The organism is Metabacillus sp. 22489 (assembly GCF_052044855.1).
GTDB lineage: Bacteria > Bacillota > Bacilli > Bacillales > Bacillaceae > Metabacillus > Metabacillus niabensis.
Window position 1 is genome coordinate 1 of the sequence record NZ_JBQENT010000025.1, and the last position, 57671, is coordinate 57671.

At 37.0% G+C, this 57671-nt stretch carries 59 protein-coding genes and 2 pseudogenes (1 of these 61 running past the window's edge); 18 read left to right on the forward strand and 43 right to left on the reverse strand.

Annotated features, from left to right (window positions below; translation table 11 throughout):
- Positions 1 to 151: 151 nt before the first annotated feature.
- From ACTJJ9_RS14905 to ACTJJ9_RS14915, 3 genes are all read right to left on the reverse strand, one after another.
- A complete protein-coding gene (locus ACTJJ9_RS14905; protein ID WP_145581177.1) occupies positions 152 to 469 on the reverse strand; it encodes a hypothetical protein in 318 nt (105 codons plus the stop codon).
- 160 nt (positions 470 to 629) lie between these two features.
- The gene (locus ACTJJ9_RS14910) at positions 630 to 833 is read right to left on the reverse strand and encodes a methionine aminopeptidase (RefSeq protein WP_145581178.1); all 204 of its coding nucleotides are present in this window, start codon (positions 831 to 833) and stop codon (positions 630 to 632) included.
- A 224-nt stretch (positions 834 to 1057) separates the two neighbouring features.
- Positions 1058 to 1870: a helix-turn-helix domain-containing protein gene (locus ACTJJ9_RS14915; protein WP_145581179.1), complete on the reverse strand. Its 813-nt coding sequence runs from the start codon at positions 1868 to 1870 to the stop codon at positions 1058 to 1060.
- A 317-nt stretch (positions 1871 to 2187) separates the two neighbouring features.
- Between ACTJJ9_RS14915 and ACTJJ9_RS14920 the strand changes: the two genes are divergently transcribed.
- Together ACTJJ9_RS14920 and ACTJJ9_RS14925 are read left to right on the forward strand one after the other, a co-directional pair.
- Positions 2188 to 2562 carry a DUF2089 domain-containing protein gene (locus tag ACTJJ9_RS14920; protein WP_145581180.1) on the forward strand — a complete coding sequence of 125 codons (375 nt, stop codon included), beginning with the start codon at positions 2188 to 2190 and terminating at the stop codon, positions 2560 to 2562.
- Position 2563: 1 nt separating this feature from the next.
- On the forward strand, positions 2564 to 2953 hold the full coding sequence (locus ACTJJ9_RS14925) for an SHOCT-like domain-containing protein (protein ID WP_145581181.1): 390 nt from the start codon (positions 2564 to 2566) through the stop codon (positions 2951 to 2953).
- Between the two features lie 650 nt (positions 2954 to 3603).
- On the opposite strand, the gene ACTJJ9_RS14930 is transcribed toward ACTJJ9_RS14925, so the two are convergent.
- From ACTJJ9_RS14930 to ACTJJ9_RS14945, 4 genes are all read right to left on the reverse strand, one after another.
- Positions 3604 to 4038: a DoxX family protein gene (locus ACTJJ9_RS14930; RefSeq protein WP_440768703.1), complete on the reverse strand. Its 435-nt coding sequence runs from the start codon at positions 4036 to 4038 to the stop codon at positions 3604 to 3606.
- A 46-nt stretch (positions 4039 to 4084) separates the two neighbouring features.
- Complete coding sequence (locus ACTJJ9_RS14935) at positions 4085 to 4738, reverse strand: Vat family streptogramin A O-acetyltransferase (protein ID WP_145581184.1); 654 nt, start codon at positions 4736 to 4738, stop codon at positions 4085 to 4087.
- Between the two features lie 15 nt (positions 4739 to 4753).
- Positions 4754 to 5650 (reverse strand): virginiamycin B lyase family protein, encoded by an 897-nt coding sequence (locus tag ACTJJ9_RS14940; RefSeq protein WP_145581185.1) that lies wholly within the window; start codon positions 5648 to 5650, stop codon positions 4754 to 4756.
- Positions 5651 to 5837: 187 nt separating this feature from the next.
- A complete protein-coding gene (locus ACTJJ9_RS14945; RefSeq protein WP_222124771.1) occupies positions 5838 to 6335 on the reverse strand; it encodes a DUF6022 family protein in 498 nt (165 codons plus the stop codon).
- Between the two features lie 150 nt (positions 6336 to 6485).
- On the opposite strand from ACTJJ9_RS14945, the gene ACTJJ9_RS14950 reads away from it, so the two are divergent.
- Positions 6486 to 7172 carry a MerR family DNA-binding transcriptional regulator gene (locus ACTJJ9_RS14950; RefSeq protein ID WP_145581186.1) on the forward strand — a complete coding sequence of 229 codons (687 nt, stop codon included), beginning with the start codon at positions 6486 to 6488 and terminating at the stop codon, positions 7170 to 7172.
- 159 nt (positions 7173 to 7331) lie between these two features.
- On the opposite strand, the gene ACTJJ9_RS14955 is transcribed toward ACTJJ9_RS14950, so the two are convergent.
- Entirely contained in the window at positions 7332 to 8351 is a 1020-nt protein-coding gene (locus tag ACTJJ9_RS14955; RefSeq protein ID WP_145581187.1) for an alpha/beta fold hydrolase, read from the reverse strand.
- 143 nt (positions 8352 to 8494) lie between these two features.
- On the opposite strand from ACTJJ9_RS14955, the pseudogene ACTJJ9_RS14960 reads away from it, so the two are divergent.
- Positions 8495 to 9403: pseudogene (locus ACTJJ9_RS14960) on the forward strand (LysR family transcriptional regulator).
- A 241-nt stretch (positions 9404 to 9644) separates the two neighbouring features.
- On the opposite strand, the gene ACTJJ9_RS14965 reads toward ACTJJ9_RS14960, so the two are convergent.
- The 4 genes from ACTJJ9_RS14965 to ACTJJ9_RS14980 all read right to left on the reverse strand — a co-directional run bounded on the left by ACTJJ9_RS14965 (position 9645) and on the right by ACTJJ9_RS14980 (position 11903).
- Positions 9645 to 10472, reverse strand: a complete 828-nt coding sequence (locus tag ACTJJ9_RS14965; RefSeq protein WP_145581188.1) for an alpha/beta fold hydrolase — start codon at positions 10470 to 10472, stop codon at positions 9645 to 9647.
- Positions 10469 to 10978: an SRPBCC domain-containing protein gene (locus ACTJJ9_RS14970; RefSeq protein WP_145581189.1), complete on the reverse strand. Its 510-nt coding sequence runs from the start codon at positions 10976 to 10978 to the stop codon at positions 10469 to 10471. Before ACTJJ9_RS14970 ends, ACTJJ9_RS14965 begins: the two co-directional genes overlap by 4 nt.
- A gap of 77 nt (positions 10979 to 11055) precedes the next feature.
- Complete coding sequence (locus tag ACTJJ9_RS14975) at positions 11056 to 11391, reverse strand: ArsR/SmtB family transcription factor (protein ID WP_145581190.1); 336 nt, start codon at positions 11389 to 11391, stop codon at positions 11056 to 11058.
- Positions 11392 to 11684: 293 nt separating this feature from the next.
- A complete protein-coding gene (locus tag ACTJJ9_RS14980; RefSeq protein WP_095299555.1) occupies positions 11685 to 11903 on the reverse strand; it encodes a hypothetical protein in 219 nt (72 codons plus the stop codon).
- Between the two features lie 115 nt (positions 11904 to 12018).
- On the opposite strand from ACTJJ9_RS14980, the gene ACTJJ9_RS14985 reads away from it, so the two are divergent.
- Together ACTJJ9_RS14985 and ACTJJ9_RS14990 are read left to right on the forward strand one after the other, a co-directional pair.
- Positions 12019 to 12237, forward strand: coding sequence for a DUF1659 domain-containing protein (locus ACTJJ9_RS14985; RefSeq protein ID WP_145581191.1), 219 nt, complete (start codon positions 12019 to 12021; stop codon positions 12235 to 12237).
- Positions 12238 to 12272: 35 nt separating this feature from the next.
- Positions 12273 to 12491, forward strand: coding sequence for a DUF2922 domain-containing protein (locus ACTJJ9_RS14990; RefSeq protein ID WP_095299553.1), 219 nt, complete (start codon positions 12273 to 12275; stop codon positions 12489 to 12491).
- 53 nt (positions 12492 to 12544) lie between these two features.
- Here ACTJJ9_RS14990 and ACTJJ9_RS14995 read toward each other — a convergent pair whose 3' ends face one another.
- The 3 genes from ACTJJ9_RS14995 to ACTJJ9_RS15005 form a co-directional block, all read right to left on the reverse strand.
- Positions 12545 to 13438: an LCP family glycopolymer transferase gene (locus ACTJJ9_RS14995; RefSeq protein WP_145581192.1), complete on the reverse strand. Its 894-nt coding sequence runs from the start codon at positions 13436 to 13438 to the stop codon at positions 12545 to 12547.
- Complete coding sequence (locus tag ACTJJ9_RS15000) at positions 13398 to 13967, reverse strand: sigma-70 family RNA polymerase sigma factor (protein WP_145581193.1); 570 nt, start codon at positions 13965 to 13967, stop codon at positions 13398 to 13400. Before ACTJJ9_RS15000 ends, ACTJJ9_RS14995 begins: the two co-directional genes overlap by 41 nt.
- A 120-nt stretch (positions 13968 to 14087) precedes the next feature.
- Entirely contained in the window at positions 14088 to 16046 is a 1959-nt protein-coding gene (locus ACTJJ9_RS15005) for a DUF2207 domain-containing protein (RefSeq protein ID WP_440768704.1), read from the reverse strand.
- 210 nt (positions 16047 to 16256) lie between these two features.
- On the opposite strand from ACTJJ9_RS15005, the gene ACTJJ9_RS15010 reads away from it, so the two are divergent.
- The gene (locus ACTJJ9_RS15010; protein WP_145581196.1) at positions 16257 to 17798 is read left to right on the forward strand and encodes a methyl-accepting chemotaxis protein; all 1542 of its coding nucleotides are present in this window, start codon (positions 16257 to 16259) and stop codon (positions 17796 to 17798) included.
- A 120-nt stretch (positions 17799 to 17918) separates the two neighbouring features.
- Here ACTJJ9_RS15010 and ACTJJ9_RS15015 read toward each other — a convergent pair whose 3' ends face one another.
- Entirely contained in the window at positions 17919 to 18428 is a 510-nt protein-coding gene (locus ACTJJ9_RS15015; RefSeq protein WP_095299548.1) for a hypothetical protein, read from the reverse strand.
- Positions 18429 to 18692: 264 nt separating this feature from the next.
- Between ACTJJ9_RS15015 and ACTJJ9_RS15020 the strand changes: the two genes are divergently transcribed.
- Positions 18693 to 18788, forward strand: coding sequence for a YjcZ family sporulation protein (locus ACTJJ9_RS15020; RefSeq protein WP_095299547.1), 96 nt, complete (start codon positions 18693 to 18695; stop codon positions 18786 to 18788).
- A gap of 87 nt (positions 18789 to 18875) precedes the next feature.
- On the opposite strand, the gene ACTJJ9_RS15025 is transcribed toward ACTJJ9_RS15020, so the two are convergent.
- The 8 genes from ACTJJ9_RS15025 to ACTJJ9_RS15060 form a co-directional block, all read right to left on the reverse strand.
- The gene (locus ACTJJ9_RS15025) at positions 18876 to 19556 is read right to left on the reverse strand and encodes a TerC family protein (protein ID WP_145581197.1); all 681 of its coding nucleotides are present in this window, start codon (positions 19554 to 19556) and stop codon (positions 18876 to 18878) included.
- A 273-nt stretch (positions 19557 to 19829) separates the two neighbouring features.
- Complete coding sequence (locus tag ACTJJ9_RS15030) at positions 19830 to 21326, reverse strand: sensor histidine kinase (RefSeq protein WP_145581198.1); 1497 nt, start codon at positions 21324 to 21326, stop codon at positions 19830 to 19832.
- Complete coding sequence (locus tag ACTJJ9_RS15035) at positions 21274 to 21954, reverse strand: response regulator transcription factor (protein WP_145581199.1); 681 nt, start codon at positions 21952 to 21954, stop codon at positions 21274 to 21276. The genes ACTJJ9_RS15030 and ACTJJ9_RS15035 overlap by 53 nt, the downstream gene beginning before the upstream one ends.
- A 118-nt stretch (positions 21955 to 22072) precedes the next feature.
- Positions 22073 to 23248, reverse strand: coding sequence for an ABC transporter permease (locus ACTJJ9_RS15040; RefSeq protein ID WP_145581200.1), 1176 nt, complete (start codon positions 23246 to 23248; stop codon positions 22073 to 22075).
- Complete coding sequence (locus tag ACTJJ9_RS15045; protein WP_095299542.1) at positions 23245 to 23946, reverse strand: ABC transporter ATP-binding protein; 702 nt, start codon at positions 23944 to 23946, stop codon at positions 23245 to 23247. Before ACTJJ9_RS15045 ends, ACTJJ9_RS15040 begins: the two co-directional genes overlap by 4 nt.
- The gene (locus ACTJJ9_RS15050) at positions 23943 to 25007 is read right to left on the reverse strand and encodes an efflux RND transporter periplasmic adaptor subunit (protein ID WP_186324143.1); all 1065 of its coding nucleotides are present in this window, start codon (positions 25005 to 25007) and stop codon (positions 23943 to 23945) included. The genes ACTJJ9_RS15045 and ACTJJ9_RS15050 overlap by 4 nt, the downstream gene beginning before the upstream one ends.
- Positions 25008 to 25325: 318 nt before the next feature.
- Positions 25326 to 26090 (reverse strand): NAD-dependent epimerase/dehydratase family protein, encoded by a 765-nt coding sequence (locus ACTJJ9_RS15055; RefSeq protein WP_145581202.1) that lies wholly within the window; start codon positions 26088 to 26090, stop codon positions 25326 to 25328.
- A 183-nt stretch (positions 26091 to 26273) separates the two neighbouring features.
- Positions 26274 to 27095, reverse strand: coding sequence for a methyl-accepting chemotaxis protein (locus ACTJJ9_RS15060; protein ID WP_145581203.1), 822 nt, complete (start codon positions 27093 to 27095; stop codon positions 26274 to 26276).
- Between the two features lie 340 nt (positions 27096 to 27435).
- Here ACTJJ9_RS15060 and ACTJJ9_RS15065 point away from each other — a divergent pair, with 340 nt between their 5' ends.
- The 3 genes from ACTJJ9_RS15065 (at position 27436) to ACTJJ9_RS15075 (ending at position 30363) form a co-directional block, all read left to right on the forward strand.
- The gene (locus tag ACTJJ9_RS15065) at positions 27436 to 28446 is read left to right on the forward strand and encodes a fatty acid desaturase (protein WP_145581204.1); all 1011 of its coding nucleotides are present in this window, start codon (positions 27436 to 27438) and stop codon (positions 28444 to 28446) included.
- A gap of 170 nt (positions 28447 to 28616) precedes the next feature.
- Entirely contained in the window at positions 28617 to 29747 is a 1131-nt protein-coding gene (locus ACTJJ9_RS15070) for a sensor histidine kinase (protein ID WP_145581205.1), read from the forward strand.
- Between the two features lie 16 nt (positions 29748 to 29763).
- Positions 29764 to 30363 carry a response regulator transcription factor gene (locus ACTJJ9_RS15075; protein WP_095299535.1) on the forward strand — a complete coding sequence of 200 codons (600 nt, stop codon included), beginning with the start codon at positions 29764 to 29766 and terminating at the stop codon, positions 30361 to 30363.
- Positions 30364 to 30384: 21 nt separating this feature from the next.
- On the opposite strand, the gene ACTJJ9_RS15080 is transcribed toward ACTJJ9_RS15075, so the two are convergent.
- The 7 genes from ACTJJ9_RS15080 to ACTJJ9_RS15110 all read right to left on the reverse strand — a co-directional run bounded on the left by ACTJJ9_RS15080 (position 30385) and on the right by ACTJJ9_RS15110 (position 40333).
- On the reverse strand, positions 30385 to 32232 hold the full coding sequence (locus tag ACTJJ9_RS15080; RefSeq protein ID WP_440768705.1) for a DUF2264 domain-containing protein: 1848 nt from the start codon (positions 32230 to 32232) through the stop codon (positions 30385 to 30387).
- 44 nt (positions 32233 to 32276) lie between these two features.
- Positions 32277 to 33404 carry a glycoside hydrolase family 88 protein gene (locus ACTJJ9_RS15085; RefSeq protein ID WP_145581206.1) on the reverse strand — a complete coding sequence of 376 codons (1128 nt, stop codon included), beginning with the start codon at positions 33402 to 33404 and terminating at the stop codon, positions 32277 to 32279.
- 97 nt (positions 33405 to 33501) lie between these two features.
- Positions 33502 to 35112, reverse strand: coding sequence for a response regulator (locus tag ACTJJ9_RS15090; RefSeq protein WP_186324145.1), 1611 nt, complete (start codon positions 35110 to 35112; stop codon positions 33502 to 33504).
- Positions 35105 to 36934, reverse strand: coding sequence for a sensor histidine kinase (locus tag ACTJJ9_RS15095; protein ID WP_145581208.1), 1830 nt, complete (start codon positions 36932 to 36934; stop codon positions 35105 to 35107). The genes ACTJJ9_RS15090 and ACTJJ9_RS15095 overlap by 8 nt, the downstream gene beginning before the upstream one ends.
- 157 nt (positions 36935 to 37091) lie before the next feature.
- On the reverse strand, positions 37092 to 38447 hold the full coding sequence (locus tag ACTJJ9_RS15100; RefSeq protein ID WP_145581209.1) for an ABC transporter substrate-binding protein: 1356 nt from the start codon (positions 38445 to 38447) through the stop codon (positions 37092 to 37094).
- 131 nt (positions 38448 to 38578) lie between these two features.
- Entirely contained in the window at positions 38579 to 39412 is an 834-nt protein-coding gene (locus tag ACTJJ9_RS15105) for a carbohydrate ABC transporter permease (protein ID WP_145581210.1), read from the reverse strand.
- Between the two features lie 15 nt (positions 39413 to 39427).
- Positions 39428 to 40333: a carbohydrate ABC transporter permease gene (locus ACTJJ9_RS15110; protein ID WP_370877251.1), complete on the reverse strand. Its 906-nt coding sequence runs from the start codon at positions 40331 to 40333 to the stop codon at positions 39428 to 39430.
- A 207-nt stretch (positions 40334 to 40540) separates the two neighbouring features.
- Here ACTJJ9_RS15110 and ACTJJ9_RS15115 point away from each other — a divergent pair, with 207 nt between their 5' ends.
- The 4 genes from ACTJJ9_RS15115 to ACTJJ9_RS15130 all read left to right on the forward strand — a co-directional run bounded on the left by ACTJJ9_RS15115 (position 40541) and on the right by ACTJJ9_RS15130 (position 42709).
- The gene (locus ACTJJ9_RS15115; protein WP_170944287.1) at positions 40541 to 40975 is read left to right on the forward strand and encodes a GNAT family N-acetyltransferase; all 435 of its coding nucleotides are present in this window, start codon (positions 40541 to 40543) and stop codon (positions 40973 to 40975) included.
- A 28-nt stretch (positions 40976 to 41003) separates the two neighbouring features.
- Positions 41004 to 41771: a GNAT family N-acetyltransferase gene (locus tag ACTJJ9_RS15120; RefSeq protein WP_145581211.1), complete on the forward strand. Its 768-nt coding sequence runs from the start codon at positions 41004 to 41006 to the stop codon at positions 41769 to 41771.
- Between the two features lie 112 nt (positions 41772 to 41883).
- Positions 41884 to 42330, forward strand: a complete 447-nt coding sequence (locus ACTJJ9_RS15125) for a hypothetical protein (protein WP_095299526.1) — start codon at positions 41884 to 41886, stop codon at positions 42328 to 42330.
- 22 nt (positions 42331 to 42352) lie between these two features.
- Positions 42353 to 42709, forward strand: coding sequence for a hypothetical protein (locus ACTJJ9_RS15130; RefSeq protein ID WP_145581212.1), 357 nt, complete (start codon positions 42353 to 42355; stop codon positions 42707 to 42709).
- A gap of 46 nt (positions 42710 to 42755) precedes the next feature.
- Here the strand turns inward: ACTJJ9_RS15130 and ACTJJ9_RS15135 are convergent, their stop codons facing one another.
- The 4 genes and pseudogenes from ACTJJ9_RS15135 to ACTJJ9_RS15150 all read right to left on the reverse strand — a co-directional run bounded on the left by ACTJJ9_RS15135 (position 42756) and on the right by ACTJJ9_RS15150 (position 46684).
- Positions 42756 to 43337 carry a pectate lyase gene (locus ACTJJ9_RS15135; RefSeq protein ID WP_255451827.1) on the reverse strand — a complete coding sequence of 194 codons (582 nt, stop codon included), beginning with the start codon at positions 43335 to 43337 and terminating at the stop codon, positions 42756 to 42758.
- A 24-nt stretch (positions 43338 to 43361) separates the two neighbouring features.
- A pseudogene (locus tag ACTJJ9_RS15140) lies at positions 43362 to 43805 on the reverse strand (RICIN domain-containing protein); the annotation flags it as partial.
- 303 nt (positions 43806 to 44108) lie between these two features.
- Positions 44109 to 44756 (reverse strand): YesL family protein, encoded by a 648-nt coding sequence (locus ACTJJ9_RS15145; RefSeq protein WP_145581213.1) that lies wholly within the window; start codon positions 44754 to 44756, stop codon positions 44109 to 44111.
- 89 nt (positions 44757 to 44845) lie between these two features.
- Positions 44846 to 46684, reverse strand: a complete 1839-nt coding sequence (locus ACTJJ9_RS15150; RefSeq protein ID WP_186324146.1) for a heparinase II/III family protein — start codon at positions 46682 to 46684, stop codon at positions 44846 to 44848.
- A 172-nt stretch (positions 46685 to 46856) separates the two neighbouring features.
- Between ACTJJ9_RS15150 and ACTJJ9_RS15155 the strand changes: the two genes are divergently transcribed.
- A complete protein-coding gene (locus ACTJJ9_RS15155) occupies positions 46857 to 48950 on the forward strand; it encodes a class I SAM-dependent methyltransferase (protein WP_255451824.1) in 2094 nt (697 codons plus the stop codon).
- 122 nt (positions 48951 to 49072) lie between these two features.
- Here the strand turns inward: ACTJJ9_RS15155 and ACTJJ9_RS15160 are convergent, their stop codons facing one another.
- From ACTJJ9_RS15160 to ACTJJ9_RS15170, 3 genes are all read right to left on the reverse strand, one after another.
- On the reverse strand, positions 49073 to 49534 hold the full coding sequence (locus tag ACTJJ9_RS15160) for a DUF1284 domain-containing protein (RefSeq protein ID WP_145581216.1): 462 nt from the start codon (positions 49532 to 49534) through the stop codon (positions 49073 to 49075).
- A 233-nt stretch (positions 49535 to 49767) separates the two neighbouring features.
- Positions 49768 to 49929 (reverse strand): hypothetical protein, encoded by a 162-nt coding sequence (locus ACTJJ9_RS15165; protein ID WP_170944286.1) that lies wholly within the window; start codon positions 49927 to 49929, stop codon positions 49768 to 49770.
- 25 nt (positions 49930 to 49954) lie between these two features.
- Positions 49955 to 50152 (reverse strand): DUF2187 family protein, encoded by a 198-nt coding sequence (locus tag ACTJJ9_RS15170; protein WP_095299520.1) that lies wholly within the window; start codon positions 50150 to 50152, stop codon positions 49955 to 49957.
- A 222-nt stretch (positions 50153 to 50374) separates the two neighbouring features.
- On the opposite strand from ACTJJ9_RS15170, the gene ACTJJ9_RS15175 reads away from it, so the two are divergent.
- Complete coding sequence (locus ACTJJ9_RS15175; RefSeq protein ID WP_095299519.1) at positions 50375 to 51004, forward strand: TetR/AcrR family transcriptional regulator; 630 nt, start codon at positions 50375 to 50377, stop codon at positions 51002 to 51004.
- A gap of 110 nt (positions 51005 to 51114) precedes the next feature.
- Positions 51115 to 51819, forward strand: coding sequence for a GTP pyrophosphokinase (locus ACTJJ9_RS15180; protein ID WP_145581233.1), 705 nt, complete (start codon positions 51115 to 51117; stop codon positions 51817 to 51819).
- 53 nt (positions 51820 to 51872) lie between these two features.
- Here ACTJJ9_RS15180 and ACTJJ9_RS15185 read toward each other — a convergent pair whose 3' ends face one another.
- The 5 genes from ACTJJ9_RS15185 to ACTJJ9_RS15205 form a co-directional block, all read right to left on the reverse strand.
- Positions 51873 to 52943: an NAD(P)-dependent alcohol dehydrogenase gene (locus ACTJJ9_RS15185; RefSeq protein WP_145581217.1), complete on the reverse strand. Its 1071-nt coding sequence runs from the start codon at positions 52941 to 52943 to the stop codon at positions 51873 to 51875.
- A gap of 259 nt (positions 52944 to 53202) precedes the next feature.
- A complete protein-coding gene (rhaA, locus tag ACTJJ9_RS15190; protein WP_145581218.1) occupies positions 53203 to 54456 on the reverse strand; it encodes an L-rhamnose isomerase in 1254 nt (417 codons plus the stop codon).
- A gap of 25 nt (positions 54457 to 54481) precedes the next feature.
- A complete protein-coding gene (gene rhaB, locus ACTJJ9_RS15195) occupies positions 54482 to 55891 on the reverse strand; it encodes a rhamnulokinase (protein WP_095299516.1) in 1410 nt (469 codons plus the stop codon).
- 169 nt (positions 55892 to 56060) lie between these two features.
- Complete coding sequence (locus tag ACTJJ9_RS15200; RefSeq protein ID WP_145581219.1) at positions 56061 to 57026, reverse strand: AraC family transcriptional regulator; 966 nt, start codon at positions 57024 to 57026, stop codon at positions 56061 to 56063.
- Between the two features lie 31 nt (positions 57027 to 57057).
- Positions 57058 to 57671, reverse strand: partial view of a DeoR/GlpR family DNA-binding transcription regulator gene (locus ACTJJ9_RS15205; protein ID WP_145581220.1) — the 3' portion only. 148 nt of this gene lie beyond the right edge of the window; only the last 614 of its 762 coding nucleotides appear in the window; its start codon lies beyond the right edge, outside the window; the stop codon is at positions 57058 to 57060.

The window sequence follows — 57671 nt, forward strand, 5'->3', positions numbered from 1 at the left end:
CCAAGATTTCCATTCAAATATTCGGTAACAATCTTTATTTTAAATTCCTCACTATATTTGGCCATAATAATACCCCCAGAAGTTAGATTTATTACTCTAACTTCTGGGGGTCGGTACCTTTTCGGAGGACTTTTCCTTCAAAGAACCTTTTTTATTGATCCTTTCTATTTTCGTCACCCATATCTTGTGGATCTTCAATGACATCTTCTGGATCTCTATTCCCATCATTTTCATCATCTTTATTGATTGTGTCGTTTTCATCAACACCAGGTACTGTATTGTCTCCATCATTGTTATTACCATTTGTATCTGGTGTTGTATCCCCATTGTTACCATTATTATTGTTATTATCATCCTCTAATACATCACCTGGTGCTGGAGCCGGATCAGGTTCATTATTATTACAGCCGACCACTACCATAAAAGACATCATAATCGACGCAAGCGTAAGAAGCCATTTTCGATTCAAAGTGAATCCTTCCTTTCAAATTAGTTTTTAATCACGTTTATTTTCTCTACGGAAAACATTAATATGTATCGCTAGCATTATTTTTTTCTTTTTTTACAACCAAGCTAAATAAAAAACCTTCCAACACAATTTCTGTCAGAAGGTTTGCATAGCAGAAGTGTTAAACGCTCGATTTTTCCCATTCTGTGTACAAACCAGTTCCATTGCATGAATGACATTCAACTGTGTGTCCTATATATGTGGTAGCGATCGTTTCAAAGCCTACGCCTTTACAAATTGGACATTTCCCCTCAAGTCGCATTTTTTCTATATGCTTTTTCCGATTTGCATCATACCAATTCGCTAAAAATGTTAATAGCTTCATTATCATCACCTTTTTCATACATTGTATTCAAAGAGTAAGGACAAGGTGATTGGAATACAAAAACTTATTTTAAGAAATACTTAAGATGTGCCTTCACATTCAGGTAAAATGAATTTCTCATACTTCGCTGTCTAATAAGATTTTCACATTAGCACACAACGCTTTTGAATGAGTCTTCAAATTCCTAATGTCGCTGTAAAGTCCTAGTCCTTAAAAGGGAGATGCTATACTTCGTACTGTCCATCTAAGAAGTCAAAGTATTTGCCCTTCATTTCCTTCCGTTTTTCAACAATTAGTACGGAATACAACACACCGTAAAAATAACCTGCAAACGATGACCTAATAGATCCAAGCTTTTTGGCAAATACCGTTTGTTTAAATGCATAAATGACCTGATCGATAACATCTTCAAGATCCTTTTGCAAATTCATTTTGTTATAGACAAGGATGACTCGTTTCCAAAGGTGATAAATTTCAATTGCAGAAAAAAATGGTTTTGCTGCATTGACAAATTGAGGATTAACTGTATCTGGTAAAAAGCTCGTATCTAACTGTTCAACCGTTGGCTCCACCTCTTTCTTAACGTTATTAGGTTTTAGATCTTTCTCACAGAGTGAGTCTTGCTTTTTCTCTGTTTTATTAGGAGTGTCAGCTGGAGTGACAGCATGCGGTGACACATCAGTTTTTAACGAATCGATTGATGCAAAAGGCTGAATAATAAGGATATTCACCCCTTGCTTCCCGTTCATTCTTGCAGTAGGAATTTTTTTAATGAGCCCCTTCTCAACAAACTTCTTCACAGCACGCATTGCTGTTCGGCGACTTACATTTGCCTGGTCAGCAATATACTCATATTTCGCAAAGGAAACGCCAATGACTTTAACAGAATGTCGCCAAATTTGTTGCAGCACCTTTAAATCTCCTTCAGATAATTCCCATTTATGCTTATATAAAAATCCACGTACAGCCTTATCCATCTCTTCTGTGCTTTCGAACGATTGATATGTTTTAATTGTTTCAAAAGTAAGTTTTTCCATGATTCTACTCTCCCTTAAAAAGATTCTCAAAGGTTGTCCATACTTTGAAAAACCTCTGTCATTTCATATATAGGGATGTAGTGACCGTCGGGTAGCGTCACGGACAAAATTTTTTTAATTTTTTTTAGAAATGAACGTGATAGTGTGAGACTTCTGCTTAGAAATTAATTCAATCGCAAAGTTGGAATTCATTTTATTAATTTATAAATTAAATTATTTAATATAACATGAAATATATTTTAATTTATTCAATCCAACTATTTACTTTTTTAATCATCTTATGTAAGATTGAATTATAAATACTAAAGGAGGGAAATATGGCGTATCCTCTTATTTCAGAGTGCCCTGTTTGTAATAAGCAATTAAAAATCACAAAGCTACAGTGCACTCATTGTCATACTACAATTGAAAATGAATTTGAACTTTCAAAATTTGCAAGGCTTAACAAGGAACAGCTTAGTTTTATTGAAACCTTTCTAAAGTGCCGTGGAAATATTAAAGAAGTGGAAAAGGAACTTGGTATATCCTATCCTACCGTTCGTGGAAAATTAGACGACATCATCTCATCTCTAGGATTTCCTACCACTAAGAAGGTTGAAAAAATTGATCGTAAAAAAGTAATTTCAATGCTGGAGAAAGGTGAAATAACAGCCGAAGAAGCAATTAAGATATTAAATGGGGAGGAATCCTAAAATGAGTGAGGAAATTTCAAGAATATTAACAATGGTTGAAGAAGGAAAGCTGGATAAAGAAAAGGCTGCTGAATTAATCAATGCACTGCAAGAAAACGGTAATCAAGTCAATCTAAATAAACAAACCTCTAGTTCCTACTTAAATAAAATGCTAAAAATCCGTGTTACTTCAGAAGATGGTGACAATGTTAATGTTAATCTGCCAATAAAACTCATAAAAGCTGTTTTAAAGGTCGGAACAAGTATCGCTGAAAAATTTCCCGAATCTGAGAAATATATAAAAGATTTAGATGTTGAACTTTTAATTGAAGCTATTGATAATGAATTGGACGGACAAATTGTCGATATTACCTCAGCAAACGGAGACAAAGTACTGGTTGTTATTGAATAAAATGATAAAGATAAAAATTAAAGTGAAAGGCAGACGATTTATTATTCTAGTCCCGTATGCCTTTTTACATTTTTCCCTTAGAATCCTCACTTCAAAGAGAATCCATGTGCTTGTAAATCGTGTAATAAAAAAAGGAAAGAAGAATTTTCAAATCCCTTATATAAAGTGGGATGATTTAAAGCTCTTGCTAAAGGAACTTTCAAAGGAAAAAGGTCTCCTGTTGCTTGAAACAAGCTTTAAAGATGGAACAGAAGTTACTATTAAGTTATAAAGCACAATTCCTCTGTGCATTGGAATTGTGCTTTTTTTTGAAAGTGGTATGGTTCATTATGCTTGATGGTTTATTGTCATCCTTACTGTACAATCTGGAAAACATCAGAAATGACAATAATCCTTTTTTGTTACCGTACGTGTTAGTACAAGGTAATTTACTTTGATTTTAGATATTAAAACCCTTCAATTTTTCAAAGGTGTTTCTAACTTTATTTTGATTAAACATCATCTTTACTAAGATGAAGAATCAATGCAGAATCTCTGAGCACGAGCACAAATTCATCAATAGCTTTTTGATGTTGAATTTTAGTATTTTCAACATCAAAATTTCAATCCCCATCAGAATACCGTTCCACTTTAACCTTCCTATGAAATACTTATCCAGCCAAAATAACAGCGATCAAAAAAAGTATTTGTAAAATCGTTCGTGGCAAAAGAGAAGTGCTTGGTCTTCCACCAATTGTAATCCCTTTTCGTGCAGCGCGAATATTAGCTGGAAACATCACAATAAGTAAGAGTGCCAAACCAAATGAAGCTATAGCTGAAGTGATGGGAATTAATAAACCTATAGCGCCTACGATTTCGAATATCCCTGTAATGGTCACGATGAAATCTGGATTTGACAGAGATGGAGGGACCATTTTAATAAGATCAGGACGTCTTTTTCCCCAATGTGCCGTTGCAGTAAATATAAACATTAGAGCAACAGCGAATCGTAAAGAAGTTTCCCAGTCAGCAAAATAAGACAATCCAAGAAAACCGCTCAAACGAAAAATTAAGAATGACACAATCAATAGAATAAACGGAGCCATTCGGATTCCTCCTCATATTAAAACCTCTGATGTATATTACTACTTGTCATAGATTATTTTTTAAATGTCTTAAATTCTTTATATCTCCATTCACGATCACATTAATATGCGCAGAAATAATCTCGATGTCTAATTCCCACCATTTAATTTCTAGTAATTCGTTTACAATTTCTTCTGAGAAACGATTTTTAATTTTCTTTCCAGGATTCCCACCGACGATCGTGTAAGGCTCTACATCATTCGTAATAACTGATTTAGCTGCTATAATTGCACCATCCCCTATTTTTATTCCAGGCATAATAACAGTATCCATTCCAATCCAAACGTCATTTCCAATTATTGTATCACCTTTAAATGGTAGCTGTTCTAACGTTGGCGTATAGTTCTCCCATCCGTGCCCGAAAATGTTGAATGGGTACGTAGAAAAACCATCCATTCTATGATTAGCTCCATTCATAACAAACGTTACCCCAGGTGCGATAGCACAAAACTTCCCTATGACAAGTTGGTCACCGAAAAATTCGTAGTGGTATAACACTTGGTCTTCAAAGGATTCACCATTTCTTGCATCGTAATATGTGTAATCACCCACAATAATGTTTGGTCTTGTAATTGTATTTTTAATAAATTGTACAGCATCATTTCCTTTAATCGGATATTTTTCGTTAGGATTTGGCCCATGCTGCTTATTTGATTCCATAGCATCTACATCCTTTCATGATTTTTTTAATATACTTAGCCTACCTATCTTATTGCATTCCTCAGCAAACCAAATCGCATCATCGGGTCCTAATACAATTCCATGTGGCTCAGCATTTTGTGTAGGAATTTCATATTCTGTAAATTCACCTGTCATTGTCATTCGACCAATTTGATTACTTCCCCATTCCGTAAACCATAAAGCACGATCAGGACCTGTTACGATTGCATGAGGGCGAGCATTAGCAGTAGGGATGGTATACTCACTTATCGTTCCCGAAGGAGTAATTCTGCCGATTTTATTTCCGTTAATTTCTACGAACCAGATGGCGTTGTCAGGTCCACATGTAATACCTACAGGACCAGCATGCTTTGTAGGCAAAAGATAATTTGTTATCTCACCAAAAGGTGTAATCCGTCCAATTTGATTACTTTGATTCTCAGTAAACCAAATCGCATCATCTGGCCCAGCAACAATAAAGGAAGGATAGGCACTAGGATTCGGTAAATCATATTCAATCATTTCACCTGATCGCAATATCCGTCCAATTCTATTTCCATTCATTTCCGTAAACCAAATGTCTCCATTGTGCCCTTCCGTTATTCCAAAAGGTGCTGAATTTGGGTGAGGCAAGACATATTCAATCACTTCACCTGCTGCTGTTAGTTTTCCAATTTTATTAGCCTTATTTTCCGTAAACCATACATCCCCCTTTGTTGTGGAGATTATAGACATCACACCTGCATTAGAAGTCGGAACAGCAAAATGAGTGACTTCTCCATTAACTGTTATTCGACCAATTTGATTGGCTTTATGCTGTGTAAATAAAAGCGTTCCATCTTTTCCTGTGGTTATTCCGTAAGGCCCTGAATCTATGTTCAAAAGTTCGTATTCTTCTATTTTTACAGTCATGGAAATCCTCCCTATATAGAATTTGTTTTAATAATTCTTTCGAGAATAATTGGATTCCTGTCAATGAATTTGTTATCGCTCATAAAATCACCCTAGGAAATAGTTTTTGCATTCATTTCATTTTGATTTCAATTCAATTATTGTAATCATTTATTATATTGGTCACTTAAATAAGTAGACTTTTTGATTATGACAAATTCTCTTCTAGTTGAATAATTTTTTTAATGATTTCTTCTCGCTTAATTTCTTCTAAAGGGAGGAACCTTGGCGGAGCTGGCAAGTTAAACTCAAGATGTGAATGTGATAACTCAAACAGTAGAGTTCCTATCTTTTCTTTATGTTGATTTTCAATCACAATCCAAAAAACGCGTTTTTCATGATGAGGTGTGCCCCACTTAGCCTTTTCCATCGAATTTCTAAAATGTAGACACTCACCAATAACAAAGTCATCTTCTTTCGTTTTTTCTATAGATCGAAAACCATTTTCTTTTAATCGTTTCCAAATGGGTGGAATAAGTTTATCTAAATACATGCCATATGTTGCATCTTCATATTTCGGAAATAGCTGTTCAAGCTCTTTGATATTCCTGTTCAATACTTCTATCCAATATTCTTTTATATAAGTAGATAGCATTTCTCCTAACTCATCGATTGTCATTTCCGGTTGAATATTTACTGTTGTCAAATGAATCCCTCCTTATTTTTTCATCCTATAAATCAAGCTTACAACATTAAAGCCAATTATAAAGTTCTTGGAAAATATGGGTTATTTTACAACACCTAATTTGATAAACTTTACATATTAATACAGTTGATAAATTTGGGAGTGGCTTCATTGAAGAAAATAAGACCTATAGATATTGCAAAAAAATTAAATATTAGTACAAGCACTTTAAGAAGCTATGAAGATAGAGGAATTGTTCCGAAACCTGAACGGTCATCCACTGGTTATAGAATATATACAAAGGAACATATAGCATATTTTGAATGTATCGTAGCGATGTCTCCTGGGTTTGGAATGGATATAACATCAGCTGTTTTAAAAAAGTTGCAACAAAAAGAACTAGACGCTGCTCTTTGGATACTAAATAATGCCCAAGTAGCAAATTATGAAGACAAAATGATTATTGATCGCGTAAATAAACACCTGGAAAACTTGAATTATGAACACTCTATGTCTATAGGAGAACTGTCCCTTCAGACAAATATTCCTCCTTCGACTATTCGATATTGGGAAAAGGAAGGATTTATTACGTCCAAAAGAGGAGAACTTAATAACTATCGCCTATTTGACCCATTCCAGCTCATAAAAGTATTATTAATGAAAATAACTCAGAACGCAGTTTATTCATATGAGGTCATTCAATTAAAAAAGGAGATTAAGGAATTAAACCACCATGATCTTGAAGAAGTTAGAACTGTAATAGATGCTATTCAAAACCATTTGAATAATCGTAACCAGAAACAGCTTAAAGGAATATTTTCTCTATATAAATTGACCGAAATATTAAACCTTTATTGAATATATAGTTTTTTCTATGATATTGTTCGTACCATTAGCATGTATGCAAAAACGCCACCCTTTATTACAGGATTGGCGTTTTAGCTAATGTAAAGCCATTACCTTTTGTTATCTTTATCTACTCTGACATTTCCTGCCGCAACATTAACTAATTACGCTCTAGCCATTTCCACTAAGCGCCAACAAATGTTTTAAGTTTTCATCAATAAATTTATTATCGACAATGTTGATTCCGCGACCAGCAAAATGACCCCAGATCGATTCAATAGGATGACAAACAGCATTGGGGATAAGCTTAGCTTCGTATTTGTTATCGTCTACCGTACAGAATAAATCTGTGCTCCCTGGCATGATGCAGGTAATTGCTTTAATCGTTTTAAGTGCCGCATCGAAATCACCATGATAAGCGGGGTTTGCACTAATATTTGCATTTTGACCTGTCCATAACATTGCCAGGACATTGTGCGGATTCATCTTCATAAAGCTATCTTCCCAAACCCCAGCTACAAAACCTTCTAATGAGTCATATCCCATTTCACGATAAAGTTCCTCTCTGTAAAACGCTTGCGATACTCCCCATCCCGCATAGACATTGCCAACAGCGCGCATGTCTGCAGAAGTCAACTTGTTTAGTTTATTTGAATCGAAACCAACTGCAGCCATGAGGGCAGCTTTCATTCCATTCAGGACCACATACGTTTGTGGCCAAGTCTTTGCACCTCCGCAGAAAGGGGCAATTCGTTCCACTATGTCGGGATAGCTCGCCCCCCATTGGAATGATTGTATGGCACCCATTGACCATCCAACCACGAGTGCAATCTTTTGAATACCGAATTTTTCGGTCACCAGCCGATACTGGAAATTAACGTTATCATAGATGCTTACCTGAGGAAAATTAGCATTGTCAAATGGCGCAGGCGTGTTACTAGGAGACGAAGATAATCCGTTCCCTAGCAGATTTGGAACGATAATGAAATATTTACTCGGATCTAGTGCCATACCGTTTCCGATCAACCATTCATTCTGAACATGCTGGTCCCCAAATGCAGTTGGATAGATGATGACATTATCTTTCTTTTCATTCAGCTTTCCATAAGTCTTATAAGCAAGAAAAGCATTCGGTAACGTCACTCCTGATTGCAATGTTACGTCACCTAAATTAAAAATCTCATATTCCATTGTCTTGTCGCTCCCTTCAAATGAAACACAAACATTTAGAATGTACTTCTTGTTGTTAGTATAAAGCTGTGATAACCTCAATTAAAGTGAACAAAATTCAAAGTAGTATTCAAAAATATTGAAAGTAAAATGGGGGTAGTATGATGGAATTGCGCCAACTGATTACATTCCGTACGGTTGCATCAACTTTAAATTTCAGTCGGGCAGCGGAAGTGCTAAATTACGTCCCCTCCAACGTCACAATGCAAATAAAAGCATTGGAGGAAGAGCTTGGTGTTCGTCTCTTTGACCGATTAGGCAAGCAGCTCGTTCTCACGACTGCTGGTAAACGCTTCTTAACTCATATTCAAAGTGTCCTAGACAAATTGGATGAAGCTCGCAGTGTCGTTCATGACACTGAAAGTCTAAGCGGCACCTTAACGATAAGTGCCAACGAGGTTCTATGCGCCTATCGGCTTCCAGCTGTCTTTCAGCTTTTTCGTTCGCGTTACCCGAAAGTTCGTCTCATCTTCCGCTCTGTTCCTAATCAGCAACTCAAGCAAACGCTATTCGAGGGTACTGCGGATGTCGTTTTTATGCTAGACGAGCCCATTCTCTCAACAGGACTTACAGTAGAACCTTTGCTAGAAGAAACCTTCCGCTTTTTCGTCGCACCAGATCATCATCTTGCGAAACGAACTGTACTCCAGCCTGAAGATTTTCACGAAGAAGTGTTCCTTGTTAATTAAAAGGGTTGTACCTATCGAACCATGTTTGACCGTTCATTTGAGAAAAAGGGTATTGATAGTATTACTTATTTAGAATTTCAAAATGCCGAAGCCATTAAACAATGTGCAATTACAGGAATCGGTATTGCCTTTCTTCCTGAAATAACAGTGGAAGCAGAAGTGAAACGAGGTGAACTTGTTGCTCTTCCATGGCAAATTCCCAATTTACACGTATATACACAGATGGCATGGCATAAAGACAAATGGCTTTCACCTATCATCTTATCTTTTATTGAGGCAGCAAGAGAGGTGATGGCTATAGAAGAGGAGAATAAAACCGTTTAGTCTATTTTACGAATATTCCCCTAACTTCTGAGGTTTTCTAATTGGTACTTTCTATCAGGAAATTCACCTATAGTAGTAAGGCATATTAGTGTGACAACTAAGAGCCTTACTCATGCTCCTCAATATGGAATGTGTTTTGTCGTTTTATTACTTCCATTTTCTAAAATGGTTCAAATAATAAAAGGCGCATCCCTTATTCAAGAAATGTGCCCATATGTTGAAGATTCTTAACAATGTTAGATTATATCGATGCTTCATTTGAATTTTGATAGCTTTTAGAAAATTCCACTACCGCATGTGCTAATTTGTCTGGAGCCATCATAACTGCAGAGTGATCTTGCCCCATAAGCTTTTCGTATTTAGCTAGAGGCAACAATTCAACAAGTGACTTAGCTGCCTTGTGGAAGTAGGGTTCACTATTTTCACCGATTATGATTGTTACAGGAATATTTACATCCCACCGGTCAGTTGGTAAAGGGTTACCTAATTGTGTTTCTCCCATAATCATACCATCGTAGGCAAGAGTATGAGCTAAATTCTCCATTATCTTCCAAGAAGGATCTGACTTCATATGCTCTAGATATTCTAAAGGTATTCCAAGGGCTTTACTCATGAAATATTCAACAGCATCACTACGTCTGTCTTCCTTAATCAATTTATTTAAATGTTCAACATACTCTCTAGGTACAGGAGGACGACTATCATCAATAATAAAAGGTGGCTCATACATAAATAGTTTTGTAATTTTATTTCCTAGTTTGCTTGCGGCTTCAAGTGCCAACACTGCACCAGATGAGCTACCGAACAAAATACTATTTCCTCCAGCTTCATTTATTAAAGCATCAATGTCTTCTATTTCTCGTTCTACTGCATATTGCGAAGCATCAGTACTCTGTCCTCTACCACGGCGATCATAATTAAACACTGTAAAATACTTAGCAAGCTGTACAGCTAGTTGTTCAGCATCCTTGTGGTCAGCTGCCGCAGATGATACGAGAATTACAGCTGGCCCATTTCCTTGTTTTTCATAAGCAATCTTTGTTCCGTCTTTTGAGATAACTGTATTCATGATTTCCCTCCACTTTTTAGTATTAAATATTCTTCTAGCCTATCAAAAGCATCGGTAAAGCCCTTAACCATTCCCATTTTTTCAGCGTTATTAAGGTCTTCAACATTGCTGAAACGCGTAATAATAGTTAATTTGGATCCTTCTCTTACCTCATCAATCGTTACAATAGTATACATCTCACTATTTTCCACAATAGACCAATTTTTATCGGTAAATGAGTCGATGTAGACAATTCTCATAGGTTCAATAACCTCTTGGTAAATAGCTTTACAGTAAGCCTCTTCTCCATCACCATTATTTGGTTTTATGCTATAGCACCAAATACCACCAGGTCTAACATCCATCTCATATATAGTAGATGTCCAGTATTTAGGTCCCCACCAATGACTGATATGTTCAGGTTTAGTCCAACCTTCCCATGCTAACTGAGGAGAAATTGCTACAGTACGTTCAATTATAAGCTCGCGACGTTCCTTATTTTTGTGAACTGTTGTCTTTCTACTCATATCAATATCATCCTTGTTTACAATTATTCTTAAACGTATAGCTCATATACCAGTTTTATTCGGAACAAATCTATAGTTTATTTATCCTCCTTTCGTTTAATGTCGAGCATATAGTCCTCAAAGTTATCTAGACGCTCCTCCCATAAAATGCTAAATGAATCAAACCAAGCATCTAAATCTTGAAATGGTTGTGCTTCAAGGCTATATATTCGCAACTGCCCCTTAGTACGAGAACGTACCAATCCTGCCTCAGCCAATATACGTAAATGACGAGACACCTGTGGTTGGCCGATTTTGAGAGCTTGAACTATTTCATTTACAGAACATGGTCCTTTTTTCAAAAGCTCCACAATGTTAAAACGATTCGGCTCTGATATTGTCTGTAGTGTTAATTGCATCGTAGTTGTATTCATGAATTAAATATACACCTTAGTATATATATACGTAAACATATATATTGAATTAAACTTATAAATTTCTACTGAACCTACAAGCCGTTAAGTTCAATAAAAGAATTTTCTTTCTAAATAATTTGTCAAAAGTATTAAATTTACTTTGAATTTATAGTGAATTTTCTATTATATAGTTGGTTCCATTAGCGTACGCAAATTCGCCACCCTATATTAAGGGATTGGCGTAAACGTAGTTCAGTAACTTTAACAAATAACACTAATCCATTTTGATTTATGTATACAAAATTATTACTTTAAAGCCAAATAAGCAGCCTTCCAAATGTGCCCCATAAAAAAATGATCAGTACCATTAACACTGCAACAGTGAGTAACCAGGCCCTTTCAAATAAATTGTACTGCTTCTTCACTGCATACCACTCTGCAATAAGAATGACGATAAAGAGAATGAGAAAATCACCAACGATATCTAGAAGCTTCCACAGAACAATATTGGTCAAATGATGAGCTAGCATAACGTCTCCCCCTCTTTACATGTTTATTCCAAAAAATCAGGTTAATCTTTTTTATTTTTGACGCTACTCCACCTCTGCTTCCCCTGTATATAAAGGATGAAAGGTGGTGAGGGAAATGGCAGTTGAAACATTACTTGAAACTCAGCTAAGCCTTGTTTTTGACATAGGATTAGATGAAAACGAGAAAGCGAAAACGAAACGGAAAAGCTACAGCAATGTGAAAGCATCTGCAACACCAGACCAATTGCTACAGGCTGCACAAGCGATCGCAAGCTTGCAAACAGAAGCGCTTCTTTACGTAGAGCGAAATGATACAAACCAAATCAATGCGTAAGGAGGAAAACCTAACAAGCAAAAGGAGGGAGAAAATTGGCTAAAACACTTGAACTTCAATTTTTAAATAGTGCAGGGAAAACAGTCAAAATCAGCATTGATTCACCTATCGAACCAGTTGACAAAGCTACACTAAATGCGGCAATGGATTCGATTCTTGCTGCAAACATCTTCGTTTCAAACGAAGGAGATTTTGCTACGAAAAAAGGCGCAAGAATCATTGACCGTAATGTAACAGACATTACTCTTATGTAAAATAATAGGGACAGTCCCCAGAAAGGTATTGGGGACTGTCCCTTATTTAAGCATTATTCTTCTCCTCCAAATGTTTCTCTAAATACGGATTGGCTTTCATCCGTTAATATTCCCCGAACAAAATTATCATTTTCCTGTTCTAAAAATTGGTATTCAAATTGAATTTCATCAACATTTATAAAACCTTGAGCTGATTGTAATACTTTATCAAAGTCACTAAGTTTACTTTGATTGAGTACATCTAATAACAACTCATCATGACGAAACAGCTCTTCCATTACTGATGCAATACGGTTATTACGGCCAATACCACCCATAGGGTCGGACTTTCTCATATTCATATAATCAACTAGCTGTTCTGCTTCTGTTAATCTCATTTTCCCTTCCTTAAATTCACTTTCACCTTGCTTAAAATCAAACTCGTTGATTATCTCGATTCCATTATTTTTTTCAATATAGCTTCCAAGCATATTAGGGTCAACATCTACAACCTTTGATACCTTTATTGCAAATGCTTCTTCAACTGATTCCTTTGTCATCGGTTGTTCATAATACTTATCATTTATATAAAGATTTTTAGGAATTGTTATATATTTGGCACTACCAGTTTCTTTATTCAGATTCATTAAAATGATGCTTGGGCCACTTTCCTCAATATGTGTAACAAATAAATAATTAACACTTTGTTTTTCACTGGCTTCCTCGGTTTCCTCACCAATTCCTACACTTGCCAAATTTCTTTTATCGAATGACTCTGAAACATTAAAAAACAATATTAGAGCAACCGCAACTGCTAATAGTGAGGCAACTAGAGGTGTATAGTTTTTTCTTTTCCTTTTATTGTATACCTTATCGATCGTCCGCTCCTGCATCCTTTGTTCAAACTTTATATCTTTATAGATGGTTTTATCCAATGAGTCCTTTAATTTGGTCAACTTTTCCTCCATGTTCCATTACCTCCTTTATGTACACATGCTTGAACTTTTCTCTCCCGCGACTTAAGCGGACCTTCACGTTAGATTCACTAATGGATAAAACATCTGCTATCTCTTTAATTGATAATTCCTCGTAATAAAATAGATTTAATACTTCTCTATATTTTAAAGGCAGCTTAAATAGGCAGTTTGCTATTAAATAAGAATCATCCTTTTCGATTACACGTTCCTCAGCACCTTTTTCCTTACTAAATGCCGATATTTTTCCTAAAGTGAATTGATATAATTTATTTTTCGGGCTTCGGAGAAAATCTTTTGATTTATTAACACCTATTTGAAAGAGCCATGTCTTTAACGTTGATTTCCCTTCGAATTGATCATATTTCTGGGAAAATGTAATAAATGTTTCTTGGACAATATCCTCAGCTGATGACCAATTTTTCACATAGGAATAAACGAGCTTCAATAATGCCGTTCCATGTAACTCCATAATCTCCCGCAGAAACTGTTCATCAACAAAATCCTTATTACTGTTCAACATATTCACCTCCGTTTAACAAGCTATCCTTTAGACGGTACACTTGTCATTTGGTTACAATTTCCGCAAAAAAAGAGTGCTACTTAAATAAAAGTAACACTCCTATATGGAAGAGGATAGGTTTTAATCTCCCCCTCCATCTCCGCCACCGTCGCTTCCACCTCCGAAATCAAAGGGCCAATCACCACCACCGGTATCACCACTAGATGAACTACTGGTCCGTTTCTTAGGTGAAACCTTTTTCTCTGTTACGTGCTTAAGTGGCTTTATGACTGATTCAATCATATTCATTATCTCTTCATCAAATAACACAATTTCGTCGACTCGTTCATGAGGAAATTTCCTTTTAAACCTGGAAATAAATTGCTTTCCAACACCTAAGACAATTGCAGTCTGTACGTATGTCATGAAGCTTTCCTGTCTTTTTTCTGTCGGAATCCCACCGTATTTCAGAATCCTTCTCCATCTCTTCACTGCTTCACGCTTAATAATCATTTCCTTTGATAGCTTTACTCTTGGCGTTAAGATGATGAGTAATATCGATAAAATGACAAGGTTAAAATACGTGACAATACTCGTATCATCGTGACTTTGCGCTGCGAAAAAAAAGCTTCCAATAAAATAAAAACATGCAGCTCGCTTTTTTAACGAGTACTTCCAAACGAGAAAGGCTCCTATTATGAAGCAAACGGCCGATAGACAAATAGTTAGCCATGATTTCGCATCAGCAATAAACATCGATAACACAAGAATAAAGTGAACGATAACGAGCGCTACACTAAACACCTTTAGCAAGCGATTTTTCTTTATACTAAATTCTACTTGAAACTCTTTTTCAATTGCCTTTTTCCAATCCTTTACTTCACTTAATAGTCTACGTAATTTACGTTTATATCCCTTTTGGTTTCTTTCCTTCTTCGATGGCTCAGCAATACTGTCTAAAATAAGCCCCTGAGTCCCATCAGGATGGTGACGAAAGAGCCATCTTAACAGGAATAAATCCGCATCCTTTAACGCCCTTCGTTTACCTGTATAACTAAAAAGCAATGTAACCTTCAGAGCATTTTCTACTTTCTGGAACCGATAACTAGCTGGAACCTTTTTGATACTAAGAAATCCCTTCTGGTAGATCGAAAATACACCTGCAAGAAAATCATGAAGCTTAATTTCTCCTTTTCGGTAAACATAAATCTGGAAAACAGGGCTCCAGCTCTCAATTTCAGACAGTGGTATAGAACGTGCCTTCCATTTTGCTATTAATATATGAGCTTTCAGCAGGGAGAAAAGAACGAGTCCAATAAGCACCCATTGTACGTGCGATAATACCTTTGCAACGAGTTCAAATCTCGACTCACGAAGCTGATAATTCTCTTCACGTGCAATCGCATCTTTTAATCGCTCTTCCCTTGTTGTCGAGGAGTCTTTTACACTCATTTCAGATAAATGATTAGCTGGAAATAAATAATACTGTGTCAACGTATCATCTTCTGAAATAAAATCGGTTTTATATGTAATTGAATATCCTTTTTGTTCAGTAAATTCTCCACCATTTCGATTATAAGAAAACATTTCGATTTCTTTCCCTTGATAGCTATGTGGCATGAAGAGAACTTCAATGGTAACATTGTGCAGATCCGCTTCATTGAAGGTGAAAAAGTTCCATTCTAATTCCGCAGTATCTTGATATTTTTTCGCTGCTTCATTTATTCGATACCGATAATAAATTCGCTTCACTTCATCCTCAGCATTAAGCTTCGAAAAATAAGAGCTATATTTATTACTATAGTCAACATTTACTCGCTCTAGATTTTCATAAGAGAATTCCCCTAGCCTTTTTCCTTGAGGTGGAAGATAGCTTTCAAAAAACTCTACACCTTCATGACCTAGTAGTTCTAAGCCTCGTTCAGCATATTCCATCTCTCCCTTAACGTTATAGGTGAAAATCTCCTGAACATATAAATCACCGTCAGGAAGAACTTGAGCCTGAACATCTACTTTGTCAATCTTAAAAGAGTTATCATTTTGACACCCTGTTAAGATGATGATGAACAATAAACCAATGAATCTATAAATTTGTTTCACTGTCTCTCCCCATTATCTGTAATAGTATCCCTTTTAGTCTAACTTACAATCTATTGGAACGTCTCGGTACTAAAGGATGATATAAAGCACCTAACAATAGGTATAACAGACTATAATTTTCCACTCGGTTGAAATTTCATTAAATAAAAAGGTATAATGTACTAGAAATTTATCCCGTTTTTAATTTAAAAGACTGAGAGTGTGAAGAAAATGATAAACAAGAAAAACAAGCTTATGCTACTCATTACAAGTTTAGTCATTATTTTAGTTATTATCGTTAATATTTTAGGTCGTTTTTATCATTTATTTGACCATGGACATGTAATGGAGCATAGTGTTACATCCTATGAAATTGAAAAGAGCTTCAGTCTGCTTTTAAATCTATTACTATTTATTCCAATCTTATTAGTCGTAGCAAGCCTAGGACTATATAAGAAAAAACCTTCTCATCAAGCTATTCCCTACCTTCTTACACTTGCATTAACATTTGGTAGCATTGCCATCATCTCTGGTGGAGGCGGTAGAGTCGAGTTTCATTTCAGTATTTTTATGGTTGTTGCTGCACTTGGATACTATCAAAATATTCGATTACTCACCTTGATGACAACCATTTTCGCACTTCAGCATTTGCTTGGATTCTTCATTTTTCCTGAGGTTGTTTTTGGTGTACATAGCTATTCATTTTTTATGTTAATTATCCATGCTTGCTTTTTACTTTTAACGTCAAGTGCTGTTGGCTGGCAGGTCGTTTCAACGAAATCAATCGAAGATGCTTTAATGATTCAGCAAAGAGAGCAAAGAGGGAAAATCATTGAGGAGATTGTGACAAGTCTTTCTTCGACTTCAAAGCAGCTTACACAGCTTTCACAGCTTTTAAAGAACGATGCCCAATCTACGTTTCATGCGAGCTCACAGCTTTCAGAGGCCATTTCTCAAGTAGCTAGTGGCTTTGAAACACAAAAGCATTCAGTTGAAAAGAATGTTGCCATTATTTCTTCTATTTCATCAGGGATTCAAACGGTTAGTCAAAATGCACAAATTGCTACAGAAAAAGCCAACATATCTGCTGAACAAGCTAATAAAGGTTCCAAATTAGTTTTAGATTTGTCTAAACAAATCACTGAAATAAATCAATCAGTTGAAGAGTCATTTCATACAATTACAACATTACATAATAGCTCACAGGATATTGAACATATTATTGAAGTCATTTCAACGATATCGGATCAAACGAATTTATTAGCATTGAACGCATCAATTGAGGCTGCTCGTGCAGGGGAGTACGGAAAAGGCTTCTCAGTTGTTGCAAATGAGGTTCGCAAGCTTGCAGAACAATCAGCAGAATCATCGAAGCATATCGCTGCCTTAGTGAAACAAAATCTTGTCGAGGCAAATAAATCAGTTACCGCAATGGAACGAGTGAAATCTAACGCAAAGTCTGGATTGGCGTTAATTCAAGATTCGAATCGTGTTTTTAACCAAATCTTTGAGTCATCGAATTCAGTTGCAACTCAAATAGGTGAGATTTCTACGCTTGCTGATAAGTTAAGCTTATCATCTGAAACAGTTAATTCTTCTATGGTCGATATGGCATCAGTTACAGAAAAGTCAGTCCAAAGTACACAGCACGCTCAACATACGACTGAGAAACAGCATCAGCAAACAGAAAAAACGATGAAGGCTGTCTTTGATTTAAGTCAAGTTATCGAGGAATTAGAAGCGGTTATCACAAAATTGCAAGTAGAGCAGTAGAGTCGTTTACAAGCTTTCTCTTTAAAGTAAACAAACCAGTCCACTTGTTAAGACCAAATGGACTGGTTTCAATAAACACTTGAATAGTAATTGAAAAGATGCTCCTGCTAAACTAGTGAATTAGCTATTCACTTCTGCATTAATGCTTGATTTCATTAAGTCTACACTTTCGAATAAGCTGCCGATTTTTTCATCAGCCTTCATAAATGTTTCGTTTGCAGCATCTAAAGATGGTGCGTCTTTTTTCAATTCCTCTGCCTTTGTCTCATATGATGCTTGAAGATCCTTAATTGCAGCTTCTAAATCAGCCTTTTGGTCTTTTAAATTAGCTGGAACCTCTATCTTCTTTAAATTCTCAGCTACAGCTGCTGCAGATTCACTCGCTTTTGTTTTCATTTCAGCAGTTGGTTCTGTTTCTGAAAGCTCGTATGCATTTAAATCGCCATCCACTTCATTAATAGATTGCGTGATAGATACGTAAAACTTCATTAATTCCTTTTTCGCATCTGTTTTCGAATCAGCTGTATCCTCTGATGCTCCTGCTGTCTCTTTATTTTCACCTTTATCCGCACAAGCTGTTAAGCCAATTGATAAAATCAATACGGAAAATATAAACCATAGTTTTTTCATCCTGTTTGTACCTCCATTTTGTCTAGTCTTGTGTAGTCACTAAAAAAATAAGCTTCTTCGCTTTCCACCTTTTGTATTATAGAGAAATCAATAACCAATTTCAACCAATATTTAGAAAAAGAGTCATAGGATCATTTTCTTGTAGCATATCCTCTAGTAGTCTAGTAGTAAAACTGCCTTTTTTATTGAAATCCATTCATGTCCCTATCCATTTTCACTAATGCTTCATAGTATACAGTACCTAATTTAAAGGCGGTGATATGTATGGGTTACAATGGAGGTTATAACAATAGCTTTGCTTTAATCGTTGTCTTGTTTATTTTATTAATTATCGTTGGAGCTTCTTTCTTTAATTACTAATCGCGAATTCAGCCTCATTAATTGTTTCATACGCAAAAAAGGAAGGGAATCATTCCCTTCCTTTCACCACTAAACCATTTACATATATTATGCTTTCAATAAAGCCTTTTCTTCCTTCTTACTTGCGGCTTTCTTTTGTGCATATTTACCTGCTAAAATAACAGCAGCAATGACTAAAATTTCAAAGCCATATTTAATAAAGCTATTTTCAAAGAATCCGCCTAGGAAATGTTCACCGACAATCATTTTTGACGCAGTCCATGCTAAGACACCCGCACCAATTGTTACGATAATTGGGAATCTATCAATCCATTTAAGAATAATTGTACTTCCCCACATAACGACAGGAACAGAAATTAATAATCCAACGATAACTAATAGCATATTACCATGAGACGCACCAGCTACAGCTAATACATTATCTAATCCCATCAATGCATCAGCAACGATTACTGTTCGCAATGCTGCCCAAAAGTTTTCACCGGCTTTGACGTCACCGTGATCATCGTCATCAACTAGCAGTTTATATGCGATGATGACAAGTAAAAGTCCACCGACTAAGTGTAAACCAGGGATTTCTAATAGCCAAACAACGGCTAATGTAGCGATAATCCGGATGATAATCGCACCTACTGATCCCCATAAAATAACCTTCTTTTGTTGTTGCTTCGGTAAGTTTCTTGCAGCTAGTCCAATTAGGATGGCATTATCACCAGCTAGAACTAAATCAATAACAACGATAGATAAAAGTGCAGTGAGAAAGTCCATTCAATCATAACCTCCAAGTTAGAAATATAATGCGATTCTTATAGAAATTGAACAAAACAAGAAAGAGACCTTTGCCAATATGGCAAAGGTCTCGCTAAGCACAATTCTTATGCCAACAAAGCCGATGAACCCAAGTTCATGTGTAATGACGACTTTGTTTCAGGAGTTTTCCTGACGCTACTCCCCTTTACGGTGGAAGTTCAAACAATAACGTTCTATAAGATAGTTAATATTATACGCTTCGTTTTCTCCCATGTCTATAAAATTGTGAATTCAGACTTTCTTCTGTTCAATACTTGCGGACGGCAGCTGCAACGATATAATCGTTTGTCCTCCTGTGCTTTTCTTTAATATGAGGTCTCCACCTTGAGCCTTTGCAAGAAGTAGGCTAAACGGCAACCCTAAGCCTAAACCGCGCTCAACATGCTTTTTATTTTCCCCACGATAAAAGCGCTCAAAAATAAAAGGCTGTTCTTTCTCTGAGATCCCGTAGCCATTGTCAATGACATCAAGAACAACGAAGTTACCATAAGCATAGAGCTCTACTGCTATTTCTCCTTTGTCTCTTTCTTTCACTGCATGAAGGCTATTATTTAATAGATTCACAATGATTTGCTGGAGACGAACATGGTCAGCCAATGCTACAAGCTGGTCACCTTTAACAGTAAATGTTAGTGTCACTCGTTCTAGCTGTGACTGATGAACAATTTCCCATTGGTAAACAATTTCCTTTACAACCTTTGCTAAATTAATTTTCTCCCGCTTCACTTTTATTGTTCCCGCACTAAATCGATTAAAATCTAATAAGTCCTCAACCATCGCTTGCAATTTTTTTGCTTCCTTTAAGGACATTGTTAAAAATTCCTTTTTCTTATCATCAGAAATAACATCATCATTAACAGCCTGAATCAATGCACTTACTGATGTGATCGGGGTTTTCAGCTCGTGGGTGACTCCAGCTAACAATTCCGTACGCAATGCCTCAAGCTGCTGCAGTCGATTCGTCATTTCCTTGAAGGACATGATTAGCTCGTGCAACTCCTTTTCCTGGACATCCTCATTCAACTGGATATCATAGTTCCCCCGCATCAATTCCCCTGCTGCTTCTGCCACTTGCTCAACAGGTCTTGCCATTTTCCTTGATAAGAAATAGATAACAAACCAGCCTAGAATAGCTAGACCAATTAATAAAAGAGCTAATAACTGATACTCCTCTGGGTTAATGTTTTTAAAGCCACCAATCTCTTGGACAATAATAACCGCGCCAACCGCTTCTTCATCATACTTAAAAGGTGAAACGACTGCATACATCGTATGATTATTTGTAAGAGTTAGCTTTTGTACGGTTAATTCGCTTGGAATTTCAATTAAGCGGTTTAATTCCTCTGGATGGATTTCCATTTGCGGACCGGGGCCTCCCCTTTGTAAAACTGTCATTCCCTCTTCTGTTTTTATATAGTAATGAAGGGGCACACGATTATTTACGATTTTTTCACGGGTTTCAAAATTAAACCTTTCATCCGAAAACTTCCCATTTCCAAACTCTAGTCTTTCTGAAACATCCTGGGCAAGTAATTTCGTTAGCTCAAGCTGATTTTCGATTGTGTTATGCCTTATCCAAAAGATCGAGACGACAGCAATAAGGATAAGTCCAATTATTAGCGTTAGTAAATATCTTCTTGTCCAAAAGATAAGCAAGGGTGTTTTTTTATTGTTTTTAGTTAACATAGAATTGGTAACCCAATCCCCGAAGTGTTTTAATTTCACCATCAGCTGGATCCCACCCACTTAATAATTTTCGAATTCGTTTGATTGCAAGGTCAACTGCGCGGTCACTTCCTTCATAATCATATCCCCAGACATTTTCAATCAGCTGTTCACGTGTAAAGGTTTGGTTTGGATGCTCTGCTAAAAATAAAAACAACGACAGATCTCTAGGTGTAAATTGAATTTCGACACCGTTAAGAAAAATTTGATGTGAGAGAAAATTAATTTTTAATGTACCATATAATTTCACTTTATCTGCATCCTCTAGCTGCGGAGACCTTCGCAAGACAGCACTTACTCTAGCAAGAACCTCCTCGGCAACAAATGGCTTTGTAATATAATCATCCGCACCGCCATCAAAGCCTTGAAGCTTTTCGTTTGTATCAGATAAAGCGGTAAGCATTATGACTGGGCATGAGCTTTTTTCCCTAATTTCCTTTAATACAGACCAGCCGTCTAGCTTTGGCATCATCACATCTAATAGAATAAGCGATGGCTTCACTTCATCCACCTTTTGTAAGGCTTCCATTCCATCATAGGCATATTGAACCACATAGCCATCCTTTTCTAAATATGCACCTAAAACCATAGAAATTGCCAGTTCATCTTCTACTACTAAAATCGTCTTCATATTTCCCATTTCCTTTTGTATGATGTTTTGTATTGATTATACTATTCAATACTAAAAATAGAAAAAAAGACTGTCTCAAAAGCAGAGGGGCAGACCCTGTTGAGACAGCCTCTAAGGCTTAATGACGCAATGCTTCTAATGGGCTTAGACTTGCTGCTTTATTAGCTGGGAATATCCCAAAGGCAACTCCAATAATGATTGAGAAGCTTACAGCTACTCCTACAGCTAACCAAGAGATTGTCACACCCATATCAAGTAAGACAGATAAACCTTCAGCACTTCCGATTCCAATGAGAACACCTAATAATCCACCGAATCCACTTAATACAGTCGCTTCAATTAGAAATTGAATAAGAATATCCTTCCGCTTCGCACCAATTGCTTTACGGATGCCGATTTCTCTCGTTCGTTCTGTTACGGAAACGAGCATAATATTCATAATTCCGATTCCGCCAACAATAAGGGAAATACTTGCAATTCCTGCTAAAAGCAATGTCATCGTATCTGTAACAGATGTTAATGCCTCAGCAACATCAGACTGATTGCGAACATTATATTGTGCATCATCTCCACTGAATTGGCTATATAGGAAGCGTTCAATTTTCGCCATTCCTAATTCAACCGTTTCCTCTGACGTCATTTTTACATCAACGGAGTTAATGACCGTTTGCTCTAAAAACCGTTGTGCCGTTGTAAATGGAATTAACACCATATCATCAACTGAGCCTTGGAGCTCTTCACCTTGCTCAGTTAAAACACCAATGACCTTAAACGTCGTTCCGTCAATTTTCACTTCATTGCCGACTGGACTTGTAAACCCGAACAATTCGGTCGCGACATTTGCTCCAAGTACCGCGACTTTATTGCGGCTGTCCTCGTCAATATCTAATATAAAGCGTCCGGAGCTCAGCGTCGTTTCCTGAACCTCCTCATATGCTAGTGTAACACCATTAATTGTCACACTCTCCATACTTGTCGTCCCATTTTTCACCGTCCCACTTCCTGACACTGTCGGTGAAACGGCAGCAACCTCTGAATAATCTGCGAATGCCATCACCTCATCATAATCTACAACTTCCTCTGTGCTTGTATTTCCTTGGATATTGACAGTTACCATCGTTGTCCCTAATGAAGACACATCCTCTGAAACCGATTGTGAAGCACCTTGCCCTAGTGATACAAGTGCGATAACAGCGGAAACACCAATGATAATCCCTAACATCGTTAAAAATGCCCTAAGCTTGTTTGAAACAATATTTTTAAAAGCGATTTTTATTGCTTGACCGATTTTCAATGGACGAGCGCCTCCTCTCTTTCATAGATTTTTCCATCCTGGATACGAATAACACGCTTCGCCTGATTCGCAATATCCAAATCATGGGTAATGAGAATAATTGTATGACCTAAATTGTTTAACTCCTTAATAAGATTCATCACTTCAATCCCTGTTTTACTATCTAATGCACCTGTTGGCTCATCCGCTAGGAGAATCGGAGGATTTCCAGCAAGAGCGCGGGCAATTGCTACACGCTGCTGCTGTCCTCCTGATAATTCAGTTGGCTTATGGCTCGCACGTTCTGCTAAGCCTACCTTTTCTAATGCATTCATGACGATTTCTTTCCTACTGCTCGAATTCATTCCACGATAAATAAGGGGAAGCTCGACATTTTCATATGCAGTTTGTTTTGATAAAAGATTAAAAGATTGAAAGATAAATCCGATCTTTTGATTTCTCACATCAGCTAATTGTTTTTGCTTAAGGGAAAACACATTTTTCCCCTCTAAAAAATATTCTCCAGAATCAGGTATATCCAAGCACCCGATCATATTCATGAGCGTTGATTTCCCTGAGCCTGATGGTCCAATGATGGCAATAAAATCTCCTTTGTTAACAGAAAAGCTGACATCATCTAACGCCTTTACCGTTTCACCGCCAAGTGTATAATGCTTACTAATATTGCGAATTTCTACGATTCGTTCCTTCTCCATCATTGTCCAGCACCTCCTCGATTTCCACCCATGTTACCTGAAGGCATTCCACCTGAAGGCATGTCACCACCTGGGAAACCACCTTGCATCATTCGATCCCTCATATCTTCCGTACCGCCTTCATCATCACTGCTTGATTGAAGTGTTGGCAGAACAATTTCCTCTCCTTCACTTAAACCACTCGTGATTTCAGCAACCTCTTCGTTTTGAAGTCCAACCTCAACTGTTTTTTGCGTTGTTTGCGGCTCAGTTGCTGCATCTTCTTTTGCCGTTTCACCTGATTCACCCTGTTGATTTTGCTCCTCTGTTGTTTCTGTTGTTTCTGTGCTTGCTTCATCAGCTTTAACAAGAACATAATACTCATCCCCCTGCTTTTGCACAGCTGAAACAGGAACTGTAACGACATTTTCTTTACTTTCTGTTGTGATTGTCGCTTCTGCCGTCATCCCGACTTTAATACCTGTCGGCTCATTGATTTTGACGTTAACAGCAAACTGAGCAACACTGCTTTCTGATTCATTCGCCTCTTTTGATACGCTCGTTACCGTACCAGTAAATTGTTGATCAGGCAGCGCACTTACATCGATTTGAGCTGTTTGTCCAACCTTTACTTTGGAAATATCTAATTCATCCACATTTACAACCATTTGTAAATTGCTATAATCTGTTACTTCGATTAGCTCTGCACCCATCGATACCATATCTTCAGCTTCAACATTTAAAGTTGTAATTTCACCGGAAAACGGTGCTTCAATTGGGTCAATATTATCATCCTCAAAGGTAATTAAATCGTCCCCTTCTTCAACCGTATCTCCAACTTCAACAAGCACTTCTTCGACTACAGCATTGTTCTCCTCTGAAAGAATCACTTCATTATTTATTGTTGAAATACTTCCTGTTCCACTTATATTTACCTCTACATTTCCCAGCTCTGCAACTGCTGTTTGCGTTTCCGTAACGGGTGCACCCGCCTGTTCATTTTTATTTTTGAAAAATGCATAGGCTGTTACTCCACCTCCAACAATAAGTACGAATACAATAATTGAGATTATCCATTTTTTCATTTTTATCATCCTTCCTTTTTTAAACGATTTATTTTATTTAGTTGTTAACGTAAACTTTGATGCTTTTTTAGCCGTTTTTGATTTCCGCTTTAGTGCTCGCTTTCCGCGGAGTGGGTGGTGAGCCTTTCGATGTAACACCTACATGTGTCTCACACTTACGCTCTAAAATCTTTACAAAGTTTAAATGGGGATTTCCTAACTAAAGTGAACAAGCTGCTTACATGAATTAGGATAAGCCTCTAATGTGTCAGGTAAATGTCAGGATGAATTTTTTATTCAACTTTTTCCTAAATAAAAAATAACCCCAATATCTTGGAGTTATTTTTTATTTCTATTTCGTAAATCATCCGCATTTTCCTTTGACTCAAATCCTAATTCACGCCAAGCATTTTCTGTTGACCATGGCTTCTTTCGATTATTCGAAACGCCATAATAGGTTCCATACTTTACTGTCGTTTGTAGAGCTAAGTCAAAAAGCTGGACTGTATCTTTATGAGTTAATAATGTATGGATGAGCCGTTCATCCTTTGCTACTGCCTTTGCTTCATCTTGATGTACACTACCAATTCGCAAATTGATGACAGAAAGGCTTTGTTCCTTTTCATGTGCTAAAATATGCCCAAGCTGTTCAGATGCTAATTTAAGAACCCCGTATAAGCTTCTTGAAAAAGGATAATCTTTAACCGTAATTTCTCTCCCTAATGTCGAGTAGCCATCCCGTTCATAATAATCTGTTGTATGATTGCTGCTGGCATAGACAACCTTAGGAATTCCGAGTGTCTGTGCCGCATGAAGAATATAGAACGAAGTAATAAAATGAATGGTTGTCATTTGCTGAAAGTCGTCAATCGTATGTAAGTCATTATCGGTTTTAATCGTTAATAAATTAACAAGTGCATCCGTATCTTCCGGAATAGCCCGCAGCAATTCTTCAAAATTAGTCGCATCCACTTGCTTGTATTCAACTTGTTCCTTCGGCCTATTTTTATCTAAGACAGTAAATTGATAGCGTTCCTGTAATCCGTTTATTAAAATCGATCCGATTGTCCCTGCTCCTCCGATGATTGTTACCTTCTTTTTCATGTTTACCCTCCATCAGTAGTAAGTGTTTTTCCTTACCTTTCCTCTTTGATCTTGCTAAACAGTGAAATTTTGTTACGTATAGAGTGTGTCACCAAGTGGCAAATCATTCGATGAAGGAGGGAGGAGACATAATAAAGGAATGTTGCACCGTTACCGGACAAAATTCCTTTTTTATCTATTTCATTAAAGAACGATTTCTTCCATTAAATCCTTCAGCTTGTTTGATGTTTCTGTTAAATTTTCTATTTCTAACATAAATTCAGTTACAAGCTTGGCTTCCTCTTGTGATGATTTTGCAATTTCTCCAAAATCGACCTGCAGCTGTTCAATTGATTTTTTAATCGCACTAAGCGTTTCTTCTATACTAACTGTCGCTTCCTTAGAATCAATGGCAAGCTTTCTTACTTCAGTAGCTACAACGCCAAATCCCGCACCTGCGCTACCGACTCTTGCTGCTTCGATTGCAGCATTTAAACCGAGTAAATTTGTCTGGTCACTTATTCCTTTTATTGTGCCTGCTACTTCTGTAATCTTCGTAGAATGCTTAACCGTGCTTTTTGTATTTTCAGCTATTTGCTCAGATGTTGCCGATAATTCCTCTGAATGAGCAGCAATATGCTGTACCTTGCCTAAGAGAGATTCAGCAATAGTATCTATCGCTGTCACAATATGGTTGAAGGTATCCTGTTTTTTTGTACTAATGGCTGCATTAACCGCTGCAACTATTTTCTCATTCTCATCTTTAATAGGAAAAGATATACTCACGAAAGGGACGCCAAATTCAGCCTCTGGCACCTTCACAACCGTCGTTCCAGTTTTATTTACCATTTTAAAATTTACATAACCTTCAGGAAGCGGATCTCCAGGTTTATGACCAAAATCCAATTCCTTGCTCGGTGAGTAAAATAAATATTTTTCATGATCAAATACCGTAATCATCGTTTCTTCTCTTAACATCATTTTGATATAAGGGATAGATGTTATAAATGCTTGTACTTTATCCAAATAATAAAACTCCTTTATTCTCATTTACATTATTTTTATCGGCAAATTTTATGAATCCTAAAGTATATACTTCAAATTCAAATAAAATTGTAATGATACTTAATTAGTGAACAAACTTCTTTCAAACCCTTCACAGCGAATCAATTTCCTCTGTCAATTAATGCATGAATGCTCATAAACCATTCAATATTTTTACATTATTGGGCATTATATTCCTGTAGACGCATTATTTACCAATCACGATATGACATTTGTCATGTTCATTATATGACAGCTATGTCTGCAAAAATATCTGCCATCACTTTATACTTGGTGTATCAATATTGAAAGGAACGAAAAAATGACGATACAATCAACTAAACAATTAAGGAAGCAAGTTGCTCCCTATGAAAAAGCAAATACAAAAGCAAGTATAAAGCAGCTTATCAATACGTTAGGGCCTTATTTTCTTCTATGGTTTCTTGCGTATCAAAGCTTGTCTATTTCTTATTTTTTAACGCTCGGCATCTCAGTGATTGCAGCAGGGTTTTTAGTACGGGTATTTATCATTTTTCATGATTGTTGTCATTACTCCTTTTTCAAAAATCGAAATGCAAATAAAATTTTAGGAACGATTACAGGTGTATTAACATTATTTCCATACAGTCAATGGCAGCATGATCACTCGATTCACCATGCTACTAGCAGCAATCTTGATAAGAGAGGCACGGGGGATATATGGGTTTTGACAGTTGATGAGTATTTAGCTGCTCCTCTTTGGAGAAAAATTGCTTATCGAATCTATCGCAATCCTTTCGTTATGTTTGGCTTAGGCCCAATCTATGTCTTTCTTATTATGAATCGCTTTAATAAAAAAGGTGCAAAGAAAAAGGAACGATTGAACACGTATTTAACGAATTTTCTCATTGTTTTTGTCGCAGTACTTCTTAGCTGGCTGATTGGTTTTGAGTCTTTTCTTCTTGTTCAAGCGCCAATCTTTTTAATCTCAGGTATACTCGGAATTTGGTTATTTTATGTCCAGCATACGTTTGAGGATTCTTATTTTGAGGAAAACGATGAGTGGAGCTATGTCAAGGCTGCTGTTGAGGGTAGCTCTTATTATAAGCTTCCAAAGCTACTCCAATGGCTTACAGGAAATATCGGGTATCATCATGTCCATCATTTAAGCCCAAGAGTTCCTAATTATAAGCTCGAGGACGTTCATAACAATACCGAACCATTGCAAAATGTCCCAACGATTACACTATTAACGAGCTTAAAATCGTTAAAATTCCGCCTTTGGGATACACGAAATAAAAAATTTGTTGGCTATAATGCCGTCTCACTCTATAAAAAAATGAGTAAACAGTAAGGCTAACAATGACGGAAAAGAAACTCTATGTTACACTAAAATATGTAAGTTTCAACCTCGAAATTAGCTAGCATCAAAGGGCTAAACAAAGCCCGATATACAGAAAGTATGATGAACAAAGCAATTGGTTTTTGAACCAATTGCTTTTATTTAAAGGAGAAACGTTGCATATGAATGGCACGACAAAGAAAAGACGGCTTATACCATTACAAAAATTCAATGGCATTTCCCCTTATATATGGGCTTTTCTCAGCATATTACCGTTTTATTTTATCTTTCAATCTTCATCAACAATCGAAATAGTTGTCGGAATCATTTTAACCATTCTCTTTTTTATTACGTTTCGTTATGGTTTTATCGTTAAGGGATGGCGAGTCTTTCTTTTAACCTGTATTCTAATTGGAATATCGTTTACTACGACCTACCTTTTTAATTATTTTTATTTTTCCTTTTATATCGCATATTTTATCGGGAATATCAAGGAACGCATCTCCTTTATGACGTTATATATCATTCATTTAGTTAGTACGGCAGGAGCACTTAATGCTAGTTTCTTTTTACATGAAGATTTATTACTTCAGCAGCTCCCTTTTGTATTAATCAGCTGCATAAGTGTTATCCTTCTTCCCTTTAGTGTTTACAATCGAAAGGAACGGGGACAGCTTCAAGAAAAGCTTGAGGATGCAAACAAGCGGATATCGGAATTAGTGAAAATAGAAGAACGGCAACGAATTGCTCGTGACCTTCATGATACATTAGGGCAAAAGCTATCGATGATTGGATTAAAAAGTGATTTAGCGAGAAAAATCATTTATAAAGACCCGGAAAAAGCACGAACAGAAATGGTTGAGATTCAGCAAACTGCTCGAACGGCTTTAAACGAAGTGAGAAAAATCGTTTCACAAATGCGGGGAATTCGCTTGCCAGAGGAAATGCAGCATGTGAAGCAAATTTTAAGCGCAGCGGAAATCACATTAGTAAGTGATGATGATTTTACGATCGATAATGTCCCATTACTAACAGAAAATATTTTAAGTATGTGCCTAAAGGAAGCTGTAACAAATGTTGTGAGGCATAGCGGTGCAACGACGTGTCACATTTCAATCAACCAATCATTAACAGAGGTTGAAATGAAGATAAAAGATAACGGAATTGGTCTTACTAAAGATACGTATCGAAAAGGGAACGGCTTGTCTGGAATGAAGGAAAGGCTTGAATTTGTTAACGGCACACTTGATATTTACTCAGAGGCTGGAACAACATTAGTCATTAAAGTACCAAATGGGGTAAAGAAAGTGTAAGAAGGAGGAGAAGGGTATGATTCGAATTGTCATCGCTGAGGATCAGCAAATGCTTCTTGGTGCGCTAGGATCGTTACTGAATTTAGAGGATGATATGGAGGTAGTCGGAAAAGCAAGCAATGGTGAGGAAGCACTTGCGCTTGTTCAAAGGTTTAATCCGGATATTTGCATTATGGATATCGAGATGCCTGGAATGACAGGTCTTGAAGCAGCTGAAAGGCTGAAAGGCCTCGGCTGCAAGGTGCTCATCTTAACTACCTTCGCTCGTTCTGGATACTTTCAACGTGCTTTAAAGGCTGGAGTTAGTGGCTATTTGTTAAAGGATAGCCCTAGTGAAGAATTAGCAAACTCGATAAGAAACATCATGTCCGGAAGAAGAGTATATGCACCTGAGTTAATGGATGATATCTATAGTGAAGAAAATCCATTAACAGAACGCGAAAGAGAAGTACTAGAGCTCGTTGCAGACGGAAAAAACACAAAGGAAATCGCCGACCAGCTCAGCATCAAAACAGGGACGGTTCGCAATTATATTTCGACCATCTTAGAAAAGCTTGATGTAAAAAACCGAATCGAAGCCATATCACAATCAAAGGAAAAGGGCTGGTTTAAATAAAGGGGACAGTCCCCCAATGCGTTAAAGCGCTGGGGGACTGTCCCCTATTTTTACTTCTTTTTTAGAAAACTGGATAATTATTTGTTCATTTGCGAACGTAATCTTTGGCTTTAGATGAAATGAATCACTAAACGTTTTTTCGCCGTATACCGCACTTGCTAGCAAAGTGACGCCTTGATGAACCTTCGTTTTGATCGTTGGAATGACAGTCCGAGGGTTTATGAGATTCGTATTTGCATTCGGGAAAATCAATTCTGCCCTTCCATTTCCATAAAGTGTTTTTACCCCACTAGCTCCTAGTTGATTTCGTACAAAGGCTTGCTCTTGCTCTTGAATCTTCGTAAGCTCATCATCATTCAAGCCTAGAGCAAACCCACCATCTGCAGCATCTAGCTCTCGATTTGTTTCGATACGATGAATTCTAACATGCCATGGATTTCCTGGGACAAGCCATGTCTTCACTTCAACATCATGCCATGGCTTCCATTTCATATAAAGATAATCCTCCTCAACACGAATTTCTTCACTTTTTCGTTTTACACGATAAAGATTGTCTCCTTCACTTAAAGCGAGCATACAATCAAAAGCACCCTGTGCTAAGCCCCATTCTGCCCTTGGAACACTAAAGCCAAAGACATTTGAATAGACAAACTTTTCATATTTTGACGATGTATGAGTATGCTCGTTTGTTGAGATATGCCCTGTGTTAAAAGCAAGAAGGTGGCGATTTGTGTCAGCTTTATATAACGCTAAATGTGGCAGCCTTTGGATCGATTTCTGTTCCAAATCTTTCGGATATTCTTCTTCCTGGACCTGCCAAAATGGATGCTCTTCATCTAAAGCGAGCGGTAAAAAGGTCTTTAATGCCCAATACGGTGAGCCAGGAGAATTGTAGTTTTCCGCCATTACAAGATTAGGATAAACATAGCCGACGGTTAATCGATTTGACTCGTTAAAGATCGGCTTATTAAACCACCATCGTAAATTTCTAAGGATAAGCCCCTTCATTACCCCTAATGAGAAAGGCTCGATATTGGCAAAGACACAAGCACTCCAAAAAGCAGCTTGTGCGAAACGATATGTTAGACTTCTTCCATAAGGGAGTGCAGACCCATCTGAAGCAAACCAATGAATGAAATCCTTCGCAAACACTTCCGCCCTATTTTTATATGTAACAGCGCGAATCGGATCTTCCTTTTCCATATATTTCGCATAAATTAATGAATAATAATGGATGGCAAAAGGACCGTAATAATCGCAATGGCCATCGATTCCATCGGCGTACCAGCCATTTCCTAAATAAAATTCATCGATTCGCTGTAAATTTTGTTCAACAAGCCCTTCATCGTAAGGCTCTCCTACAAATTTTAAGCCGATGTTGACAAGAACCGGGAAGAATAGCCAATTGCAATCATGTGCTTTCACATGATTGATTTGACGAAGCCATCCACTTAAATTTGCTCGTTCTTGTTCATTAAGTGGCTCCCAAATTTTATCTGGAATAAGGAGAAGTGCTAACCCAAAAACAGCCATTTCAACAATGCGTTGGTCATAATCGTTTATCCTTCCCCAATATTCCTCATGGGCTGGGTTTGTTCCATTTTTTATTCCTTGTAGATGAAAATCCCATATATCATATTCTTTAGCATCTCCAGCAAGTAATGGAACAAGTCCCCAAAGAATACGAGAAAAGCCTTCCATTCCCGCGATAGAATCGGAATACGCCACACCAGAGTTCCCTAATTGTAGTCTAGCAAAGCCATCACTATAGGATGATTTTAACGGGTTACATATTTGTTTTAACGCTTGCTCCACATCCGCCTTCGTTTTAAGAGGATTTGTTTTTATTTCGGCTTGGGTCGTCTGCATTGGTTTGATCGCTCCTTATCTCGAAATTTACCTTCAAACATTCATTACCAAACTATCTCTCTATCACCCTTTAACATTGTTAATCCTTCAACAAAATAATAGTCACCATAAATAAGTGGAACATCGATGTTTTTCCCCTCCGGATAGTGACTTGTTCCATGGAGAATGAGCCCGTCTTGATTCAGTTTTTGGAAATCACCATAGTTTTCATAGAGGGAGCGAAGAATTTTTGTTCCAGCCTCGCGATAAATGCTCTCCTCTGTTGCCGCTACATGCTTTGATAGCTGCAGTAATCCACATGCTGCAATTGCACCTGCTGAGGAGTCACGGTATTTCGTAACTTCTTCTGGAATTCTGAAATCCCAATATGGTACATAATCGTCTGGTAAATTTGCAATAAAGAAATGAGCGACATTTTTTGCCGCCTGTCGGAAGGAATCCTTTTTCGTATAACGGTAAAGCAATGTTAAGCCATAAATTGCCCATGCTGTCCCCCGCGACCATGCTGAGTCTGGCGCAAATCCTTGTCCGCCAATCGCCTCTACTCGTTCCCCTGTTGCGGAATCAAAACGAATAATATGATGAACAGATCCGTCCTTGCGAATAAAATGATTTAATACTGTCTCCCCATGCTTTTCAGCTATTAAGCGAAACCTCGGATCACCCGTTTCCTCAGATGCCCAAAATAACAATGGTAAATTCATGACACAATCAATGATTGCCCAGCCTGAATTATCTTCTCCTTCCTGCCACGGATTCCAGGCACGTATGAAATTTCCCGCGGAATTAAATCTTCCTGCTAGCAGATTCGCGACTAAAAGCGCACGTCGTTTTGAATCATCAGCACCGATTATTTTGTACCTCGCAACACTCGTTAGCGTCCACATAAAGCCCATATCATGATCAAGGCGATAATAATCTGTTATACAATTATCAAGCTGCTCCTCACAGTGCTCTGCTATTTGCTTTAATGAATCGTCGTTTGTTTCCCGGTAGACAAGCCATAGTAGCCCTGGCCAAAAGCCAGCCGTCCACCAGTGAGGCTCCTCTAAACGGTATGTTCCCTGAACACTTGCATGAGGAAAGTTCGCCCCGATCCGCTTACTCATCGCCAAAACCTTTTGTTCAACATTTTGCCAAGCTTCTTCAACCCAATGATTGGTTTTCGTCATTGTTTCCACTCCTTTATTGATAACCCTTACAAAATATGCTTTTCCAAAGCAAAACATGTTCTATACCCTATGATTCATTCTCTATATGCAGCAAACGTTATGAAATCTGTCCTCTAAATTCCATTGGCGTAACACCGACATTGTTTTTAAAAACTTTAATAAAATAGCTTTGGTTATCATAGCCTAATCTTTCACAAATTTTCCCGACTGGCTCAATTGTATGCTCGAGTAGCTCCTTTGCTCGATTGATTTTTAATTTTGTGACATACTCCACAAATGTTTCACCAACCTCCTTTTTGAAGAGACGGCTGAAATAGCTTGGATTTAAATAAAGATAGCTTGCCACTTCATCAAGACTGATTTTCCTTTCTAAATGCATGGAAACATATTTGCATGCTTCCATCACTTCGCGGCGTCTAGACCCAGCGGTAATTTTCGCAACAGAGTGCATAACCGTTTGAAAATAGCTGTTTAACCAGTCACTTAATTCATTTAATGAATCTATATTTAAAATTTCCTCATGAAGAACCTCCATCGTATACGTTGTTTCAAAAAATTGCAGTGCCTTTAATTTTACCTTAAGGTCCAAAACGAGCTTTAACACCCAATCCTTTACTGCATCAGAGGAAATATGCTGCTCCTTAAAATACTGTATCCATCCTTTAACAGTCGGACCGACTCTTTCTTCATTCCGCTCAAGGATAAGCTGTCTCACCTCTGTTGAAGCTTCCTCATACCATGAAAAAATTTTGTCAGCAAAATAGGTTTCTGTTCGCTTCTTTTCAATGGCATCCTTCCCCATATAAAAGCGCTGATTCGTGTTCATTAACAATGTACCAAGCTCATGCTTTAACGATTGCTCATTATGAAAAACATCGCCAATCATCATCGATAACGATACATGCAAATGGTGTGCAACAGCTCGTTGGACCTTTCGCAGGCACTCTGCTGCATTCCCAAAACAATCCGATTTTAAGGTTGGTTTATAAGGAAAAAAAATAAAGGATTCCTTTGATTCAAATGAGAAATATACTGGGTTCATCTCTTCTCTTTCTAGAATCTCTAAAATAACATTTTGCAGGGAGAAGCTTAGCACATCTGCTGATTGATATGCGTCCTTTGCTAGCCTGTAATCTTGAATAAAGCACAGTACTGGAATATACAATTGTTTTTGCAAATGTAAGCCAAAGGAGCTTGCTTCCTCATACCATTCCTTTGCATGATAAATCGATTGATAAATTGTTTTACGAAGGAAATCTCGCTTTATCGATTCTTTATTTCGTTCCACAATTTGCTGTAGGTGCAGCTCCTTTTCCTTTTTTTGCTGCTCAGCATCAAGCTTTGCCTTAATTCTCTTCAGAACAGCTGTTAAGTCCTCTGGATTAAGAGTGTCCTTTAATAAGTAATCCTGTACATTTAGCTTTAATGCTTGCTGGGCAAATTCAAATTCATTATGGCAGGTTAACACACAAACTTGTAAGCTATCATCCTGTTCTCTTAATCTTCTCGTTAATTCAATCCCGTTTAATTTTGGCATCCCTATATCTGTTATTAATAGATTCGGCATCTGTTGCAGGGCATGCTGAAGTGCGCTCTCACCATTTTCATGAACACTTATAAGCTCAAAGCCTAGTCGGTTCCATTCTATCGTTTCCGATAAAAACTCTAAGACAGGATAATCATCATCTACTAGCATCACTTTATACATTAGGTCTTTTACCTCCTCTTGATACATACATCATGATTATTGTTCCGCCTCCGTTCGAGCTATTCACTTCCATATGAAATGCTTCACCAAATGTCATCCGCATTCTCTCGTACACATTAGATAGGCCGATGCTTGAGAACCCCTGCTTATTTTTGTGTGGACCAATCTCCTCCCTATGTGTCATTTTCTCCCTCAATTCAGCTAATGTTTTCTCATCCATTCCTTGCCCATTATCCTCGAGAACAATAAAAAAATCATTATTTGCAATATAGGAGTTTAGCGAAATAAGACCAGCACGTTGATTGAGGCCATGAATAATCGAATTCTCGATAATTGGCTGTAAAATAAAGCGCGGGATTTTTTCAACATTTGCTTCAGCAGTAACCGAAACGTCAAATTGAACCTTTTCCTTTTGCCTCATATTCATTAAGTTGATATAGTCCTTAACAATTTCAACCTCTTCCTTAAATAGGATCATTTCCTTTTCCTGATCAATTGTCATTCGCAATAGCTTTGATAGCGAGCTAATCATTTCTGCACTTTCTTGATCACCTTTCCTCATCACCTTCATTCGGATCGAATTCAAAACATTAAAAAGAAAATGGGGATTGATTTGTGCCTGAAGCATCGCAAATTCCGCCTTCCGCTTTCTCACCTGAGTTTCCGTTATTTCAGTAATCATCTTGTTGATTCGCTCAAGCATTTGATCAAACGAGGCTGATAATCTCCCAATTTCATCATTACTATTAATTTTCGTACGAATTTTCAAATTCCCTTCTTGAACAGCAGCAACGACATTCCCTAAACGGACAAGCGGTTTTGTAATCGTTTGCAATAAATAAGTTAATAAAAGGAAAAATACGATAAATGAGATCAATTGCACGAGAAACATCTTATTAAAAATCGAACTAATTGTACTAATTGCTTGTGTATAAGGTGTTAATGAAACAAGCTTCCAGCCAGTATTCGTCACTTGGTGGTCAGCAATTAAATAATCGTGACTGCCAATGTTAATAATATTTGAGAAATGTTTATCCTGCATCTGCTCTATATAAGGAAAAGATTGACCAATTTTCTCGCTATTTGGATGAGATAAAATTTGACTATCCCCATTTAGTAGCATCATTTCTTCATTGCCAGGTAGGTTTTCAAATACCTGATTTAATTTATTTTCCATAATCGTAACGATGACATAGCCATAAATTTTTAAATTGGAATCCCGCAATGTCCTTGCGACAGATATTTGATATGGATTTGTCTCTTTTTCAGATGTAAATACAGTTGGCTGACTGCCAATCCATACAGCTTCATATCCATAAACATGGTCCAATTGCTCAAACCACGGCTCTTCGAAAAATTCTTTCGGGTTATATTCACTAATCGAGTAGTTTGTATAATGTTTTCCGTTTTTCAGCAGAATGGTTACATATGATTTTTCGCCAACTAACGTAATATTTTCAATCGTTTTCACGACTCGGCTATACTCGATATATTTTTCATATTCTTCACTAGGTAAAACGTCTTCGGCATGACTAGCTGGCTCTTTTGCGTTATTTTTTAAAATCGTATTGAGCTCTGAATCAATTTGAATAAAATTAGCGATATATAACATATCATCAAGCAGCTTTGTCACATATTCCCCTGCTAATTTTAGCTCCCGGCTAGCATTAGAAATCGCTTGCTCCTTCATCGCATCCTTCGATAAATAACTATTAACAGATAACGTAATCATTGCCGGGAGCACAATGCAAATCACTGAAGCGATAATAAGTTTAAATCGAAAAGAACGGGGCGACAATCTTTGGTTTATTCGCTTCCACATACATACCTCCTATTGAATTGTTAAAACCTCTTTTAAGATAAGAAGGATACTCACTCGGTGCTAATGATTCTTCTTTTCTCTTATACTACCATTACTTTAGAAGGTTTGAAGAAAAAGTGACCAGAATGAATGGCTCGCCCCTAAAAAATATTTAAATCTATTTATTATTATCGATAATTTCTTGAACACGAGTTTCCGCGGCCTTTATCGTTGTCTCAACACCCTGTCCATCAAGGATCATTTTTTCATATTCTTCATTTATCACTTTGTAAAGCTCTGCTTGGTAAGCAACAGGTGGAATCATTTTTGATGATTTTGCATTTTTTAATACATGGATTAGCGATTCTCTATCAACTTTTTCCGGATTTTTTGTTTCGGCTAAAATTCCATCAACGATTGATTCCAAATCCTCATCACTTACGCTGTTCCATGACGGAATATTTTTGCCTTGAACAATTTGTCCTTCTGTCGTATACCAGCGGATAAATGTGTAGGCCTCTTTTTTATGCTCTGAATTCGCTGCAACAGACATAAAGTCAGTTGTTACCGGTGTATAGCCACCTTCATCATCCTTGTTATTCTTCGGATATGGGGCAATTGCCACATTAAAATTCAAAGGAAATTGGTCTGTTCCACCAAGCTCTGTATTCATCCAGCTTCCAATCAAAATTGTACTAGCATCCTGGTTGAAAAATTGATTCCGATAATGAAGCTTTTGCGACATAATATCGGTATATGGAGTCGCTGATTTATCCTCTACCTCCATCTTCAACCGCATTTCTAACGTTTTTTTGAATAATGGATTGTCAAGATTCGAGGTACCGTCTGCCTTAACGAATTCCGTATTGTCTTCTTCACTTGCAAGAGCTAATTTTAAATATTCCAGCCAGCCGCCACCTTGTGGACCATGGAAATATGTTCCGTAGTGATCAGCGGTTGTCAGCTTTTTCGCATAGTCCATAAAATCGTCCCAAGTCCAATCGGTCGGAACAGCTAATCCAGCTTCATCTAAATGATCCTTATTTAAAAGTACATACCAAGGGTTGAATTTTCCAGGAAGAGCATAATAATGATCATCAATCTTCGTATCAACCTTGTATTCCTCGGCAACTTTGTAGCCTTCCTCTTCAATAAATTCATCAATTGGTGCAACCATTCCTAAAGCCACACGTTGTGCATATCCTGCAGGGTCACTAAACATAAGGACATCTAGCTGTTCACCTGATGCAGCAGCTAAATCAAGCTTTTGCGACGCCTCTTGAGTATCACCCTTTTCACTAAGAATCACTAAATCTACCTTAATATTAGGATATTCCTTTTCAAAGGCAGCAATTGTTTCCTTCCAATTATAGGTTGCTTCATTTCCATGTGTATGAAACTTAATTGTAACTTTATCTCCGCTTTCTTTACTATCTCCAGACCCTGATGCATTTTCCCCACCATCTGTACAGCCTGCTAATAAACCAATTAGCAGCATAAAAGCAACAAACATAACAAGTATTCGTTTCTTCATTTTATATCCCCCTTATTTTTCATTCTCCCAATTAAAGACTTACAAGTAAGCCCTTACAAAGCAGTATAGCAAATGGCTATTTGTTCGAAATGTAAATTATTTTACCTTCTTATGATTTTTTTGACTAAATATTAGCCTTTTACCCCGCCAAGAGCAATTCCTTCGATAACTTGCTTTTGCCCGATAATAAAGACAATTAATAACGGTAAAATCGCTGAAACGGCTGCAGCCATAATAAGTGAATAAAATTCTCCGTTAATCGTCGTGAACTTTTGCATCGCAAGCTGTATTGTATATAACGCATCTGTTCTTAAAAAAATAAGCGGATTTTGGTAATCATTCCATGTCCAAATAAAACGGAGAATTGCATATGTCGCCACAGCTGGTCTGACAATTGGCAATGCGATTGACCAAAAAATTCGGATATGTCCTGCACCATCAATTTTTGCTGCATCAATATAATCGTTATGAATCCCCATAAAAAACTGTCTAAGCATAAACGTTCCAAGTACGCTAAAGCTTCCTAATAAAATAAGGCCCAAATGGCTATCAAATAACCCAATATTACGATATAAAATAAATTGTGGGACTAAGCTTGCTTGCGGTGGAACCATATATGTTGCTAATACGATTAAAAACAGCCATTTCCCTGCCGGAAAGCGGACCTTCGAAAATCCATATGCTGCAAGCGCAGAAACTGTACATGAAACAATTGTCGTTAACACGGCTACTTTAATGGAATTCCAATAATACGTATAAAAAGGAAAGTCACCAAACCATACCTCTCGATAATTGTTGAAGCCATTCCATCTTTCAGGTATCCATTGGATTGGAAACGTAAAAACATTCGCCTCGATTTTAAATGAAGTCGATAACATCCAAACGAAAGGCAGCATGAACAAAATACTAAACAAAAACACAATAATAGTTGTGATAATCTTTTGTAGTTTTATCGTCTTCGCCATATCCTTTCCTCCCCTTTAGTAATTAACCCATTTCTTTTGTCCAAACCATTGAATAATTGTTATCGCAAATACGATGACAAAGAGGATAACCGCCATGCTTGAGGCATAGCCAATATCAAGATTCACAAATGCTGTATCATATAAATGCCAAACGATCATGCTTGTTGAATGCATCGGACCTCCCTTTGTTAAAACAGCAATTAAATCAAACACCTTAAACGTTGAAATAATTCCCGTGATTAAGAGGAAAAACGATGTTGGTGAAATCATCGGAAAAGTAATATGACGGAATTTCACCCAAGCATTTGCTCCATCGATATCAGCTGCTTCATAAAGCTCCTTCGGGATCGATTGAAGTCCTGCAATGTAGATGATTAAATTAAACCCAACGGAAATCCAAATTTGAATGAGCATAACGGATAGTAATGCAAAGTTCGGGTCAGCAATCCATTTTGGCGGATCGTCTATTCCTAATGACATTAATGTTTGATTAATTGGACCTGCTGAAGGATGAAACAATACTTGCCAAACAACTGCGATCGCAACAACACTTGAAATATACGGCATGAAAAAGGCTACTTTAAAGAAACTCTTCATGTAAACACTTTTATCAATAACAACAGCTAATAATAACGAAATCGCCATACAAATCGGTACGGTAAAAATAAAAATGGCATTATTGATTAAAGATTTCCGAAACACATCATCACTTAAAAGCTCTTTAAAATTAGCAAAGCCAACCCATTTTAATTGGTCGATGCTTGCAACAAACTTCCAATCTGCAAAGCTTAAAATAAACGTTGCAAATATCGGAAGCAGCACTAGAACGGAAACCCCAATAATCATTGGTGATACAAAAAAGAACCCTACTAAATTCTCACTTTTTTCGATTGTCGATTTTTTTCGTTTACGTTGAATCATCTTAGATGATGGAGATAGTTCTGTCTTTGTACTCATAGGTCATCACCTCTCTTTGTAGTATGGTTCCATTATAAAAAATCACATTGTAAGACTCTTAACGATATTTTGCTAGGATTGCAATAATTTTGACTTTTTTTACTCATGCTGAAAAGGAAATTTATCCCTGTTGGGAGAATTTTCTTTATATCAACAAAAAAGGAGATACATATGAACATAAGAAACGCTACTGTAGAGGATGTACAAGCATTAGCTCATTTGATGAATCAGCTTGGCTACCCAACAACAGTCGAGCAAATGAAAAAAAGATATCACATAATCAAAGAAAACCCAAATCATTACACTCTCGTTGCATGTAAAGATGGGAAGGTAATTGGAATGGTTGGATTCTACATAGATGTTCTTTACAACGCTGATGATTTCTATGCTCGAATTATTGCTTTTGTCATTGATGAGAACTACCGGAGACAAGGTGCTGGGAGAATGCTATTGAAACAAGCGGAAACAATTGCAAAAGATCTTGGTGCTAAAGGAATTGGCTTAAATAGCGGAAATCGACCGGAACGCCAAGCTGCACACCGGTTTTATCAAAATATGGGTTATGTAGCGAAGAGCACGGGGTTTGTTAAAAATTTTGAAGCGTGAATATACGCTTGCTTTGGAGGGAACAGTGTTGGTTGAAATCATTCATGTCAATGAACAAAATGTTGAGGACTCTGGGTTCTTTTGTATGCGAAGCAAACCAAAAAATGCTGGTTATCAAAAAAAATTAAGCTGGCTAAAGGAACGCTTTACAGAAGGGCTATCATTAAAAATCATTCAAGAGGATGGTAAGCATCGTGGATTTATTGAGTACATCCCTGGAACGCATACATGGAGAGCGATAAACGCTAAAAAATACATGGTTATCCATTGCTTTTGGGTTGTTGGAAAAAGCAAAGGAAAAGGGTATGGCAGCATGCTTTTGGACGAATGTATAAAAGAAGCAAAAACGCTTGGCTTATCGGGAATCGCTGTTACGACGAGCAATAAAACATGGCTTCCTGACAAATTATTTTTTGAACGAAAAGGGTTTACTCTCGTTGATAAAATGGCTGAATTTGAATTAATGGCTTACCATTTTGGTGACGACAAAGCTCCTCACTTTTACAATTGGCAGGAAACGGCTCGACAATATAGAAATGGCATAACCGCTTTTACCTCACATCAATGTCCATTTACTCATGATGCTGAGATGAATCTTAAGGAAGCTGCACAGGAGCTTCATATTGATGTCCAAATGATTGAACTGGATAGCTATCAAAAACTTCAACAACAGTCTCCAACCCCATTTGGTGTCTTTACGGTTATCTACAATGGGGAATTTTTGACCTATCATCCGGAAACGAAGAACAATTTTTTAAAGCTATTGACGAAAAAACGTCTAAAACAAGAGAGTTAAAAACACAGGATTTCAACCTTTAGTATCCTTCTCTCTTTTAATTTCCAAATAATGAAACTTTTCACATTTTAAATACGTTAATTTATATAAGAGCGAAGGAAGGGGAGTGCAAATGAAGATTGTCAAAACAGCGTGTGCCATTTTTATCGTTTTAATCATTTTTATCGGTGGTTATCTAACAGGAAAACTGACGACCCATGAGACAACTAGAGAAATCGCGTTCGGCTTTGCGAGCAAAGAAAATACGGAGCAAATCAATTATAGCAAGGTCATTACAGATGCTAAGCATCAGGATATTATTGATAATGTTATGATGATTTTTATGCATAGAAAACCGCTACAGTCTCCTAATGCAGACTTAGGACATCCTGATACATATTTGCAAATGAAGAGCCCGAAGCAATCTACCTTACTGATTAACTCCAAGCTATGGTTCACAGACGAAGGTGCAGTGATTGGGCTATGCAATGGTGGGGGCTCGGAGCAAACGGAATACTTCAGTATTAATCAAGAGGATGCGGATTACTTAAAGGATCAAATTGATATTGCCGACAATTAAACAAATCTTCCAGGGGGTAAATATGTTTACATATGAATCATTTGTTACGAATGGAGCCTTTACCTTATTAAGGCCTATAACAATTACATTAATGATTGTCTCGGCTATCATCTTTCTTCTCATCATTCTTCCAAAAACAAGAAATAGAGTAGTCAATGGCTTTTCCGTCATTAGCTCTTCTCTTATCTTGTCTATCATCTCTATACAGATTATGTTTTCTATTGGAATACTAGCAGATGAATTGAATCTTGCAGGCGATCCAACTAGTTTCATATTATGTGTGATAATTTTCATCTTTAGTTTTATAAATGTAATTTTACACTTTTGGAGGAGCGGAGTATTCACAAAATCTCCTTTTAAATTCAAAGAAAACGTCTGAACTAGGGTAGCCCTAAATTCAGACGTTTCGTTATGTCTACATTTTATTAAAACTCAAAATTATTACTTTCAGTTACATTCTTCACATTGTACCATTTACGACCTACATCAGAGTACCTTGTATCTACCATTTTAACCTCACTTGTACTGCTATCTGTACGGAAAATTGCTTCATTCATATTTGTGATGACAGAGCCTTCGATGTAAACGCTCGTTTTAAAGGTAGAACCTCCAAGCTGCCGAATCATTTTTCCAGCATCTCTCGCCGTGAAATTGATAATATCAAATTGTGAAGGTGCATTTATTTGGAACATTTTGTCGCTTCCATGTTGGGCAAAGCCCCCTTTAATGACGACATGTCCAGATTCCTTTATTGTCATGGCATCCTCGCCAATATCTTCCCATACAACATTTTGAATAAGAGCATCCCCATATGTGTGCACACCATCAGCTGCTGGAGCACCCAATATGACATTCTTTAATGTTGCACCATCCTCTAATCGAAATACAGCCTTTTGTCCTTCTGCTTGACTGCCGTCTCCTACCGTATCAGGGTTGGCAACATAACGTTTTCCTTTCCCATCAAATGTTTCACCGGCAGGCACAACAATCGTTGCATTTACTGTGATCGTTTCTGGAGGCTTTACTTCAACAAGCTTCCATTGCTGATTTTCTCCGCCCAAATCTTCGTATTGCACGACATTTGCCCCGTTATTCTTTGACCATTCATATACTTCAAGAGCCTTTTTACTATGGCGGTTAATTATTTTCACATAGCCATTACCTAAGTCGACGATTTGCCACTGCTGGCTAGCTCCATTCCAGTCTTTCCATTGAGCAACATTGGCACCATTCTCATTTGACCAATTGTAGACCTCCATCGCCTTCAAACTGTTAACGTTTACAATTTTGTGATAGCCTTCACCAACATCAATGATCCGCCATTGCTGATTAGCCCCACCTAAATCATCATATTGGACAATATTTCCGCCATCAGCAGTAGACCATTCGTACACCTCTAATGCTTTTCCACTATATCGATTAATCAGCTTATATGTTTTACTAGAGTCATAGCTTGCAGCATGAGCAGTATTCATCACAGTAAATGTCGAGAATATCACAACTAATGTAGCGATGAGCGACACTATTTTCTTCAATGGACGTTCCCCCTATCAAAATATCAATCATTCATATTCATTATTCTGACATTTCTTGGAGCAAGAACATTGTAATCGGCCGATACATAGACATTATACTAGAAAAAGATGGACATCCAATTATTGTAATCTATTTATCTTGAACCTTTAACATCTGTAACAATATTTTTATAATTGTCAAAAAATTCAATATGAAAATCTTAACCAGGAATTGTGCCTCCCTATGCTTCTCTAGCAATCTAACTAACCCTCGATTGCTTTTCCCTCATTTTTAAATTTTGCATTATCACTTACTTGCGAAAAAATAGAATATGAGATATACATGACAAAATAACTTAGGCCACTGCAACCGAAAACGATAGCAGCACCAGGCAAAATGAGACAGATAAGAATATTTGTTATCCCCGCCAACCCGATCATAAATGTGCGAATTGGATGGGATATCCCAACTAATATAGCAGATTTATAATAGTGGAAAATATCTCCTTCAAACTGTACATAGACAGGAAAAATGTATAAAACGATCACACTGAACAAAAACGCGACAATCGCAAAAACCATTAAAAATAAGTAGTGAAGGATCCCTGTCATCGATTGAATAAGCACCCAATCAACATAAAGAATAATCGTAATAAATAGCAATGAGAAAAATAGCAAATTCGCTTTCACAAATTCCTTTTTAAAGCTTAGCCAAAATGTTTTAAAAATCGGAAAATCAGCTTCCTTTTGCAGCCATTTGCGAATGATTGAGAATAGCGAAACTGTTGCCGGTCCGATCCCACAAATAAAGAGGCCTAGTATTGTAAAGCAAAGCCATAGTACGTTCACATAAGCCAATCTCGCAATCCATTCACAAATGCGATTAAAGCCAGACATCCAACCATTTGTCATATTCTCCACCTCGGAGTGATTTTTCCCTTTATTGTAATCATTGGCAACATTGCGAGGTAGAAATAATTTTGACTATTTTCAAAGTATTTTTACATAAATTGAAATTCTAGCTTTATATTGAGATGCTTTTCTATGCTTCTTACGCGAAAATCTAGAAATTGATTCATTTGTTTAACGCCAAAATGGTCGAGAATCGTAAATGTTTCAACTGTTACATCTAATTGTTCTTTATCATAATTTATTTGTAATGCTTCTTTTCCTTTGAGTAAAATGCCATTTTCCTGTTCAATTGTTTGGATGTTAGGGATAATGAAGCGTTCAACAACACTTTCCGGCATTTTATCGAAATGAAAGGTATCTTCGAGAGTTAATGTTGGTAAAGCTGATTTTTTCCAAACGAACATCCGATAGTATGTATTCAATATCGACCGTTCGTAGGCTTTTGTTAAGTCAAGCTCAAAACGGTCTATCTCTTCAGCCAATTGTACATTTACTACCTTTGTGTAATAGGTAGAGCCTGCGCCTTGTCCTTGATTGTTGATCAGTGGAACTGAATGACCATGTGAGCCGTTGCAAATAAAGGTATAACGCTTTTCCCCGAAATAATCCTTGCAATACATACCAGAGCCTAAATCCTTTAGGAAGGCTTCATGATTTTTTTGTAAAATAAACTGTCCGAGATCATTATGATTATGCGGCTCGTGATTATTACCTCCCTTTGCGGCAAACGCAAAAAAATCGTTGTTTGCCTTGTGCCTGGAAATTAGCCATTGTGATTCGTTAAAATAGTTTGTTTCAGATTTCCAAGGCTTACCCTCAAGCTTGTCATCAAACCAAAGTAAATTGCGAAATGCCGGAGCCCACCTGCTGCAATGATCCTCTGTATAGGACGCTCGTAATTGCTGCTCTGGCACTTGAATATCATGAAAAACGTGATGCAAATAATGACTAAGTCCGAGAAACACACTCGCTTCCCTCTGTGCATCGGAAAAGTTAACAACCTTGTTTTTATAAAGAAAGCTCCTTTGCTGGAATAGGGCAATTTGGTGCACCTTTTGTGAGCAAAATAAGTCAATTTTCCCCAATGTACGCTTTTTTAATAAATCGGCAAAATAAACATAAAAACCGAAACCATATTGCCAATAACCATAGCCTTCAAGGCATGTTCCATCATCGTGAAAGCCCTGTAAATAATACTCCATCGTCTTTAATACTCTTGTCATAATCTCTGATAGCTCTGCTTCCTCATGAAGTAAATGGAGTGCAGCACTGCCAAGCGATCCAGCGCAAACCGCTGCCCAATTATGTGTCGCTGTTTCCCACCCTTGTTTGCTAGCAAGAAATGGTCGGAAAATCCGTTTGCATATTTCTGAATGAATTCGTTTAACGATTAAAGGAGATAAGCTCTCCTTTCCTATCGTATAAATTTCGCTTAAGGCAAACGCTGTTTCAGCTGCAAATAAATCAATTGTATAATTAACAGCTTCCTCATGCTTGGTAAGGGAAGTTGCAAATTCTGTTGCTGTTTCTGCACTATTCGTTAAATGGGCTGGTAAACACCAGCTATATTCATTAAGTATCGACCAAATGGTGTTTTCCAGCTCTGATAAATAATTTTGATTCTCTGGCTCAAGTAAGGACATGATGGCAAATGTGTTTAGACGTCTTCGCTTTGAGAAATATACCTTTTCATATTCAAGCCTTGACCCTGTCTTTTCAAATAATTGAAATAAAGTAAATGTTAGCTCCTGATCCCTTTCGTGTAAAAGCCTTGATGCCTCGTCCTTTATTTCTAGCAGTAACGGTTGGATAGATGGGGTTTCTTTAATTTTTTTGAGCCATTTCTGTTTTTCTTCCTTATTGTTAAAAATAAGTGGAAATGAAGCATTATTGCTAAAGATTTGTTTAATTTCGGTGTAAGAATTCATCTTTACCTCCAGCATGTTATGTTACTGTTAATCTTCACCTTAACGATAACAAAACCCTTTTTTAAAGGTGTATTCCTTTTTCGACTAATTACCGTATATTTTTTACTTTTTTCCAAAATGTGTTTGCTTTAGAATAAATAGAATGAAGGTACCGGGAAGAGGAGAGTGTGAATTGCTAAATTCATTGAAATTGATTTATGAGATTACTAAGGGTAATGAAAGTATTTTAAGAAAAAACAAGTGGCTGCAATATCTTTATTTAACAAAGGAACAAATTGTCAATTTAGAACAGGTAGATGCATTAGAAAAAATTCCGAAAAACCCGATTCTCCCTTATGTTGAAAAAACATTGCGAGTTTTGAATGAAATCGACCTCCCAGCATATGAAAAGGAAATCATTGAGGAAGTGTTAATATGGTCTGAAGTTGCGAAAGGAGGGTTAACACATAAACGAAAGGAATGGCAGGAAAAGGGGTTCCAGCTTTCTATCCATAACATCGGATCCGCGCAAATTTATGCGGCAGAGCAAATGAATATTCCTTATCAAAATCGAACTATTGAACGTGAAGAGCTTATTTATCTGCTCATTTTAACACATGGTTTAGTCGGTCAATTCATAAGAGGTGAGGTCCGTTACCAGCAATTTTCACCGCTTATTGATTGGATTGAACACAATGAAAATTCTGCGCTTTGTAATATTGAACGAGTTCTTTTAAAGCTTAATCAATGTATTATTGAGGCTGTTTCAAAGGAATTATGGGCATCGATTTACTCTGAGGTAGAAGAGGTTATTTCGCTTATTATAATGAAAAAGCGGCATGCTGAACAAAGCTTCAACGATAGACTTAAGAGATTAAGAGAAAGCTCGATTAAAAACGGTGAGGATTTTAACGCTTTGTTTGATAGACTATTAACGGGTGACAATGAATATACTATAACGTTAGCAAACTTCTTTAAGAAAACCGATTTATGGTATGTGGAATCTGCCTTACAGGACTTTACGTTTGAAGAGTTTCTTAAAATCTTTCTTTTCATCAATCAAAGGATTGATCCGCTATCATTGCAACAGGTTAGTTTTGAGCCATTGATGCGAGATATTTATTATGACTATAAAGGGAAAAAAGCTATTAATTTATATAAGAAGCGAATTATTGAATCTTATTTAGCGGAATTTTCCTTAGAGGAAATTGCAAAAGGAAAGGCTCCGGAAAACGAGCATGTGACATTGTCTGTTCTCCCTTTAGACCAGTTAGGGCAAATTGTCGGTGTACAATTTACCTATTCTAAGGCAGGGCAGAAATTGATTGAATTTTGCCAGGAAGCAGAAAAATCACCGCTATATGAAAGAGCGATCATTATGCTGTATGACTTCTTTGGATTTAGAAAGGATGCGTTTGACAGGCTGCAAAATGAGCAAACGTATTTAACTGACATGAATAATGGCCAAGACCAAAAGAAGGTCATTTCTGATTATGCTACAGGAGACTTAATGCTAGATATTGGGGCTGGTGGAGGAGTGATGCTCGATTTATTAACAGAGCACCATCCAGATGCAACGGTCGTAGGCATTGATGTCTCAACAAATGTCATTGAGGAATTGAATCGGAAAAAGATTCGTGAAAATAAAAGATGGCTAGTAAAACAAGCTGATGCATTAGATTTAAAAAAATATTATGAAGCTAATAGCATCGATACGATTGTCTTTTCCTCAATTCTCCATGAGCTCTATTCATATATTCCGTATAATGGCCGCAAATTTAATCATGAGGTAGTGCTTCAAGCCTTGAAAAGCTCATTTGAAGTATTAAGTACTGGTGGGCGAATTATTATCCGCGATGGCATAATGACCGAACCGAAAGACGAAATGCGACTGCTTGAGTTTAAGGAGCCAAGTGGAATGGACTTTTTCAAACGGTATGTGAATGATTTTAAAGGGAGAAAGATTGAATACAAGGAAGTAGATAAAAGAACGATTCAACTTCCTGTTAACGATTTAATGGAATTTTGCTACACCTATACTTGGGGAGAAGAAGCCTACCCACATGAAGTTCAGGAGCAATTCGGCTATTTCACACCAACAGAATACAAACAGGCCATCACCCAAGCACTCGGAAAAAACGCAAGCATTATCAAGTTCGAGCACTACCTCCAAAAAGGCTACGAAGAATTTCTCTTGCCAAAAGTAAAAATAATGAACAAAGCCGGAGACATCGTTCGATTGCCTGATAGTACATGCTTTATTGTAATTGAAAAAATAAGAGATTGATGTTGGAAATTGGGGACTGTCCCCAACGTTTAAAATGAAGAGTAATTTTCAATTTTGATGATAATATTTTGTGTTTTTATATTTGATAAAAGTTTATTTTTGCAATTGAGGGACAGTCCCCATTATGTTAATGGGGATTGTCCCTCTTTTGCGTGTCCCTCTTTTGCGTTTTTTATTTCCCTTAATCCCTTGCCTTCAAGCAATTCTCGAATACCTTCCTCACATACTCCAAATGTACGCCATGAGCATGTTTCACATACAGTTTGAATAACAGAAGGTATGACATGCTTTCTAATCGATGATTCAATTTCCTCCCAGGGAAGGATTTGGCCTATTTCAAGTCCTACTTTCTCTAATATAGCAGCATCTCTAGTGTAAATATTGGCATCTTGGCAGTGGTATTCACCTGTGTTTGGATACTTCTCACATAAATGGTCAGGGCCTTTTACGAGCTGAATTAACGTCTTTGGGTTGTTCCTCAAGGTTTGATGCAACCTTGTCATATTTTCGACGTATTCCGCTGAATAGCCCATTCCTCGATAGCCAAGAAGACAGAAAAGATGATGACCTCGCAGCTTATACATAGCTTCCTCCAGTTTAAACGATTTATCAATTTGTTAACTACAAAACTAATAAAGTTAACACAACATCGATTTTACTATATCCAACCCGATTTTCACACAATTAATTATTGAGAACATATATGTCTATTAATAAAAATTAAGTTATTAACAGTCCAATCCCTCTATAATACGAAAAATCTTTCACCGAAGAATGAAAAAAAGGAGCTAATCTCGTTAGCTCCAATTATCTATATCTATTCACCTTTTAATATTTTATCATCATTAATCGGAAGGGTAATGATTTTCCCACCAATTTGGACATGCATTGTATCTTGAAAAATTGCTTTTACAATACCTTTTAATGATATTGTTGAATTAATTGTAATTGGTTTGTTTGTTTCTGCTGTCATCTTCATCTACACCTTCCTAGTCAAAATATGATTAATTTATAATTTGATAGTGTTTGTGAGAAACTACAGTTAACGGTGTTTCAACATTAATTAAATATGCATCATTTTTGCTTATTGTAACGATAACACTTTGTTCTCTTACCTTGTACACTTCGCCGGCTATTTCTATTCCATTTCGTGTAAAAAGGATTTTATCCCCTTCTTTTGCCATTTTATCATTAACCGTCATATAAATTACACTCCATTTTTAAATAGATGTAAAAAAAATTTTATAGTTTTATATAGTTTCTACATGGTTACCCGACTAGATGAAAAGATCCGTGAAACCTTATAGCTCTCCTATAATATGAACTATAGTTCAAGTATTGCATGTTAGACAATTTCTGTCAACAAAAATGAACTTTAGTTCACGTTTTGCTTTTTTATGGTATGATAGTGATGAGGTGATACTATGTCTGAGCATGATGATGAAAAGTTAATTGGGGTGTATCCTTCTGTTCCGAAACAAAAACGGGCTCAGGAAAAAAGACAGGCACTACTCGAAAGTGGCCGAGTATTGTTTATCGAAAAAGGATATGAGCAAACAAACGCTAAGGAAATTGCATCTCATGCTGGTGTTGCAGTAGGAACGTTTTATCGATATTTCACCGATAAACGGCAACTGATGATGTCACTTTTAGAGGACCAAATCGACAAATTATTGCCACCTGAACCAAATTGGTCATTTGTCGATCCCGAACGGTTTTTTGCGAGTGTAATGGAGCAGCATTATTCACAAATCAATCAGATTGGATTGCATCGATTGCTCCCTGAATTGTTACTAAAGGACCCGCAATTAGCTGATATCATAGCAGCGGCAAGAAAAAAGGTTCATGATCGAATTGTCTCTGACCTTAAGAAGGCTCAAGAAAAGGGATTAATTTGGGGGGATCTAGATTTAGATACTGTCGCTTGGTCCATCATGGTATTATCTGAGAATATCCCAGAACGATTAGTGAAATCAAAGGGACAGGTTGATTATTATGAATTATCTAAAGTCATTTGTCGACTCGTCTTCCCACCACAGATCTTCAAACAATAACGTTATCTTGATCTGCTAATTGTTGTACTAATATTCAAAAAGAGAGGATTTTATCAAGATTGAATATAGAAAATTTTAATTTAGATGATATAAAAAAAATAAAGCTTGAAATGACTAGATTTTTAATGGGTTATAAATTTGCCCTTGATGAAATGAATACGAAAATCAATATTCTCAAGGATGAGTTTAATTATATGCATGACTATAACCCGATAGAACATGTAAAATCACGCTTAAAATCCCCTGAAAGCATTATGAAAAAGGTGATGAAAAAGGGCTGTGATTTATCATTACATTCGATAAAAGAAAACATTCGTGATATTGCGGGAATTCGAATTACTGTTTCCTTCATTTCAGATATTTACAAATTGAGTGAAATGCTCGCTTCCCAAAAGGATATCAATGTCATTGAGTGTAAGGATTATATCGAGCATCCAAAGCCCAATGGCTACCAAAGTTACCATATGATATTAGAAATTCCTATTTTTATGTCTGACCGTGAGGAAAATGTTTATGTTGAAATCCAAATTCGGACGATTGCGATGGATTTCTGGGCAAGCCTAGAGCATAAAATTTATTATAAATACAATAAAAAGGTGCCTAGCCGGCTTGTTCATGAATTAAAGGAGGCTGCAACGACAGCTTCTGCGTTGGATAAGAAGATGGAACGATTAAATAAAGAAATTATGGTTCTTAAGGAAAACGATATTGTGAATAACGATGAGTTTCTCTTTCAATTCAACGAGGAATCATTTAAGCTCCCACTTACATTAATCGAAAATTTAAGTAAACAAGCTCAAGGTCAAAAAAAATAATCGAAACGAAAGAAAGGCGATAGAGGCTTTTAGCTTCAACGCCTTTCTTTTTTCTATCCCTCGATATACCCGTTCGGATAAACGATTACTTTTAAGCTCTCCTTCTTATTTACCCTCGCTCTTTCAAGGGCTTCCTTTGTTTCTTCCAATACAAATTTATCTGTAATTAATGAAGTTAAATCAGTAGTTTTTAAAAATTCAATTCCCTGAGAATATGTATTTGCATACCGGAAAATCCCGAATATATCTAATTCATTATCAGCAATAAGCGGGACATTAAGGGCAATTTCATCTTGAGGCGGGAGCCCGACAATTGCTAGTTTTCCGCCACGTTTCACAGCCTTTAACGCCGATCTTAACGCATGTGGATTACCAGCTGTTTCAAAGGCAACATCGACACCTTTTCCATTTGTAATTTGCAAAATCTGTTCATTTGGATCTCCATTCGCAATATTAATGGCATGAGTAGCACCTAATCTTTTCGCTGCTTCAAGTCTATTCGCTTCTAAATCTGTCACGATGATGTTTGATGCACCGAAGGCCTTTACCGCCGCAACAGCTGTTAAACCTACAGGCCCCATTCCCATTATCGCAACAGACGAGCCTGGTTGTAGCTGGGAGCGCTTTGAGGCATGGATGCCAACGGAAAACGGTTCGACTAATGCAGCCTCTTCAAAAGATAGCTCATCTGGGATCGGAAATAAAAAATCCTCCCGATGTTTAAGATACTGGACAAATGCACCGTCGATAGGTGGGGTTGCAAGAAATTCTACATCTGGACAAAGATTGTATCTTCCTTGCTTGCAATATTCACATTTACCACATGTAATCCCTGGTTCAATTGCTACCCGATCACCGATCTTAAACTTTGTTACCTTCTCCCCGATAGCAACGACGATGCCTGCACATTCGTGACCTAGAATAATCGGTTTTTCAACAACATACCGGCCAATTCTCCCATGTTCATAATAATGAATATCTGAGCCACATACCCCAACAGTCATCACCTTTACAAGTACCTCATCACCTTGAACGCCTGGAACGTCCATTTCCTTTATTTCTATTTCAAAAGGTTTATTCATGACAGCTGCCTTCATAACAGCTGGAAGTTCATGTTGATTCATTTATATTCTCCTCCCCTTTGTTTAATAGTGTATTCGCTTTCATTATATGGTGTTTAGTAGAAACATGAAAGGAAAAAATGTACTATTTTAGTATAGTAGAAAAGCGCAAGCGTCATCGTTCGCTTCAGACAAACAAGGTACAAGAGGCTGTTGTGGCTTGTAACCAGAAGGATTTCTATACCAAAACTAAGTACACATTAACTTTTCTTTTCAGTAAAAAACCCCTACAGATGAACTTCTATAGGGGCATGCTTCTATCTTATCTTTTTGCTAAAACTTCTTCCTCATATTTCTTTACGTCGTCTAACCAGCTTTCCTGTACTGGAACTCCCATTTGCTCACAGTAGTAGTCCCAAATAGCACCAAACGGATAGGATTTGAATTCTTCAATGAGTGCCAATCTTTCTGTGAAATTGCCTTCATCCTGTAATTTCTTTAAGTGGTCATTTGGCATTAATAATGCATATAGCAATGCTTTAATCATATTGCGAGTACCGATTGTCCATGCTGCGACACGGTTAATGCTTGCATCGAAGAAGTCTAAGCCGATCATCACTTTATCTAACGCATTGTTTCGCACAATTTCAAGGGCTATTTCTTTAAGTTCGTCATCAAATGCAACGACGTGATCACTATCCCAACGAACAGGGCGTGAAACATGTAGAGCAAGCTTATCACTGTAAAGAAGCATTGCCGAAATTTTGTTAGAAACGACTTCTGTTGGATGATAATGTCCTGTATCTAATAAGCATAGTTTATTATTTTTTAAGGCATAGCCTAAATAAAATTCATGTGAGCCGACAACATATGATTCAGAGCCAATGCCAAATAGCTTGCTTTCAACCGCATCTACGTTATACTTTTCATCAATGTCTTCAGCAAAGATTCTGTCGAGAGATTCCTTTAAACGTACTCTTGGTGTTAGACGGTCACTTGGTACATCCTTATAGCCATCCGGGATCCAAATATTCGTTAAAGCTGGTGTTCCTAATTCCTTACCGAAATATTCCCCGATTTTGCGACTTGCAATACAGTGGTTAATCCAATACTCTCTTATTTCAGGATCAGGGTGTGATAATGTTAATCCGTCTGCAGCCTTTTCATGGGAAAATAATGTTGGATTAAAATCAAGTCCTAGACCATGCTCCTTCGCCCAGTTTACCCAGTTTTCAAAATGCTTCGGTTCTAATTGGTCACGTTCGACAGCCTCACCATTTGTTTCCGCATAAATTGCATGCAAATTCACACGGTGTTTTCCTGGAATGAGGGAAAGTGCTTTTTCTAAATCATTTCTAAGCTCTTCAGGAGTTCTTGCCTTCCCCGGATAATTACCAGTGACATCGATACCGCCAGATAATTCACTTTTATTTACTTCAAAGCCACCAATATCATCCCCTTGCCAGCAGTGAATTGAAATTGGTACGCTTTTTAACGTTTCAATTACGTTATCTACTTGAATTCCCCATTTTTCATACTGTTTTTTAGCAAGCTCAAAGCTTTCTTTCATTGTCATTTTTTCTTCCTCCAATACTAGATTTTTATACATTAAGCGCTTTATATGTTTTTACCTCAAATGAGTCTTTAATGATTTTTCTTGCTTCGTCGATATTTGCTATTTCCCCTAATGCCATTAGCTGTGCAACAAGATTGCCGATTGCCGTCGCCTCAACTGGCCCTGCATACACTTCCTTTTGCAACACATCAGCTATTAATTGATTAAGCATTTCATTTTGGCAGCCACCACCAATAACATTGATTTTGGAATATGTTTTTTCAAAGATTTCTTCTATTTCATTGATGGCATTTTTATAGCTTTCTACTAAACTTTCATACACACATTTTGCTAGCTGTCCTGGTGTTTCTGGCACCTGCTGCTTTGTTTCCAAACAATATGCTTGGATTTCCTCAATCATATTGTCAGGTTTAAGAAATCGATCATCATCAACATTAACGATTGAGTGAAACTCGGTTTCAGAGCGAGCAAGCTCAACTAGCTCAGCAAAGGAGTACCGGTCATCATAATTTCGTTTTACCTCTTGAATCATCCATAGCCCCATAATATTTTTGAGGAAACGGAAGCGATAGTCGAGTCCACCTTCATTCGTAAAATTATATTCCAATGCTTTTGGAACACAGATTGGGAAGTGGTTTTCGACACCGATTAACGACCATGTACCAGAGCTTATATAAATTGTATCCTCCAGTTCAGGAACAGAGATCACTGCTGATCCAGTATCATGTGTTGCAGGAAGAATGACCTTCATATCAAAGCCAAACTCAGCTACCAACTCCTCAGATAAGGTTCCAAGAATTGTTTTTGGCGGCTTTATTTCGTGAAATATGTCCCTATTGATGTCTAATTCATTTAATAGGTCTGCATCCCAATTTTTCGTAAATGCATTGACTAGCTGAGTTGAAGTTGCATTTGTATATTCATTTGCCTTTTTCCCTGTTAATAGAAAATTGAAATACTCTGGTATCATTAAGAAGCTCTTTGCCTCTTTTAATACGTCAGGAGATTTTAGCTTTAACGCATATAATTGATAGATTGTATTAAATTTTTGAAATTGGATTCCTGTTTCTAAATATAGTTTTTCTTTAGGAATTTTCTTAAAAACCTCTTCCATTACTCCATCTGTTCGCGGATCCCGATAGGCAACAGCATCTGTTACTAGCTGATTTTCGTCATCTAATAAGACAAAATCAACAGCCCATGTGTCAATCCCGATACTTTCCGGCTTAATGCCTAATGAGTTACATGCTTTAATTCCTGTTTTTATTTCTTGAAATAACCGTTCAACATCCCAACAATAATGGTCACCTTTACGGATGATGTTATTTTCAAATCGATGTATTTCATTCAATTTAAGCTTACCATTCTCAAGATGCCCAAGAATTAACCTTCCACTTGATGCACCGATATCAACAGCTAAGCTATATGTACTCATTTAAACACCTCCATTGAAAACGTTTCCTTTATTCTATAATAAAAAATAACGACATATAATCCTATATCGTGGTTCAACATATTTTTTGTCCTTATTTGCAAAAAATCCACAAAAACGAAAAAGGCTATCAAATCCGCTTACTTATATGGGATAGATAGCCTTTTCTTCATTATTTTTGTCCTGTTTTATCACGATATTTTTTCGGTGTATAACCATATTTGCCTTTAAACACACGATAAAAATAACTGATATTTTCATAACCAACCTGCTCAACGATCGCACTGATTGATAATGAGGTATTTTCTAATAATTCCTTTGAGACAGTTAGTCTTTTTTCTTGGAGCAATTCCTTAAACGTATAATTTGTCGCCTTTTTGATTTGTTTGCTTAATGCATAATGTGGCTGCTTTAATCTATTTGCAAGGTCATATAATGTAGCATCCTTATAATGCTCTTCAATATATTTTAATGACTCAACGATCGTTTGATGTTTTCCGTCATTTTCCTTATATTTCACTTTATCTAAATGTTTAATAAGCTCGATCATAAAGAGACCCATATACAATTTGATCGTTGATTCAGACATCATCGAAGGCCACATCATTTCTTCAATGATTTTTTTGATGAGCTCTTGAATGCTTTCTACCTTTGAAACAGCAAAATAAAGATATTGCCCATTTTGCGTATGGTTAAATAAGCTATTCACTAAGAAGTTACTTAACAAATTTTCGGTCGTTAAATAGGAGAAGATAAACGAAAAAAACTCTGGGCGGATAATAAAATTAATAATGATATCCTCTTCTCCACATGCCTTTAGCTCATGCTCAATATGTTGATTTAAAAAGAGTAAATCACCCTTTTTCAAGGTGAAATTCTCCGTTCCAACCGTTTGATGAAGCTCGCCATTATAAACATAATTCACTTCAATATAATTATGCTTATGCTTTGGAAAATCAACGAAGCGAGTATGCTTGCGAATCATAATCATCGTATTATTGTTAAGAAATTTTTCACTTTCAACGATGAAATGCTCCTGGCTTGTATATAGCTCCTTTTTCACTTCTTTTTTCTGCTGGAGCATGAGCTTTTCTTCGTCATTTAATTGTAATAACTCCGTAAATAGGTCAGCTCCCATTTCCTATCCCCTCTTTGTCAGCAAAGCTAGCTCATTTACTAATCTTCATCACAATGCCTTTTTCCTCAAATATCTTTTGAGCGTTTGCAGAGATTTTTTCATCTGTTAACACACATGATACTTGCTGAATATCAGCAATATGAGCAAAGGTTCGTACCCCAAACTTAGTTGAATCTGCCATTACAATCGTTTCATCAGCTATGAGCATCATTTGTCTTTTTAATAATGCCTGCCATTCATTTGAGTCGCTCAAGCCACCTTCAATATGGACGCCCTTACATGAGATAAATGCTTTATTGACATGATACATATTTAATGAACGTTCAGCTAATGGTCCAACATATGAGAGTGATTTAGATAATAGCATCCCACCTGTTGAAATCACCTTAATCTGTTCTTTTTTACTTAGTTCAATTGCAACCTTAATTGAATTCGTAATAACGGTTAACGGTATATCTGGCATTTCCTTCGCCATATACCATGTTGTCGTACTTGCATCTAATACGATTTGATCATTTGGTTTGATGAGCTTAACCGCTTCAATGGCAATTGCCCGTTTCTCAGCAGCATTCGTAATTTCTCTTTCCATATAGGAAACCTCTGCTTGTTCATCCTGAATGCTAACTGCACCACCATGACTTCGGC

Bases quoted from the DNA above. Each gene is read 5' to 3' on its own strand.
- ACTJJ9_RS14910 (WP_145581178.1), bottom strand. From the start codon at position 833: ATGAAGCTATTAACATTTTTAGCGAATTGGTATGATGCAAATCGGAAA.
- ACTJJ9_RS14915 (WP_145581179.1), bottom strand. From the start codon at position 1,870: ATGGAAAAACTTACTTTTGAAACAATTAAAACATATCAATCGTTCGAA.
- ACTJJ9_RS14920 (WP_145581180.1), top strand. From the start codon at position 2,188: ATGGCGTATCCTCTTATTTCAGAGTGCCCTGTTTGTAATAAGCAATTA.
- ACTJJ9_RS14925 (WP_145581181.1), top strand. From the start codon at position 2,564: ATGAGTGAGGAAATTTCAAGAATATTAACAATGGTTGAAGAAGGAAAG.
- ACTJJ9_RS14930 (WP_440768703.1), bottom strand. From the start codon at position 4,038: ATGGCTCCGTTTATTCTATTGATTGTGTCATTCTTAATTTTTCGTTTG.
- ACTJJ9_RS14935 (WP_145581184.1), bottom strand. From the start codon at position 4,738: ATGGAATCAAATAAGCAGCATGGGCCAAATCCTAACGAAAAATATCCG.
- ACTJJ9_RS14940 (WP_145581185.1), bottom strand. From the start codon at position 5,650: ATGACTGTAAAAATAGAAGAATACGAACTTTTGAACATAGATTCAGGG.
- ACTJJ9_RS14955 (WP_145581187.1), bottom strand. From the start codon at position 8,351: ATGGAATATGAGATTTTTAATTTAGGTGACGTAACATTGCAATCAGGA.
- ACTJJ9_RS14965 (WP_145581188.1), bottom strand. From the start codon at position 10,472: ATGAATACAGTTATCTCAAAAGACGGAACAAAGATTGCTTATGAAAAA.
- ACTJJ9_RS14970 (WP_145581189.1), bottom strand. From the start codon at position 10,978: ATGAGTAGAAAGACAACAGTTCACAAAAATAAGGAACGTCGCGAGCTT.
- ACTJJ9_RS14975 (WP_145581190.1), bottom strand. From the start codon at position 11,391: ATGAATACAACTACGATGCAATTAACACTACAGACAATATCAGAGCCG.
- ACTJJ9_RS14980 (WP_095299555.1), bottom strand. From the start codon at position 11,903: ATGCTAGCTCATCATTTGACCAATATTGTTCTGTGGAAGCTTCTAGAT.
- ACTJJ9_RS14985 (WP_145581191.1), top strand. From the start codon at position 12,019: ATGGCAGTTGAAACATTACTTGAAACTCAGCTAAGCCTTGTTTTTGAC.
- ACTJJ9_RS14995 (WP_145581192.1), bottom strand. From the start codon at position 13,438: ATGGAGGAAAAGTTGACCAAATTAAAGGACTCATTGGATAAAACCATC.
- ACTJJ9_RS15000 (WP_145581193.1), bottom strand. From the start codon at position 13,967: ATGTTGAACAGTAATAAGGATTTTGTTGATGAACAGTTTCTGCGGGAG.
- ACTJJ9_RS15010 (WP_145581196.1), top strand. From the start codon at position 16,257: ATGATAAACAAGAAAAACAAGCTTATGCTACTCATTACAAGTTTAGTC.
- ACTJJ9_RS15015 (WP_095299548.1), bottom strand. From the start codon at position 18,428: ATGAAAAAACTATGGTTTATATTTTCCGTATTGATTTTATCAATTGGC.
- ACTJJ9_RS15020 (WP_095299547.1), top strand. From the start codon at position 18,693: ATGGGTTACAATGGAGGTTATAACAATAGCTTTGCTTTAATCGTTGTC.
- ACTJJ9_RS15025 (WP_145581197.1), bottom strand. From the start codon at position 19,556: ATGGACTTTCTCACTGCACTTTTATCTATCGTTGTTATTGATTTAGTT.
- ACTJJ9_RS15030 (WP_145581198.1), bottom strand. From the start codon at position 21,326: ATGGTGAAATTAAAACACTTCGGGGATTGGGTTACCAATTCTATGTTA.
- ACTJJ9_RS15035 (WP_145581199.1), bottom strand. From the start codon at position 21,954: ATGAAGACGATTTTAGTAGTAGAAGATGAACTGGCAATTTCTATGGTT.
- ACTJJ9_RS15045 (WP_095299542.1), bottom strand. From the start codon at position 23,946: ATGATGGAGAAGGAACGAATCGTAGAAATTCGCAATATTAGTAAGCAT.
- ACTJJ9_RS15050 (WP_186324143.1), bottom strand. From the start codon at position 25,007: ATGAAAAAATGGATAATCTCAATTATTGTATTCGTACTTATTGTTGGA.
- ACTJJ9_RS15055 (WP_145581202.1), bottom strand. From the start codon at position 26,090: ATGAAAAAGAAGGTAACAATCATCGGAGGAGCAGGGACAATCGGATCG.
- ACTJJ9_RS15065 (WP_145581204.1), top strand. From the start codon at position 27,436: ATGACGATACAATCAACTAAACAATTAAGGAAGCAAGTTGCTCCCTAT.
- ACTJJ9_RS15070 (WP_145581205.1), top strand. From the start codon at position 28,617: ATGAATGGCACGACAAAGAAAAGACGGCTTATACCATTACAAAAATTC.
- ACTJJ9_RS15075 (WP_095299535.1), top strand. From the start codon at position 29,764: ATGATTCGAATTGTCATCGCTGAGGATCAGCAAATGCTTCTTGGTGCG.
- ACTJJ9_RS15080 (WP_440768705.1), bottom strand. From the start codon at position 32,232: ATGCAGACGACCCAAGCCGAAATAAAAACAAATCCTCTTAAAACGAAG.
- ACTJJ9_RS15085 (WP_145581206.1), bottom strand. From the start codon at position 33,404: ATGACGAAAACCAATCATTGGGTTGAAGAAGCTTGGCAAAATGTTGAA.
- ACTJJ9_RS15090 (WP_186324145.1), bottom strand. From the start codon at position 35,112: ATGTATAAAGTGATGCTAGTAGATGATGATTATCCTGTCTTAGAGTTT.
- ACTJJ9_RS15095 (WP_145581208.1), bottom strand. From the start codon at position 36,934: ATGTGGAAGCGAATAAACCAAAGATTGTCGCCCCGTTCTTTTCGATTT.
- ACTJJ9_RS15100 (WP_145581209.1), bottom strand. From the start codon at position 38,447: ATGAAGAAACGAATACTTGTTATGTTTGTTGCTTTTATGCTGCTAATT.
- ACTJJ9_RS15105 (WP_145581210.1), bottom strand. From the start codon at position 39,412: ATGGCGAAGACGATAAAACTACAAAAGATTATCACAACTATTATTGTG.
- ACTJJ9_RS15110 (WP_370877251.1), bottom strand. From the start codon at position 40,333: ATGATTCAACGTAAACGAAAAAAATCGACAATCGAAAAAAGTGAGAAT.
- ACTJJ9_RS15115 (WP_170944287.1), top strand. From the start codon at position 40,541: ATGAACATAAGAAACGCTACTGTAGAGGATGTACAAGCATTAGCTCAT.
- ACTJJ9_RS15125 (WP_095299526.1), top strand. From the start codon at position 41,884: ATGAAGATTGTCAAAACAGCGTGTGCCATTTTTATCGTTTTAATCATT.
- ACTJJ9_RS15130 (WP_145581212.1), top strand. From the start codon at position 42,353: ATGTTTACATATGAATCATTTGTTACGAATGGAGCCTTTACCTTATTA.
- ACTJJ9_RS15145 (WP_145581213.1), bottom strand. From the start codon at position 44,756: ATGACAAATGGTTGGATGTCTGGCTTTAATCGCATTTGTGAATGGATT.
- ACTJJ9_RS15150 (WP_186324146.1), bottom strand. From the start codon at position 46,684: ATGAATTCTTACACCGAAATTAAACAAATCTTTAGCAATAATGCTTCA.
- ACTJJ9_RS15160 (WP_145581216.1), bottom strand. From the start codon at position 49,534: ATGTATAAGCTGCGAGGTCATCATCTTTTCTGTCTTCTTGGCTATCGA.
- ACTJJ9_RS15165 (WP_170944286.1), bottom strand. From the start codon at position 49,929: ATGAAGATGACAGCAGAAACAAACAAACCAATTACAATTAATTCAACA.
- ACTJJ9_RS15170 (WP_095299520.1), bottom strand. From the start codon at position 50,152: ATGACGGTTAATGATAAAATGGCAAAAGAAGGGGATAAAATCCTTTTT.
- ACTJJ9_RS15175 (WP_095299519.1), top strand. From the start codon at position 50,375: ATGTCTGAGCATGATGATGAAAAGTTAATTGGGGTGTATCCTTCTGTT.
- ACTJJ9_RS15180 (WP_145581233.1), top strand. From the start codon at position 51,115: ATGACTAGATTTTTAATGGGTTATAAATTTGCCCTTGATGAAATGAAT.
- ACTJJ9_RS15185 (WP_145581217.1), bottom strand. From the start codon at position 52,943: ATGAATCAACATGAACTTCCAGCTGTTATGAAGGCAGCTGTCATGAAT.
- rhaA (WP_145581218.1), bottom strand. From the start codon at position 54,456: ATGACAATGAAAGAAAGCTTTGAGCTTGCTAAAAAACAGTATGAAAAA.
- rhaB (WP_095299516.1), bottom strand. From the start codon at position 55,891: ATGAGTACATATAGCTTAGCTGTTGATATCGGTGCATCAAGTGGAAGG.
- ACTJJ9_RS15200 (WP_145581219.1), bottom strand. From the start codon at position 57,026: ATGGGAGCTGACCTATTTACGGAGTTATTACAATTAAATGACGAAGAA.